Annotated in this window: 49 protein-coding genes, 2 tRNA genes and 1 other RNA gene; 46 read left to right on the top strand and 6 right to left on the bottom strand. The window is 53.5% G+C overall.

What is annotated here, in order from left to right; translation table 11 throughout:
• From ACO4XG_RS04755 to rnpB, 13 genes are all read left to right on the top strand, one after another.
• Positions 1-5912: InlB B-repeat-containing protein (locus ACO4XG_RS04755; RefSeq protein ID WP_308508242.1), on the top strand; the 5912-nt coding region annotated here is incomplete at its 5' end.
• Positions 5913-6276: 364 nt separating this feature from the next.
• The gene (gene infC, locus ACO4XG_RS04750) at positions 6277-6774 is read left to right on the top strand and encodes a translation initiation factor IF-3 (protein ID WP_040799300.1); all 498 of its coding nucleotides are present in this window, start codon (positions 6277-6279) and stop codon (positions 6772-6774) included.
• A 13-nt stretch (positions 6775-6787) separates the two neighbouring features.
• Positions 6788-6985, top strand: coding sequence for a 50S ribosomal protein L35 (rpmI, locus tag ACO4XG_RS04745; RefSeq protein WP_009532085.1), 198 nt, complete (start codon positions 6788-6790; stop codon positions 6983-6985).
• Positions 6986-7016: 31 nt separating this feature from the next.
• A complete protein-coding gene (gene rplT / locus ACO4XG_RS04740) occupies positions 7017-7373 on the top strand; it encodes a 50S ribosomal protein L20 (RefSeq protein ID WP_308508243.1) in 357 nt (118 codons plus the stop codon).
• A gap of 188 nt (positions 7374-7561) precedes the next feature.
• Complete coding sequence (locus tag ACO4XG_RS04735) at positions 7562-7999, top strand: LytTR family DNA-binding domain-containing protein (RefSeq protein WP_308508244.1); 438 nt, start codon at positions 7562-7564, stop codon at positions 7997-7999.
• An 18-nt stretch (positions 8000-8017) separates the two neighbouring features.
• Positions 8018-8464 (top strand): DUF3021 domain-containing protein, encoded by a 447-nt coding sequence (locus ACO4XG_RS04730; protein ID WP_308508245.1) that lies wholly within the window; start codon positions 8018-8020, stop codon positions 8462-8464.
• A gap of 59 nt (positions 8465-8523) precedes the next feature.
• A tRNA-Leu gene (locus ACO4XG_RS04725) sits at positions 8524-8607 on the top strand.
• An 85-nt stretch (positions 8608-8692) separates the two neighbouring features.
• A tRNA-Leu gene (locus ACO4XG_RS04720) sits at positions 8693-8776 on the top strand.
• Positions 8777-8852: 76 nt separating this feature from the next.
• A complete protein-coding gene (locus ACO4XG_RS04715; RefSeq protein WP_308508246.1) occupies positions 8853-9863 on the top strand; it encodes a deoxyguanosinetriphosphate triphosphohydrolase in 1011 nt (336 codons plus the stop codon).
• A gap of 29 nt (positions 9864-9892) precedes the next feature.
• The gene (gene dnaG, locus ACO4XG_RS04710; RefSeq protein WP_308508247.1) at positions 9893-11677 is read left to right on the top strand and encodes a DNA primase; all 1785 of its coding nucleotides are present in this window, start codon (positions 9893-9895) and stop codon (positions 11675-11677) included.
• 3 nt (positions 11678-11680) lie between these two features.
• Positions 11681-12448 (top strand): tRNA (adenine(22)-N(1))-methyltransferase, encoded by a 768-nt coding sequence (locus ACO4XG_RS04705; RefSeq protein ID WP_308508248.1) that lies wholly within the window; start codon positions 11681-11683, stop codon positions 12446-12448.
• Between the two features lie 3 nt (positions 12449-12451).
• Positions 12452-14113, top strand: a complete 1662-nt coding sequence (locus ACO4XG_RS04700) for a nucleoside kinase (RefSeq protein WP_308508249.1) — start codon at positions 12452-12454, stop codon at positions 14111-14113.
• Positions 14114-14154: 41 nt separating this feature from the next.
• Positions 14155-14519: RNase P RNA component class A (gene rnpB, locus ACO4XG_RS04695), an RNA gene on the top strand.
• Between the two features lie 60 nt (positions 14520-14579).
• Here rnpB and ACO4XG_RS04690 read toward each other — a convergent pair.
• From ACO4XG_RS04690 to pyrB, 3 genes are all read right to left on the bottom strand, one after another.
• A complete protein-coding gene (locus ACO4XG_RS04690; RefSeq protein WP_308508250.1) occupies positions 14580-15005 on the bottom strand; it encodes a Dps family protein in 426 nt (141 codons plus the stop codon).
• 98 nt (positions 15006-15103) lie between these two features.
• On the bottom strand, positions 15104-15541 hold the full coding sequence (locus tag ACO4XG_RS04685) for an aspartate carbamoyltransferase regulatory subunit (RefSeq protein WP_009532096.1): 438 nt from the start codon (positions 15539-15541) through the stop codon (positions 15104-15106).
• Positions 15535-16458 carry an aspartate carbamoyltransferase gene (gene pyrB, locus ACO4XG_RS04680; RefSeq protein WP_308508251.1) on the bottom strand — a complete coding sequence of 308 codons (924 nt, stop codon included), beginning with the start codon at positions 16456-16458 and terminating at the stop codon, positions 15535-15537. The genes ACO4XG_RS04685 and pyrB overlap by 7 nt, the downstream gene beginning before the upstream one ends.
• A 162-nt stretch (positions 16459-16620) precedes the next feature.
• On the opposite strand from pyrB, the gene ACO4XG_RS04675 reads away from it, so the two are divergent.
• The 3 genes from ACO4XG_RS04675 to galE are packed head-to-tail and all read left to right on the top strand — an operon-like array spanning position 16621 to position 19634.
• On the top strand, positions 16621-17355 hold the full coding sequence (locus ACO4XG_RS04675) for an IMP cyclohydrolase (protein WP_308508252.1): 735 nt from the start codon (positions 16621-16623) through the stop codon (positions 17353-17355).
• Positions 17352-18530 (top strand): phosphoribosylaminoimidazolecarboxamide formyltransferase, encoded by a 1179-nt coding sequence (locus ACO4XG_RS04670; protein ID WP_308508253.1) that lies wholly within the window; start codon positions 17352-17354, stop codon positions 18528-18530. Before ACO4XG_RS04675 ends, ACO4XG_RS04670 begins: the two co-directional genes overlap by 4 nt.
• Positions 18531-18578: 48 nt before the next feature.
• A complete protein-coding gene (gene galE / locus ACO4XG_RS04665) occupies positions 18579-19634 on the top strand; it encodes a UDP-glucose 4-epimerase GalE (RefSeq protein WP_308508254.1) in 1056 nt (351 codons plus the stop codon).
• Between the two features lie 51 nt (positions 19635-19685).
• On the opposite strand, the gene dprA is transcribed toward galE, so the two are convergent.
• Both dprA and ACO4XG_RS04655 read right to left on the bottom strand, forming a co-directional pair.
• Positions 19686-20783 carry a DNA-processing protein DprA gene (dprA, locus tag ACO4XG_RS04660; RefSeq protein ID WP_308508255.1) on the bottom strand — a complete coding sequence of 366 codons (1098 nt, stop codon included), beginning with the start codon at positions 20781-20783 and terminating at the stop codon, positions 19686-19688.
• Position 20784: 1 nt separating this feature from the next.
• On the bottom strand, positions 20785-22365 hold the full coding sequence (locus tag ACO4XG_RS04655; RefSeq protein ID WP_308508256.1) for a YifB family Mg chelatase-like AAA ATPase: 1581 nt from the start codon (positions 22363-22365) through the stop codon (positions 20785-20787).
• A 294-nt stretch (positions 22366-22659) separates the two neighbouring features.
• On the opposite strand from ACO4XG_RS04655, the gene gmk reads away from it, so the two are divergent.
• Genes gmk through ACO4XG_RS04615 form a run of 8 tightly spaced genes read left to right on the top strand, consistent with a single transcriptional unit; the run spans position 22660 to position 27654 of the window.
• Positions 22660-23307 (top strand): guanylate kinase, encoded by a 648-nt coding sequence (gene gmk / locus ACO4XG_RS04650; RefSeq protein ID WP_485129661.1) that lies wholly within the window; start codon positions 22660-22662, stop codon positions 23305-23307.
• On the top strand, positions 23308-23580 hold the full coding sequence (gene rpoZ / locus ACO4XG_RS04645; protein WP_308508258.1) for a DNA-directed RNA polymerase subunit omega: 273 nt from the start codon (positions 23308-23310) through the stop codon (positions 23578-23580).
• Positions 23577-24926 (top strand): 30S ribosomal protein S12 methylthiotransferase RimO, encoded by a 1350-nt coding sequence (gene rimO, locus ACO4XG_RS04640; protein ID WP_308508259.1) that lies wholly within the window; start codon positions 23577-23579, stop codon positions 24924-24926. Before rpoZ ends, rimO begins: the two co-directional genes overlap by 4 nt.
• Positions 24910-25452, top strand: a complete 543-nt coding sequence (gene pgsA, locus ACO4XG_RS04635) for a CDP-diacylglycerol--glycerol-3-phosphate 3-phosphatidyltransferase (RefSeq protein ID WP_308508317.1) — start codon at positions 24910-24912, stop codon at positions 25450-25452. The genes rimO and pgsA overlap by 17 nt, the downstream gene beginning before the upstream one ends.
• Before the next feature lie 2 nt (positions 25453-25454).
• Positions 25455-25973: a CinA family protein gene (locus tag ACO4XG_RS04630; protein ID WP_308508260.1), complete on the top strand. Its 519-nt coding sequence runs from the start codon at positions 25455-25457 to the stop codon at positions 25971-25973.
• A 5-nt stretch (positions 25974-25978) separates the two neighbouring features.
• The gene (locus ACO4XG_RS04625) at positions 25979-26296 is read left to right on the top strand and encodes a hypothetical protein (RefSeq protein ID WP_308508261.1); all 318 of its coding nucleotides are present in this window, start codon (positions 25979-25981) and stop codon (positions 26294-26296) included.
• Positions 26268-27254, top strand: coding sequence for a hypothetical protein (locus ACO4XG_RS04620; protein WP_308508262.1), 987 nt, complete (start codon positions 26268-26270; stop codon positions 27252-27254). The genes ACO4XG_RS04625 and ACO4XG_RS04620 overlap by 29 nt, the downstream gene beginning before the upstream one ends.
• Positions 27247-27654 carry a GerW family sporulation protein gene (locus ACO4XG_RS04615; RefSeq protein WP_308508263.1) on the top strand — a complete coding sequence of 136 codons (408 nt, stop codon included), beginning with the start codon at positions 27247-27249 and terminating at the stop codon, positions 27652-27654. Before ACO4XG_RS04620 ends, ACO4XG_RS04615 begins: the two co-directional genes overlap by 8 nt.
• A gap of 38 nt (positions 27655-27692) precedes the next feature.
• Here the strand turns inward: ACO4XG_RS04615 and rpmB are convergent, their stop codons facing one another.
• Positions 27693-27878 (bottom strand): 50S ribosomal protein L28, encoded by a 186-nt coding sequence (gene rpmB, locus ACO4XG_RS04610; protein ID WP_009532111.1) that lies wholly within the window; start codon positions 27876-27878, stop codon positions 27693-27695.
• A 193-nt stretch (positions 27879-28071) separates the two neighbouring features.
• On the opposite strand from rpmB, the gene ACO4XG_RS04605 reads away from it, so the two are divergent.
• From ACO4XG_RS04605 to yqeK, 22 genes are all read left to right on the top strand, one after another.
• Positions 28072-28434 carry an Asp23/Gls24 family envelope stress response protein gene (locus tag ACO4XG_RS04605; RefSeq protein WP_308508264.1) on the top strand — a complete coding sequence of 121 codons (363 nt, stop codon included), beginning with the start codon at positions 28072-28074 and terminating at the stop codon, positions 28432-28434.
• Between the two features lie 19 nt (positions 28435-28453).
• Positions 28454-30145 carry a DAK2 domain-containing protein gene (locus ACO4XG_RS04600; RefSeq protein ID WP_308508265.1) on the top strand — a complete coding sequence of 564 codons (1692 nt, stop codon included), beginning with the start codon at positions 28454-28456 and terminating at the stop codon, positions 30143-30145.
• 76 nt (positions 30146-30221) lie between these two features.
• Positions 30222-32255 carry an ATP-dependent DNA helicase RecG gene (recG, locus tag ACO4XG_RS04595; protein WP_308508266.1) on the top strand — a complete coding sequence of 678 codons (2034 nt, stop codon included), beginning with the start codon at positions 30222-30224 and terminating at the stop codon, positions 32253-32255.
• A 12-nt stretch (positions 32256-32267) separates the two neighbouring features.
• Positions 32268-34370, top strand: coding sequence for a L,D-transpeptidase family protein (locus ACO4XG_RS04590; RefSeq protein WP_308508267.1), 2103 nt, complete (start codon positions 32268-32270; stop codon positions 34368-34370).
• Entirely contained in the window at positions 34367-34936 is a 570-nt protein-coding gene (gene rsmD, locus ACO4XG_RS04585) for a 16S rRNA (guanine(966)-N(2))-methyltransferase RsmD (protein ID WP_308508268.1), read from the top strand. Before ACO4XG_RS04590 ends, rsmD begins: the two co-directional genes overlap by 4 nt.
• Positions 34933-35442 carry a pantetheine-phosphate adenylyltransferase gene (gene coaD, locus ACO4XG_RS04580; protein WP_308508269.1) on the top strand — a complete coding sequence of 170 codons (510 nt, stop codon included), beginning with the start codon at positions 34933-34935 and terminating at the stop codon, positions 35440-35442. The genes rsmD and coaD overlap by 4 nt, the downstream gene beginning before the upstream one ends.
• Complete coding sequence (locus ACO4XG_RS04575) at positions 35439-36008, top strand: vacuolar family H+-ATPase subunit H (RefSeq protein WP_308508270.1); 570 nt, start codon at positions 35439-35441, stop codon at positions 36006-36008. The genes coaD and ACO4XG_RS04575 overlap by 4 nt, the downstream gene beginning before the upstream one ends.
• Positions 36009-36064: 56 nt before the next feature.
• Complete coding sequence (locus ACO4XG_RS04570; RefSeq protein ID WP_308508271.1) at positions 36065-37435, top strand: RsmB/NOP family class I SAM-dependent RNA methyltransferase; 1371 nt, start codon at positions 36065-36067, stop codon at positions 37433-37435.
• Positions 37432-38829 carry a pseudouridine synthase gene (locus ACO4XG_RS04565; protein WP_308508272.1) on the top strand — a complete coding sequence of 466 codons (1398 nt, stop codon included), beginning with the start codon at positions 37432-37434 and terminating at the stop codon, positions 38827-38829. The genes ACO4XG_RS04570 and ACO4XG_RS04565 overlap by 4 nt, the downstream gene beginning before the upstream one ends.
• Complete coding sequence (locus ACO4XG_RS04560) at positions 38826-39404, top strand: hypothetical protein (protein WP_308508273.1); 579 nt, start codon at positions 38826-38828, stop codon at positions 39402-39404. The genes ACO4XG_RS04565 and ACO4XG_RS04560 overlap by 4 nt, the downstream gene beginning before the upstream one ends.
• Positions 39405-39419: 15 nt before the next feature.
• Positions 39420-40400: an RluA family pseudouridine synthase gene (locus ACO4XG_RS04555; protein ID WP_308508274.1), complete on the top strand. Its 981-nt coding sequence runs from the start codon at positions 39420-39422 to the stop codon at positions 40398-40400.
• Positions 40401-40955 (top strand): Holliday junction resolvase RecU, encoded by a 555-nt coding sequence (locus ACO4XG_RS04550; protein ID WP_308508275.1) that lies wholly within the window; start codon positions 40401-40403, stop codon positions 40953-40955. It begins immediately after the preceding gene.
• A complete protein-coding gene (locus tag ACO4XG_RS04545) occupies positions 40955-42823 on the top strand; it encodes a TIGR03960 family B12-binding radical SAM protein (protein WP_308508276.1) in 1869 nt (622 codons plus the stop codon). The genes ACO4XG_RS04550 and ACO4XG_RS04545 overlap by 1 nt, the downstream gene beginning before the upstream one ends.
• Positions 42807-43565, top strand: a complete 759-nt coding sequence (locus ACO4XG_RS04540; protein ID WP_308508277.1) for a TIGR03936 family radical SAM-associated protein — start codon at positions 42807-42809, stop codon at positions 43563-43565. Before ACO4XG_RS04545 ends, ACO4XG_RS04540 begins: the two co-directional genes overlap by 17 nt.
• A complete protein-coding gene (locus ACO4XG_RS04535) occupies positions 43549-44613 on the top strand; it encodes a ribonuclease E/G (RefSeq protein ID WP_308508278.1) in 1065 nt (354 codons plus the stop codon). The genes ACO4XG_RS04540 and ACO4XG_RS04535 overlap by 17 nt, the downstream gene beginning before the upstream one ends.
• A 111-nt stretch (positions 44614-44724) precedes the next feature.
• On the top strand, positions 44725-45033 hold the full coding sequence (gene rplU / locus ACO4XG_RS04530) for a 50S ribosomal protein L21 (protein ID WP_009532127.1): 309 nt from the start codon (positions 44725-44727) through the stop codon (positions 45031-45033).
• Between the two features lie 3 nt (positions 45034-45036).
• Positions 45037-45366: a ribosomal-processing cysteine protease Prp gene (locus ACO4XG_RS04525; protein WP_308508279.1), complete on the top strand. Its 330-nt coding sequence runs from the start codon at positions 45037-45039 to the stop codon at positions 45364-45366.
• A gap of 5 nt (positions 45367-45371) precedes the next feature.
• On the top strand, positions 45372-45665 hold the full coding sequence (rpmA, locus tag ACO4XG_RS04520; RefSeq protein ID WP_040799321.1) for a 50S ribosomal protein L27: 294 nt from the start codon (positions 45372-45374) through the stop codon (positions 45663-45665).
• Positions 45666-45823: 158 nt separating this feature from the next.
• Entirely contained in the window at positions 45824-47104 is a 1281-nt protein-coding gene (obgE, locus tag ACO4XG_RS04515; RefSeq protein WP_308508280.1) for a GTPase ObgE, read from the top strand.
• A gap of 11 nt (positions 47105-47115) precedes the next feature.
• A complete protein-coding gene (yhbY, locus tag ACO4XG_RS04510) occupies positions 47116-47415 on the top strand; it encodes a ribosome assembly RNA-binding protein YhbY (protein ID WP_308508281.1) in 300 nt (99 codons plus the stop codon).
• Positions 47416-47421: 6 nt separating this feature from the next.
• A complete protein-coding gene (gene nadD / locus ACO4XG_RS04505; RefSeq protein ID WP_308508282.1) occupies positions 47422-48033 on the top strand; it encodes a nicotinate-nucleotide adenylyltransferase in 612 nt (203 codons plus the stop codon).
• Between the two features lie 29 nt (positions 48034-48062).
• Entirely contained in the window at positions 48063-48638 is a 576-nt protein-coding gene (yqeK, locus tag ACO4XG_RS04500; RefSeq protein ID WP_308508283.1) for a bis(5'-nucleosyl)-tetraphosphatase (symmetrical) YqeK, read from the top strand.
• The last annotated feature ends 78 nt before the right edge of the window (positions 48639-48716 follow it).

Here is a 48716-nt window from a genome sequence, read left to right as displayed (position 1 = left end):
CACCGGCGGGTCACCCGGCAAACAATCCGAATACTGTCACAAGCTATACCGTAACGGATGCGGATGTGGCCATTCAGCCGGCAACGCGCACCGGCTATGACTTCCTCGGCTGGTACGACAATGCGACGTTCACGGGTACGCCGGTCACGAATCTGCACACCATGGACGCAGAGAATAAGCAGTACTTTGCGAAGTGGAGTCCGGCAAAGAGCTATACGGTGCAGTGGAATCTGAATGACAACACACCGGCAGGACACCCGGCAAGCAATCCGAACACGGTCGCAAGCTACACCGTTCTGGATGCGGATGTCACCATCCATCCGGCAACGCGGACAGGCTATACCTTCCTCGGATGGTACGACAACGCAGCACTGACGGGAACGCCGGTCACGAACCTGCACACCATGGACGCAGAGAATAAACAGTACTTTGCGAAGTGGAGCAGCATGCCGAATTCGTATCCAATCAACTATGTGTTGAACGACGGAAGCCCTGCGGGTCACCAAGCGACCAACCCGGCTGCGAACCTCACAAGCTACACGGTGCTCACAAACGGCAGCGGCAACATTAACCTCCTGCCGGCGCTTCGAAACGGCTATACCTTTGAGGGCTGGTATGACAATGCTGCCTTCTCCGGCGTGCCGATAACGAGCTTCCCGGCCATGGATGCGGCACCCAAGACCTTCTATGCAAAGTGGAGCAGTGCAAACAATTACAGCGTGACCTATACGCTGAATGACAGCACGCCTGCCGGTCACCCGGCGACCAATCCGAACACCGTGACAAGCTACACCGTGCTTGACCCGAACGTCACCCTGGCGCCGGCAACGCGTACCGGTTATGACTTTGAGGGCTGGTACGATAACCCGGGCTTCACGGGCACGCCGATTACGGGCTTCCCGACGAGCGATGCAACGAATAAGCACTATTATGCAAAGTGGAGCGCAGTTAAGAATTACAGTGTGCAATACCACTTAAACGACAGCACGCCCGCGGGTCACCCGGCAAGCAATCCGAACACGGTCACAAGCTATACCGTACTGGATACGGATGTTGCACTGCGCCCGTCAACGCGGACCGGCTATGACTTCGAGGGCTGGTATGACAATGCGGCGCTCACGGGAACGCCGGTCACCACCCTGCACACCATGGATGCGGAGAATAAGCAGTACTATGCAAAGTGGAGTGCGGCGAAGAACTATACGGTGCAGTGGGAGCTGAATGACAGTGCTCCCGCAGGTCATCCGGCGAGCAACCCGAACACGGTGGCAACTTATACCGTGCTCGATGCGGACGTGGCGATTCAGCCGGCGACGCGAACAGGATACAGCTTCCTCGGTTGGTATGCGGATCCCGCGTTTACGGGATCCCCGGTCACAAATCTGCACACCATGGATGCGGAGAATAAGCACTACTACGCGAGATGGAGCACCCCGGATTCCTACAGTGTCAGCTATCATCTGAATGATGTGACGCCTTCCGGCCATCCGGCGATCAACCCGAACACGAAGCTCAGCTATAATGTCACCGAGGCGGATTTTGCAATCGCAGCTGCGACGCGGACAGGTTATACCTTCCTCGGCTGGTATGATAATCCGGGCTTTACGGGCGCACCGGTCAGCTCGCTTCACACCATGGATGCGGAAAATAAGAACTACTATGCAAAGTGGAGTGCGGCGCAGAGCTATCCGATCAACTATGTGTTGAATGACAGCGCGAGCCATCCGGCGACCAATCCGGCGGTCAATTTGACGAGCTACACAGTTGAGACTCTGCCGAGCCCGATTGCGGTGGCAAACCCGCTGCGAAACGGATATACCTTCCTCGGTTGGTATGACAATGCAGCGCTCACGGGCACGCCGATAACAAGTTTCCCGGCCATGGATGCGGCGCCCAAGACTTTCTACGCAAAGTGGAGCGCACCGCTTTCCTATACGGTGCAATACACGCTGAACGACGGCACCCCTGCGGGACATCCGGCGACGAACCCGAACACCGTGACAAGCTACACCGTGCTTGACCCGAACATCACGCTGGCTCCTGCAACGCGGACCGGTTACGATTTTGAGGGTTGGTACGATAACCCGGGCTTTACGGGCACGCCGATTATGGGCTTCCAGGCGAGCGATGCCACGAATAAGCACTATTATGCAAAGTGGAGCGCAGCAAAGAACTATACGGTGCAGTGGAACTTAAATGACAGTGCACCGGCGGGTCACCCGGCGACCAATCCGAACACAGTCGCAAGCTATACCGTTGAGGACGCGGACATCACCGTACATCCGGCAACACGGACCGGCTATACGTTTGAGGGCTGGTACGACAACCCGAGCTTTACGGGGACGCCGGTCACAGCCCTGCACACCATGGACGCAGAGAATAAGCAATACTTTGCGAAGTGGAGTGCAACGCCGAACAGCTACCCGATTAACTATGTGCTGAATGACGGCACACCCGCGGGGCACCCGGCGACCAACCCGGCAGCGAATCTCACGAGCTACACCGTGCTGACAAACGGCAGCGGCAACATTAACCTCTTGCCGGCAAGCCGGAACGGGTACACCTTTGAGGGCTGGTACGACAATGCTGCCTTCTCCGGTGCGCCGATAACAAGTTTCCCGGCCATGGATGCGGCGGCAAAGACTTTCTACGCAAAGTGGAGTGCGCCGAACAACTATGCGGTCGCATATACCCTGAATGACGGCACACCCACGGGACACCCGGCGACCAATCCGAACACGGTGACAAGCTACACCGTGCTCGACCCGAATGTCACCCTGGCGCCGGCAACGCGTACCGGCTATGACTTCGAGGGCTGGTACGACAACGCGGCATTCAGCGGCACGCCGATGACCGGCTTCCCGACGAGCGATGCAGCCGATAAGCACTACTATGCAAAGTGGAGCGCAGCGAAAAACTACACGGTGCAGTGGAACTTAAATGACAGTACACCGGCGGGTCACCCGGCAAACAATCCGAATACGGTGACAAGCTATACCGTCACGGATGCGGATGTTGCCATTCAACCGGCGACGCGGACGGGCTATGACTTTGAGGGCTGGTACGACAATGCAGCGTTCACGGGATCTCCGGTCACAAACCTTTACACCATGGATGCAGAGAATAAGCAGTACTTTGCGAAGTGGAGTGCGGCAAAGAACTATACGGTGCAGTGGAACTTAAACGACAGTGCCCCGGCGGGTCATCTGGCAACGAATCCGAACACGGTAGCAACTTATACCGTTCTGGACGCGGATGTCGCGATTCAGCCGGCGACGCGGACAGGTTTTCGCTTCCTTGGCTGGTACGACAACCCGGCACTCACGGGAACAGCGGTCACAACGCTGCACGCCATGGATGCCGAGAATAAGCAGTATTATGCAAAGTGGGACAGCACGCCGATTTCCTACCCAATCAGCTATCAGCTGAACGACGGAACGCCCGCGGGACAGTCGGCAAACAATCCGGCTGCCAACCCGACGAGCTACGACGTGCTCACAAACGGCGGCGGCAACATCAACCTCCTGCCCCCGAGCAGAAACGGCTATACCTTCGACGGTTGGTATGACAATCCCGCGTTCAGCGGAACGGCAATCACCTCATTCCCGGCCACGGATGCGAGCCCGAAACAGTTTTATGCCAAGTGGAGCGCGCCGTTAAGCTTTGCGGTGAGCTATGATTTAAATGACGGCACACCGGCCGGTCATCCGGCAAGCAATCCGAACACCGTGACGAGCTATACGGTATTGGATCCGAATGTCACCTTGGCGCCGGCGACGCGGGCCGGCTATGACTTTGAGGGCTGGTACGATAACCCGGCATTCACCGGATCTCCTGTCACGGGCTTCTCGACCGGCGATGCGTCAAATAAGCAGTTTTATGCAAAGTGGAGTGCACCGAAGACTTACACGGTGAACTGGAACTTGAACGACGGCACGCCGGCGGGTCACCCGGCAACGAATCCGAACACGGTCGCCACTTATACCGTGCTGGATGCGGACATCACCGTCCATCCGGCAACGCGTACCGGTTATGACTTTGAGGGCTGGTATGATAACGCAGCGCTCACCGGAACCCCGGTCACGAACCTTCACACCATGGACGCAGAGAATAAGCAGTACTATGCAAAGTGGAACGCACCGAAGACTTATGCGGTGAGCTGGGATTTGAACGACGGTACACCGGTGGGTCATCCGGCAAGCAATCCGAATACAGTCACCGGCTATACGGTACTCGATTCGGACCTTACACTTCAGCCGGCAACCCGCCCGGGCTACACCTTCCTCGGCTGGTTTGACAATGTAGCTCTTTCGGGCACGGCTGTCACAACGCTTCACAGCATGGATGCAACCGACCGGCACTATTATGCGCGCTGGGGCAGTCCGAACAGCTATCAGATTTACTATCACGCAAACGACACAGCGGCAAATCCGGCGACGAATCCGAACACAGCGACTTCTTACACCGTCCTGAGTTCCGACTTTACGCTTGCAACGCCGATCCGCCCGGGTTATACCTTCGAGGGCTGGTTTGACGATGCTGCACTCACGCATCCCGTGACGGGACTTCGGGTTCAGGATCTCGAAGACAAACACTTCTACATGAAGTGGAGTCAGCCCAGTGTCTATACTATCAGCTATGTGCTGAACGACAGACCCGCAAGTCCGGCAAGTACCGTAGGACCGGCGAGCTACACCGTCGAGGATGCGGATTTTGCACTGGCGGTGCCGACAAGAAACGGAGCGACTTTCCTCGGCTGGTATGACAATGCTGCCTTCACGGGCACGCCGATCACGACGTTGCACACACATGACGCAGAGTCGAAGACCTACTATGCAAAGTGGTCGCTCACTTCTTACAGCATGAGCTATGATTTGAATCCCGGCGGCGGTATCGGTGCGCCGACTTCCCCGACGGGCAGTATTCCGAGCTTTACGGTAGAAGATGAGATCAACTTGGATCCGCCGGTGCGCCGCGGTTATACCGGTACCTGGCTTGTAAACGGTCAGCCGGTCACGCGCATTCCGGAGGGAACTACGGGCAACCTAAATCTCACCGCGGGATGGACGGTCAACCATTACGGCATACGCTTTGAGCTCGGAGAGACCGGAAACAGTCCGATTCAGGGTCTTTCGAACCTTCCGACCTCCTATACCATTGAGGATGCGACAATTACGCTGCCGACGCCCTCCCGCCCGGGCTACACCTTTATCCGGTGGGAGAAGAGTTCCGCACCCGGCGTCGCAGTCAACAGTATCCCGGCGGAGAGCGACGGCGAGGTGACCTTCCGGGCAGTTTGGGAGCCGATTCGCTATCGCATTACCTATGACACGGTGGGTGGTATCAACAATTCTCAGAATCCGAGCAGTTTTACCATCGAGGATGAGGTTCCTCTCCTTGGCACGGTGAAAGAAGGGGTTCGCTTCTGGACCTGGCAACAGGTCGGCGGCAAATTCATCAACACGATACCGGCCGGCACCACTCATGATATTGCACTTGTGGCGCGCTATCAGAAAGACCAGGATACCGATAACATCGGAGGCGGCGGCACAGGTGGCGGCGGAACGCATAGCGGCAAAAACGGCAGCGGCTCCGGCAACAAGACAGGAGCGGGCACGGAAGGACAATCCCCGTCCGCAACGAACGGTGCGGAAGTGCCCGGTACGGAAGTGCAACAGACTTCGGAACTTGAACCGATTCCGCAGCAATTTGCGAGACAGGCTGAAGAGAACCGGCTTGCGCCGAGCAGTTCCGGTAAGAAAATGCGCCCCACACGGGGCAAGACTTCGAACGGGAAGGCGCGCCGCCTGCCGAAGACCGGTGAGGCGTCCGCGACAGACGGCCTGCGGAGCTCGGCTCTCGGACTTTTGCCCGCAGAAGTTGTGGTTCGGCGAAAAAGAGAAGAGCAGTAAAACGGAAGGAGCTGTGCGGCGTCACAGCTCCTTTTGTGTTGTTCTTTACACCCTGCCTTGTTCTGGTATATACTCTCTGAGAAAGTGATTCCGCATACGGTTGGCAACCAAGCATCACAAAAAGTCGTAGGAATCGAAAAAAGAGTTGACAGAGTTCGAAAGTATCGCTATACTACTATCGTTGTACTTATCAAGAAAGCAGGCTTGCCTCACCTCGGCACATATCTGTGACCCGGGTTCATAAAGTGGATTCATCTTTCCTTTTGATGACCTTTACTTTAGACATGGCAGGAACTGCTGCCATGTCTTTTTATTGCAGCAGCAGCTGCAGCATAAATGGAGGTGTTCAGCTATCAGCGAGTCATTGGTTAACGGACAGGTACGTTTCCGTGAGGTTCGTCTCATCGGGACAGACGGAGAGCAGCTTGGAATTATGTCCTCGCAGGATGCTCTGAAAATTGCGGAAGAGGCAGAACTGGATTTGGTCTGCATCTCCCCGATGGCAAAACCGCCTGTCTGCAAGATCATCGATTACGGGAAATATCGCTATGAGATGATACGACGGGACAAGGAAGCCAAGAAGAAGCAAAAGATTGTTGAATTGAAGGAAGTGCGTTTGTCCCCCAATATCGACACGAATGATCTGGCCACAAAAACCAATGCTGCCAGAAAGTTTCTGGAGAAGGGCAACAAAGTAAAGGTAACACTGCGCTTCCGCGGCAGAGAAATGTCGCACATGAACCAGTCGAGATATATCCTGGATGATTTCGCGAAGTCACTCGCTGATATCGCCGTGATTGACAAGCCTTCGAAAGTTGAGGGCAGAACGTTGGTCATGTTTATGAGCGCAAAGAAGAACTAAGGAGGAAAGTATCATGCCGAAGGTAAAGACAAGCAGAGCAGCAGCAAAGCGTTTTAAAGTTTCCGGTAGCGGCAAGCTGATTCGGAACAAGGCGTACAAGTCTCACATCTTGACGAAGAAGTCCACGAAGCGCAAGAGAAATCTGAGAAAAGACATCGTGACCGACAGCACGAACTCGAAGGTCATGAAGAAGATTCTGCCGTATTTATAATCGGACTTGACGTGAAGAAGGAGGAAGCAAGATGGCAAGAGTGAAAGGCGCGATGCACGCGAAGGCAAAGCACAACAGAGTTTTAAAGCTCGCTAAGGGCTATAGAGGCGCACGTTCCAAGCAGTACAGAATTGCAAAGCAGACTGTCATGAGAGCGCTGAGCACGGCGTATGAGGGCAGAAAGCAGAGAAAGAGACAGTTCCGTCAGCTCTGGATTGCAAGAATCAACGCAGCTTGCAGAATGAACGAGATTTCTTACTCGAAGTTCATGTTCGGTCTGAAGAAGGCTGATGTCGTTCTGAACCGCAAGGTTCTCTCCGAACTCGCAATCAACGACGCTGAGGGCTTTGCAAAGCTCGTGGAGACTGCAAAGAAGGCGCTTGCATAAGTAGCGGCGATAAAAAACAGACTTTTGCCTCCGGCAACGGAGCGGCAGAGGTCTGTTTTTTTATTCCGAAACATGTCAACCGCATTTTCGTACCGCTTACCGCGCCGAAATACCCGCTTGGCGGAAAGAATGAGACAAGCCTTAGGACTTTCGCTATACTTCAGTTACAGAGAGGAGGGAAGAAGCACATGAAGGTAGAAATAAAATTGCAGCCGGATTTGAAAGCGCCGTTTGCCGTAATCTACACAGAAGAAGTTACCGACGAAGTGCAACGAGCCGTGCACCTGCTTACAGAGGAGCGCGCGGATTTGATTTCCGCCGCAGAAGAGGAAAAGATTGTCATGCTGCATCCGGAGGATATTTATCTGATTCGTGCAGAGTCAGATAAAACGACTCTCTATACCGCCAAAAGGCAATATCGGAGCAACAGAAGACTTTACGAATTGGAGCGTCTTCTCGGCAAAAACTTCATGCGTATCTCAAAAGGAGTTATCATCAATCTGCAACTGCTCGATTATGTCGCGCCGAGTCTCGGTGGGGTCATGGTACTGGTCATGAAAAACGGACAGCGGGACTATATTTCCAGAAAGTATCTGCCCGCATTTAAACGCTATTTGGGGCTATAAAGGAGGAGGTAGTTTCTTATGAAAGAACAGAGGCATCAGCTATTTATTTCCGCTCTGTACGGAATCGGTTTTGCGGCAATTCTCTTTGTGATGACCGGAGTCATTTTTGATTGTGTCAACGGCGGAACAACGACTCTGTATCACTACGGTTTTTCCAAAATGGCGTTGGGCACACTGGTGATAGGACTCGGTTTCGGCTTGCCGGCGGTTGTCTATGAGAGAGAGGAACTGTCTCTTCCCGTACAAATTATGATTCATATGGGAAGCGGTTGTATGATCTTGTTGCTTACCTCATGGGTTGTGGGCTGGATTCCGCGCGAACAGGGATTCCTCATGATTGCCAAGATAGCCGCAGAACAGCTTTTGATTGCCTTTGGTATTTGGTTCGGTTTTTACAAGCACCATAAAAAACTGGCGCAGAAAATGAATCAAAAACTCCATGACCCGAAACGTCACGCAAAGTGAGTTAAAACAGAAAAAACAATTGACAGCCTTTCGCCTCTCTGGTAGAATCCTCTTTGTTCGCAGAGATGGCGGAATTGGCAGACGCGCACGGTTCAGGTCCGTGTGACAGCAATGTCATGAGGGTTCAAGTCCCTTTCTCTGCACGAAATGAGCACCGGAGAGTCCGGTGCTTTTTTGATTTTAAAGTAATTGACAGCTTCCCGCAGCTCTGGTAAAATCTCTTTGTTCGCAGAGATGGCGGAATTGGCAGACGCGCACGGTTCAGGTCCGTGTGACAGCAATGTCATGAGGGTTCAAGTCCCTTTCTCTGCACGAAATGAGCACCGGGCAATCCGGTGCTTTTTCTGATAGAATGAAACTGTGGAATTGCCGGAGAGGAGGCAGTGATATGACCATACGGGAAGAGCTGGAAGAGGAAGAGAGCCGCTTTTTATCGAAGTATGCGACGCTCAGCCGGGACTCGGTCGGAAGAGAACGCTTAGAGGCCGAAGACGATTTGCGCCCCTGTTTTCAGCGCGATCGCGATCGCATTCTGCACTGTAAGGCGTTTCGCCGTCTGAAACACAAGACGCAGGTGTTTCTCGCCCCCGAGGGCGATCACTATCGCACGCGTCTCACACACACGCTGGAGGTCTCACAAATTGCACGCACCATCGCGAAGTGCCTGCATCTCAACGAAACCCTCACGGAAGCCATTGCGCTGGGACACGACCTCGGTCATACGCCCTTTGGGCATGCGGGAGAACGCGTTCTGAACGGCCTCTGCCCGGGCGGGTTCAAACACAGTGCACAGAGTGTGCGAACCGTTGAATTCTTAGAAAAGCGCGGAAAGGGGCTCAACCTGACACTGGAAGTGCGAGACGGTATCCGAAACCACGGAACACACAGCACGCCGCGCACCTATGAGGGGGCTGTTGTCCGCCTTGCGGATAAAATTGCCTATATTAACCACGACATCGACGACTCGATTCGCGCAGGCATATTTCGGGAGGAAGATATCCCCGCGGAATTTACAGATGCGCTCGGTCACAGTGTGAGAGACAGACTCAACTGTATGATACGAGATGTGATTCACACCAGTCTCGCTGCTGATTCCGTCAACATGAGCGCGGAGCGCTTTCAAATTATGATGCGGCTTCGGGCCTGGCTCTTTCAGCATGTCTATCGGGGCAGTGCGCCCAAAGCGGAGGAGGGCAAGGCAGAAGCTATGATTGCACGCCTCTATGAATATTTTTTAAAATATCCGGAACAGATGCCGGAAGAGTATCGGTACTTTATGTCCGAACTCGATCAGCCCATCGAGAGAACCGTCTGTGACTATATCGCGGGAATGAGTGACCAGTACGCAGTCCGCATTTTCGGAGAGCTCTTTGTACCGCGTGCTTGGACCGTGTTATAAGCAGTTGCATTGAGAAAGCAGGTTTAAACTTGTATTATTCCAAAGAGGTTATTGAAGAAGTACGCGCACGAAATGACATTGTGGATCTTGTTTCCGAACACCTCGCGTTGAAACGACGAGGCAAAACCTATGTGGGACTTTGTCCCTTCCACTCGGAAAAAACGCCCTCCTTCTCCGTATCTCCGGATCGCCAGACATATCACTGCTTTGGCTGTGGAAAGGGAGGCAACGTCATCGGTTTTGTGATGGACTATGAAAATCTTTCCTTTCCGGAAGCTCTGCGCTCCCTCGCCGCACGTGCCGGTATGCAACTGCCGGAGCGCGAAGCAAGCAAAGAAGAACTGCGGGAGCGCAGTTTAAAAGAGCGGCTGCTTGAAATTCATAAAGTTGCGGCAACTCATTTTTATCAGTTGCTGCACACCGAAGAAGGTTTGCATGCCTACCGGTATCTGAAAGAACGAGGCCTCAGCGATGAAACGATACGGCATTTCGGGCTTGGCTTTTCAAGCAAACGCCCGGGCGAACTCTATCACTACTTAAAGAGTAAAGGCTATACGGATGCGGAACTGCGAGAATCGGGTCTTGTAACCATCGAAGAGAGGGGCGCCCGGGATAAATTCTGGAATCGCGTGATGTTCCCGATTATGGACAGCAACAGTCGTGTCATCGCCTTTGGCGGTCGCGTCATGGGAGACGGAGAGCCGAAATATCTGAATTCACCGGAGACCAAACTGTTTGACAAGAGCAAAAATCTCTACGGACTCAACTATGCGCGGCGCAAACGCGAAGCGTATATTATTCTCTGTGAAGGTTATATGGATGTGATTGCCCTGCATCAGGCGAGCTTTGCGAGCGCAGTCGCCTCTCTCGGAACAGCTCTCACGGAACAACAGATTCTGCATATCAAGAGAACACTGCCAAACGCGACTGTCGCAATTTTAAGCTATGATTCGGACAATGCCGGCATTAAAGCAGCGCGCCGTGCCATTCCCATGCTTCGGAGTGCTATGTTGCAGCCTCGGGTTCTCTCGATGAAGCCGTATAAGGATCCGGATGAATTTATCAAAGCGCTCGGCCGGGAAGCCTACGAAGAGCGCATTCGGGAAGCGCGCAATGCGGTTCTCTGGGAAGTACAGATTCTGGCCACACAGCACGACCTCCGGGATCCGGCTGAAAAAACGCGCTTTTATGAAGAAATCGCAGCTCTGCTCGCAGGTTTTTCCGAACCGCTCGAGCGAAATAATTATATCGATGCCGTAGCGAGAGAGCAGATGATTCCGGCGGATGCTCTCCGGCAGCTGGTCAACCGCGTCGGTGCTTCCGGCATGACAGCAAGCGGTGAGGTAGGTCCGAGACCAGGCCCGGGAACGCAACGAAATGTCCGAAGGGACAGAGAGAATGCTTCGCAGAAAAGTCAGAAACTGTTACTCGCCTTTCTCGCGGAAGAACCTGCGCTGTATTCCCAGCTTTCGGCATGGATTTCTCCGTCCGATTTTACAGACGCTTTTTATCGGGAACTCGCCGAAAAAGTCTTTGAACTGTTGCAGAACGGCAAGTCAGATATCGGAGCTCTTTTGAACGACTATGTGGAAGACAGTGAGAAGGAAAGCCTTGTAACTTCCGTTTTTCACACAGCACCCGGGGAGACCCTCTCCGTCGCCGAGAAAGATCAGGCGATTCTTGACTGTATTCGCAGCATCCGAAAAGATGCGGCCGATCGGAAACTTCGAAACAGCAGTACTGCAGAAGAGTTACAGGCCGCCATGCGGGAAAAAGCAGAGCTCCAACACTTAAAGCTTAGCATCCGGAGGTGACACATGGGAGAAGAACAAGTACATTTATCCGCACGCCTCCGGGCGCTCGCCGATCTGGTCCCCGCAGGTTCTGTACTCGCAGACATCGGAACAGATCACGCCTGGATTCCGGCAGATCTCTTACAACGCGGACACATCCAAAATGCCATAGCGCTTGATATCGGTGCAGGGCCGCTGGCGCGCGCTGCCGCGAATCTCGCTTCTCTGGGACTCTCCGAGGTTGTTTCCCTGCGGCAATCCGACGGCTTTGCCGCCCTGAAGCCCGGTGAAGCAGACTGTGTGCTGATTGCGGGGATGGGCGGGCAACTCATGCAGAACATTCTGACACGAGGTCTTGCGGAAGGCGGACGGCCGGGGCCTGCTTTTCGGGCGTCTGTAACGCGTTATGTATTCTCTCCGCACACCGAATGGGAAGCCTTCCGGGATTATCTCGCGGCACATGATTTTCAGCTTACGGACGAGCAGTTGCTCGTTGAAGACAGCAAATACTATGTCATTCTGATCTGTGAAAACGGAGACGGGGAAGCTGCTTATCGAGAAGCCCTTTCCGCAGGATTTTCCGTTGCGGCTTCGCGCCGTTTCGGTCCCAGACTGCTGCTTAAGCGGCATCCGCTGCTTCGCACTTATTTGCAGGAGCGACTCCGGAAAGAGCGGTTGATTTTGGCGCAGTTGCCGGATGCGGCAACACGCCCAGCCTTGGCAAAAAAGCGAGAGGAACTGTGTGAAAGTCTGGAATTGCTCGGAGAAACGCTGGCGCGCTTTGAGGATTGAGAGATGAAACAACAATTAAAACTGAGACTGGACGGAAAAACATTCGAAGTTCCGAAGGGCACCCGTTTCCTGGAGCTTGCAAAACAGTTCTCGTCCGGATATACTTCGCCCATTCTGCTTGTGACGCTAAACGGTATTCTGCATGAGCTCGGAACGACCGTGGAAGAGGAGGGGGAACTCCGCTTTTTGACCATCCAGGATAAGGCAGGATATCAGAGTTACGAGCGCAGTGCGATTTTACTTCTGCTCGCCGCCTATCATAACCTCTACGGTGAAAGAAATGCAGCTGTCTGGATTGATTATAAAGAGAGCGGCGCCTTGCGCTGTCGTATTGCAGGCAGACAGGCGGTGACAGAGACAGAACTCGCACGCCTTGAAGCGGAAATGCGCACGCTGGTCGCTGCCGCACACCCCATTGAGAAACGCAGCGTACCGACGCGCGAGGCGATACGACTCTTTGCGGCGCGAGGCATGCAAGACAAAGCGGAATTACTTCGCTTTCGCATATATTCCTCGGTAAATCTATACCGCCTCGGCGAATATGAAGATTACTTTTACGGCTATATGCTTCCGGACAGTTCATATCTCACTGTCTTTTCACTGCGACCGTACGAAGACGGCTTTATGCTCTGCCTCCCCGCACAGCGACTTCCCATGCAACTCGCCGTGTTTCGGCCTTCGCAAAAAATTTTCCGGGCAATGGAAGAGAGTCGGGAGAACCTCTCCCGGCAAAAGATTGAGACTGTAGGCGCACTCAATGCGCGCGCAGCTTCCGGAAAAATGAAAGAACTCATTCTTTGCGCGGAAGCCCAGATGGAAAAACGCATCGGGGATCTGGCGGAAAAGATTTGCAGGCGCAATGCCGTGCGGATTGTACTGATTGCAGGTCCCAGCTCTTCCGGCAAAACAACCTTTGCCCGTCGCCTTGCCACCCAGCTATCGGCACTCGGCAAGACTCCGCATGCGATTGAAGTCGACAACTATTTTAAAAACCGGAGCGATACACCTCGCGATGAAAAAGGGAATTTCGACTTCGAGTCCCTCGGAGCGCTGGATGTCGACTGTTTTAATCGCGATTTGAATGCACTGCTCCGCGGGGAACGCGTCGAATTGCCGCGGTTTGATTTTATTTCGGGCGAGCGGCGCTACAGCGGAGACTTTTTACAGTGTTCGCCGTCGGATATTCTGCTGGTCGAAGGAATTCACTGCCTCAATGAGGCGCTGTCTTTTTCGATTCCGGTCGAAAAAAAACATAAAATCTATGTGAGCTGTCTGACACAGCTGAACCTGGATGCCCATAACCGCATTCCGACCGGCGATGCCCGTATTTTGCGTCGAATTGTGCGGGATGCAAGACTTCGCGGCAACAATGCAGCCGAGAGTCTGGCGCGCTGGGCTTCCGTCAGCGCGGGAGAGACACGCTATATCTTTCCTTATCAGGAGAATGCGGATGATGTTTTTAATTCAGCCCTGCCCTATGAGACAGCAGCCCTAAAGCCCTATGCGGAGGCTCTGCTCTTTGACATTCCGGAAGAACACCCCTCTTTCCTGGAGGCAAAGCGACTCCTGAAATTTTTGAGCTACTTTCTGACTTTTCCGTCCGAGGAAATTCCGGCAACTTCCCTGTTACGAGAATTTATCGGCGGCAGCGCCTACGGTGCATAGTCTGTATACGAACACCGGAGACTGTGCTATAATGCATATCGAAAGATGGGCAGATGATCGCGGTTGCAGAGACGAAAGACTGCAGGTGAGGAAAGTCCGGGCTTCAAAGGGCAGGATGCCGGATAACGTCCGGTGGAGGCGACTCCCAGGAAAGTGCAACAGAAAAGAACCGCCGGCCAAGGCCGGTAAGGGTGCAAAGGCGGTGTAAGAGACCACCGCCCGGGTGGTAACATCCGGGGCACATGTAAACCCCATCCGAAGCAAGACCGAACAGGACAGATCGACGGCCCGTCGGTTGTCTCTCGAGACAACTCTGTCCGGGTAGGTTGCTCGACTATGCCGGTAACGGCACAGCTAGATAGATGATCATCCACGACATAACCCGGCTTATCGCCCGTCTTTCTCTTAAACAAAAAAACAGAGCGAATACAGTGACTGTATTCGCTCTGTTTTTTTGTTCCATCGATTACTTCAGCATATTGCTGAGAAACCAGAGGTGCTTGTCATATCCCGTGACATGATCCTCCATCAGGTTGCTTAAAACAAAGCAATCCTCCTTCTGCGCCTCTTCGCGAATCGTCAGCGCAAGTGCGCGCATGGTCTCGATATACTCTTTTGCGAGTTCGATTGCTTCGCGCGGGCTGTATTCCGCATTGCCAAGCTCCTTTAGGCTGGTATTCTCCAGATAGTCCTTGGCAGAGGCGAGCACCGGATGTCCGAACTGCTTCTGCAGTTCCGCGACCTCGTCATACTTCTCAAAGCTGTCCTCGTAGAGAGTCTCCAGGTACTCGTGCACTGCTTTGAATGTGAGCCCCGTCACATTCCAATGCAGGTTGTGAAGTTTGATGTTTCCGATCATCAGATTGGAAAGGTAACAATCCAGATTTTTCATGTCATACCTCCTGATACAATGCAAGATAGTGGTTGCTAATTAGCATCGTATAACAAAAGGCAGAGTCTGACAAGTACTTTACAAAAAGGAAACGGGACTCAGCGCGTCTTGTCAGTGTAGCGCTCGTCACAGTAGCGGCAGCGATATATTTCCCGCTCCGGATCGGAGAGATAGAAGATATGCGGAAGTTCCTGCTCGATCGAAGTAATGCAGCGCGGATTCTTGCAGTGAATCACATTGGTAATCTGCTTTGGCAGTCGCAGTACACGCTTTTCGACAATCTTGCTATCGCGGATGATGTTGACCGTAATACTGTGGTCAATGTAACCGAGGACATCAAGGTCAATGCGGTCGAGCACATCCCCCTCCACCTTGATGATATCCTTTCTTCCCATTTTCTGGGAGTGCGCATTCTTGATAATCGCAATCTGAGAATCCAGCTTGTTGAGACCGAGCTGATAGTAAATATCGAGGCTCTTGCCCGCCTTGATGTGATCCAGGACAATGCCCTCTGAGAGGCCGCTGATATTTAACATGTCTCTTTTACCTCCAAAAGCTTCATGATAAGCGCCATGCGGACATAGACACCGTATTGTACCTGTTTGAAATACGCTGCGCGGGGATCCTTGTCCACTTCCACCGCAATCTCATTGACACGCGGCAGCGGATGCAGGATGAACATATCCGCCTTCGCGTTTTTCAACTTCTCCTCAGTCAGAATATAGCTGTCCTTCAGACGGATATAGTCCTCCTCGTTGAAAAAACGCTCTTTCTGCACGCGCGTCATATAGAGTATGTCAAGATCCGGCATGGAGGCCTCCAGACTATCGACCTCGGTAAACGGAATCTGATTCTTTTCGAGCACATCTTCCCGGATATAGCCCGGAATCCGGAGTTCCGGCGGCGAAATCAACACAAAGCGAATGCCGGGGTAACGAATCAGGGAACTGATTAGCGAATGAACTGTGCGGCCAAACTTCAGGTCGCCACAGAGTCCGACCGTCATGTGATCAAGCCGTCCCTTCAGAGACTGTATGGTCATGAGATCCGTCAGTGTCTGTGTCGGATGCTGATGGCCGCCATCCCCCGCGTTGATAATCGGCACACGGGAAAACTCACTGGCAACCATCGGTGCACCTTCCTTGGGGTGACGCATGGCAATAATGTCGGCATAGCAGGAAACGACGCGAACCGTATCGGCGACGCTCTCTCCTTTACTTGCAGAGCTCGCATCGGCGGACTGGAAGCCGAGAACAGATCCCCCGAGGTTCAACATCGCTGCCTCAAAGGAAAGCCGTGTTCTGGTGCTCGGCTCATAGAAGAGTGTCGCGAGCTTCTTTCCCTCCATTACCTTTGCATAGGCAGCTCGATTTTTTTCAATGCGTCCGGCGAGAGAGAGCAGCTCGGCGGTCTCCTCGACGGAAAAATCCAAGGGTTTCAGCATGTGTCTCATGACTTGACAAGCCTCCTTCCGGGAGAAACGGTATAGTGTCGTTCCCAATCATAAAATACAGACTCTAAAATGTCCACGCTCCGGGAGCAATTCTTGAAGGAAATTGCAGGGGGTGTTATGATACAAGTGAAGTTGTGTGGTAGACAGGAAGGAGACCTTTTCATGGAAAAAAGTTCCCTGTATGAGGAGCTCCGGGGTAATCGGTACCCGGGCAGAGGCATCGTCCTCGGAAGAAGCAAAGACGGAAGCAAAGCAATGCTCGCCTATTTCATCATGGGGCGAAGTGAAAATTCGAGAAACCGGATTTTTGCCCGCACCGCGGACGGAATCCGGACAGAAGCCTTTGATCCGGCAAAGCTCTCCGACCCGTCGCTGATTATCTATGCACCGGTGAGACGTTTTGAAAACCGTCTGATTGTCAGCAACGGTGACCAGACAGATACGATTTATGAAGGTTTTCGAAACGGAAAGAGTTTTGCGGAAGCGCTTTCCGTGAGAGAATTTGAACCGGACGCGCCGAACTATACCCCGCGTATTTCCGGCGTTCTCCGCTTTGCGGACGGAGGCTTCTCCTATGAACTCAGTATTCTGAAAAGCGACCGCATGAATCCGGCGCAGTGCCTCCGCTTCACCTATAGCTATCCGACGCCGCTCCCGGGGGAAGGGCATTTGATTCACACTTATATCGGTGACGGCACCCCCTTACAAAGCTTCTGCGGAGAACCGAAATCCGTTTCCGTCGATGACGAACTCGAGCCGTTTGCCGCAAATCTTTGGGAAGCCCTGGATTCGGACAACAAGATTTCACTCTATGTTTGTGAGACAGATCTCGCAAGCGGCGCTGTCAAAGATATTCTGATGAATCGCCATGAGAAGATGTGCGGAGGTACAAAATGAGTGAACTTTCTCTGAAATACGGCTGCAACCCGAATCAAAAGCCCGCCCGCATTTTTATGCAGGATGGACAGGAACTTCCGGTCAAAGTACTCTCGGGTACTCCCGGTTACATTAATTTTCTAGATGCCCTGAACGGCTGGCAGCTGGTGCGTGAATTAAAGGAGGCGACCGGACTTCCGGCAGCAACTTCGTTTAAGCATGTATCGCCGGCCGGAGCCGCCTGCGGCCGGCCGCTCTCGGATACGCTGAAAAAAATATACTGGGTCGAAGATGACAGGGAACTGAGCCCGCTCGCCTGCGCTTACGCGAGAGCGCGCGGTGCCGACCGCATGTCGAGTTTCGGAGATTTTATCGCTCTCTCGGATGTCTGTGACGCGGATACCGCGCGCCTCATCAAGCGCGAAGTCTCCGACGGCGTGATTGCCCCCGGTTATACCGAAGAGGCACTTCGTATACTCCGTGAAAAAAAGAAGGAGAAGTACAATGTGATTGAAATCGACCCCTCCTATTGCCCTGCGGCGACGGAGGTCAAGCAGGTCTTCGGAGTCAGTTTCGAGCAGGGACGAAATGAGTTGCCGCTCACGCGGGAACTGCTTAACAATGTCGTGACCGAGGCGAAAGAGATTCCGGAATCCGCAAAGACCGACCTGCTGATTGCGCTGATTACGCTCAAGTACACCCAGAGCAATTCCGTCTGCTACGCGCTGGACGGACAGGCCATCGGCATCGGCGCCGGACAGCAGTCGCGCGTTCACTGCACGCGTCTGGCGGGGCAGAAGGCCGATAACTGGTATCTCAGACAATCGCCGAAGGTGTTGAACCTTCCGTTCCGCGCGGATGTAAAGCGCGCCGATCGCGACAATGCAATTGATGTCTACATCGGGGAAGAGAGTGAGGATTTGCTGCGGGAAGGAAGCTGGGAGCGCGTATTTACCGTCAAACCGGACCCGTTTACGCGGGAAGAGAAGCGTCAGTGGCTCGATACGCTGCACGGCGTCTCGCTCGCCTCGGATGCATTCTTCCCCTTCGGCGATAACATTGAGCGCGCGCGGAAGAGCGGTGTCTCTTATATCGCGGAGCCGGGCGGATCCATTCGCGATGACCAGGTCATTGAGACCTGCAATCGCTACGGTATCGCCATGGCATTTACGGGCATTCGTCTCTTCCACCACTGAGAAGCAGAGTACGAATAAAAAAATTCATTTTGAGAGGAGCAGTTTGCTATGACAGTTTTAGTGACCGGAGGCGCCGGTTTTATCGGTAGCCACACCTGTGTAGAACTCTTAAACGCCGGCTATGAGGTTATCGTCGTCGACAACCTTGTCAATTCCAGCAAAGAGGCGCTGAACCGCGTGATGGAAATTACGGGAAAGAAATTGCGCTTTTATGAGCTGGATCTTCTGGACAAGAAGAATCTGGATCAGGTTTTTGAAAAAGAAGATATTCAGGCAGTCATTCACTTTGCCGGTTTAAAAGCTGTCGGCGAGTCCGTCTATAAACCGCTCGAGTATTATCACAATAATATCACCGGTACCCTGGTGCTCTGTGAGTGCATGCGGAAGCACGGCGTCAAAAATATTGTCTTCTCCTCGAGTGCAACCGTCTATGGCAATCCGGCTTTTGTTCCGATTACGGAAGAGTGCCCGAAGGGAGAGGTCACGAATCCCTACGGCAGAACCAAAGCGATGCTCGAGCAGATTTTGACTGACCTCCATACCGCGGATGCGGACTGGAATGTCATGCTGCTCCGCTACTTTAACCCGATCGGCGCGCATGAGTCCGGTCGCATGGGAGAGAATCCGAAGGGCGTTCCGAATAATCTGCTTCCTTACATCACCCAGGTTGCAATCGGTAAGCTGGTCTGCCTCGGAGTCTTCGGCAATGACTATGAGACCAAGGACGGCACCTGCATCCGCGACTATATCCATGTCGTAGATCTCGCAAAGGGGCATGTCAAGGCACTCGAAAAGATGGTCAAAGAGGCCCCCGAGGTCAGAATCTATAACCTCGGAACCGGAACCGGCTATTCGGTGCTGGATGTTATCACGGCGTTCGAGAAGGCAAATGACCTCAAGATTAACTATGTCTTTAAGGAGCGCCGCGCGGGCGATGTGCCTGCCTGCTATGCGGATCCCTCGAAGGCAGAGCGGGAACTCGGCTGGAAAGCGGAAAAGACGCTGGAAGAAATGTGCCGCGATTCCTGGAGATGGCAGAAGAATAACCCAAACGGCTACGAAGACACGGGACTTACCATCCGAAAAAAAGGCGAACTTCGCTAATCAAAAAGAGCTGTCACCTCAGAACTTATTCGTGAGGTGACAGCTCTTTTATCAACAAACACTGTAGTAATTTGCCGAGAGCTGCTCGATATATCCTTCGAGTTCCAGTTTTAAGAGACAGCGCATGACCGTACCGATGTCGTAGCCGCTCCGCTGTAACAGGCGGTTTAAGAAACAGGCTTCCTCCCGAATCAGCCGGTATAAGTGCTGTTCCTCCGGACTTAAGGATTCGACCGAGCGAATGCGCGGTGTCAGCATACAGCGAAGTCTAAGTCCCAGATAGTCGAGAATATCCTGCGGACTCTGCAACAAATTGGCGCCGTTTTGGATAAAGACATGGCAGCCGCGGCTCAGGGGATCTGTGATGCGCCCCGGCAGACAGAAGATTTCCTTTCCCTGTTCGAGCGCCGAACCTACGGTAATGGAGCTGCCGCTCTGCTGTTCGCGCGCCTCCAGCACGCAGAGACAGTCGCCGAGGGCCGCAATCAGGCGATTTCGATCCGGAAAGTGCCAGGCGCGAGAGGCGGTGTCCGGCGGAAATTCGCTGAGGATTCCGTTTCCGTTCTCACAGAGCTTTGAAAAGAGCGCATAATTTTCTTTGGGATAGCAGATATTGACGCCGCAGCCGAGCACGGCAAAGCTCTTTCCGCCAGCCTCGAGGGCAGCTTCCTCCGCGCGGCTGTCAATTCCTGCGGCGAGGCCGCTCACAATCGAAACGCCCTTTGCGGCGAGTTCCGAGGCGATAAAATCCGCCATGCGGAGACCGTAGGAACTGGCGCTGCGGCTACCTATCATAGCGACAGTCGGGGTATATTCCGCCGGCAGATCTCCCCGGAGATACAGCCAGAGCGGCGGATCCTCCAAGGTAGAAAAGCGCTCCGGCCAGTCGGTATCCGCTGCTGTCAGAAAGCGTATCTGCCTTATATAAAGTGCCTCTTCAATTTCCCGCAAGACGGCGGAAAGCTGCGCTGCGGTATCGGGAAGTTGTTCCAGTTTGTGCTGTAAGCCGGGGGGCAGGGTATCCGGGAAACTGTCCGGCAGATTCAAAAGATCTTCGGGCGCACAGATATCGCCCGGAAGCTTTCTGACCTCCGCCCGCGTCAGACGGAGCTCACAGGACAAATAGAGATAAAGAGCCCGCCGTTCCATCTCAGTGCTGCCTCCTTGTATGCGGATATCGAATCGATTGACGCGCCAGTTTAGAGATACTTCCCCAGTATTTTTCTTCCGGCGAGCGATAGGCGAGCGCCTCGGCAAGATGTGCGCGCTGAATTTCGGCAGAGCCGTCGAAATCGGCCGCTGTTCTCGCAACTTTCAGAAGTTTATGGAGCGCTCGCGCCGACATTGCCCCCGTATTGTAGAGCGATTCCAGAAAAGCCGAGTCTTCCGGGCAAAGGGAACAGTAGGCTTCAATCTGTGCGGGAGACATCTCGGAATTAAAGTGAATGCCGCTTCCCCGGAAGCGACGCTCCTGAATATTGCGGACGCGCTCCACGGCGCGCTGCATGACGGGGTTTTCTTTGGGGCGTTTCTTTTGTTGCAGCGCAGCGAAGGGAACGGCCTCCGTCTCCGCACAGAGATCAATGCGGTCAAGGAGCGGCTTTGAAATGTGACTCAGATACGTTCTGACCTGCGATTCCGTGCAGCGGCAGCGATTCCGGTCCGGCCAGAACCCGCATTTACAGGGATTCATCGCGCAGACCAGCTGGAAATTCGCAGGAAAGGTATAGTTTCCGCTGACACGCGCAATGTGTACGAGATGCTCTTCCAGAGGCTGCCGCAATACCTCAAGTGTCGCCGCATGGTATTCCGGGAGCTCATCGAGAAACAGAACGCCCTCATGGGCGAGGCTGATCTCTCCCGGACGTGGTTTCTGCCCGCCGCCGGACAACGCAAGCCCTGTCACAGTGTGATGCGGCGAGCGGTAGGGGCGCTTGGTCATTAATGGTCTGTCGGGTGGCAGAAGACCGCTGATGCTGTATATTTCGGAGACACTGAGCCGTTCTTCCCGGCTCATTGCGGGAAGAATGTAGGGCAGACGTGAGGCAATCATACTCTTGCCTGTGCCGGCAGGCCCGATGTATAAAATGTTGTGGCGGCCGCCTGCCGCAAGCAAGGTGGCCCGCTTGACAAGCTCTTGCCCCGCGAGATCCGAAAAGTCAGGCGTCTCTTCGACGGGAAGGCTTTCTTCCGAAAAGACAGCCGGTTCGGGCAAGGGCGTTCGTCCCCGGAGCAAGGCAGAGAGTTCCGAAAGCGTCGACACGCCGTAGCAATCAATTCCGCCGATAACACTGCCTTCCCGCAAATTCTCAAGCGGCAAAAAACAGCGCTTCAAACCGGCTGCGGCGGCACAGCGCACCATCGAGAGCACACCGCGCACGGGAAGAATTTCACCGCTCAGCGAGAGTTCTCCGGCAAACAGCGTGTCGGTGAGCAGATTTTCCGGCAGTTCGCCATAAGCCGCCAGAAGAGAGACGGCAATCGGTAGATCGTAGGCACAACCTTCTTTTCGAAGCTCGGCGGGACTCAAATTCAATGTCACGCGACGAGGCTCCAGATGAAAACCGCTGTTCCCGAGTGCCGTGCGAACGCGATCGGCTGCCTCTCGGACAGAAGCCGCAAGCGAACCGATGAAAGTAATGGTCGGAAAGCCTTGTTCGACATCAGCCTCACAGCGGACAAGAACACCTTTGGTGCCAATCAGGGCTGCGCCGTAAATTTTCTTTAACATCATGTACTCCTATGGGATTGAGAGAGAAAGGGAAACAGATAAGAGAGAAGAAGAAAGGTACAGACAAAATCTCCGGTGAGAAGAGAGGACTGTCGGAATTTGAAAGATGGAGCAGAAGCCGAGCGTGCAACCGTATTGACTTGTAAATGTGCTATAGACATATAGTTATTTTCAGTAATATTATCTATACTTATTTTATCAGCGCTGTCCCGGGGTGACAAGGTTTGACTTGTTCTTTTGAGAGACGTATAATAAACTGATTATCACATAGAAGGCAAAATGGAAGGAAATGCTGTGACTGAGAAAAATAAGCGAGGTCTGCTCGTCGTAGTATCGGGGTTTTCCGGCGCCGGCAAAGGCACTTTGATTCGGGAATTATTACGCCAGTATCCCAATTATCGTCTCTCGGTGTCCGCGACCACCAGAGCACCGCGCGCGGGCGAAGAGGACGGAAAAGATTACTTTTTTGTGAGCCGCGAGCGCTTTGAAGAGATGATTGCCGGGCATAAACTCATTGAATATGCATCCTATGTCGGAAATTATTACGGCACGCCCAGGGATTATGTCGAAGAAATGCTGGATGCCGGCAATGACGTGATTCTGGAAATTGAAATTCAGGGCGCGCTGAAAGTCAAGGACATCTTTCCGGAAGCGGTGTTTGTCTTTGTTGCGCCGCCGGATGCCGAGACACTGGAACAGCGTCTCACAGGACGCGGCACGGAGAGTCGCGAGCAGGTTCTCGCCCGTCTGAAACGGGCAGCCGAGGAGAGCCGCTGGATGCCGGATTACGATTACCTTCTGGTCAACGATGACCTCAGTGAGACTGTAGCGCGTCTGCGCGCACTCCTGGAGAGTCAGCACCTCAGCATGCGCCGTCATCGCGCATTTGCAGAGGAAATTCGGGACGCTTTGAACCGCTTTTACTTAAAGGAGGAAAAATAAATGTTACATCCGTCTTATACAGAAATCATCGATGCCGTCAACAGCGACGTGGAACCGGGCGAGCAGCCGGTCGTGCAGAGCCGCTATTCGATTGTCATTGCGACCGCAAAGCGCGCGAGACAGCTGATTGCCGGGGAAATTGCGGAGGTTCCGGATTTCAAGAAAAAGCCTCTCTCCGTCGCGATTGAGGAGCTTCACAAGGGCAAGGTAAAGATTGTCTCGGAAGATGAGACCGAAGAGACGACAGAAGAGCAGAAACAGGACGAAGAATGAAGATATGCATGATCTCTCTGGGCTGCGATAAGAATCTCGTGGACTCGGAGATGATGCTCGGTTATCTGAGACGGGATGATGTCTCGCTGACGGACGAGCAGGCGGAAGCAGATGTCATTATTGTGAATACCTGCGCGTTTATTCTGGACGCCAAAGATGAGAGTATCCAGACCATGCTGACTGCGGCACGCTATAAAGAAGAGGGACAGCTGAAAGCATTGATCATGGCAGGCTGTATGGCAGAGCGCTACAAAGATGAAGTGCTGCGTGAAATTCCCGAAATCGATGCGGTTGTCGGCACTTCCGCCTATGATAAAATCAGCGCTGTGCTGGAGCGCGTCTTGGCGGGCGAGAAAGTCACGGAATTTGAAGATTTAAACCGTCTGCCCGTCATCGGCACGGAGGCAAGGCGTGTCCGGACTTCTCTGGCCGCTTACGGTTATCTGAAAATTGCCGAAGGCTGTGACAAGCATTGTACCTACTGTATTATTCCTTCCCTGCGCGGCGCCTATCGCAGTTATCCGATGGAAGCGCTGGTCAAAGAAGCCGCTCGCATGGCGGAAGAGAACGTAAAAGAGCTGATTCTTGTCGCACAGGAGACCACGCGCTACGGCATGGATCTCTACGGCGAAAAGCGTTTGCCGGAGCTGCTGCGCCGTTTATGTCAAATTGAAGGCATTCGGTGGATACGAATTCTCTACTGCTATCCGGAGGAAATCACGGATGAACTGATTCAGGTCATGGCAGAAGAGAAGAAAATCTGCCACTACCTGGATTTACCCATCCAGCATGCAAGCGATTCGATTTTAAAGCGCATGGGGCGTCGGACCTCTCGCCGTGACCTTGAAGAAATCATCGGAAAACTGCGTGCCGCCATGCCGGACATTGCGCTCCGCACCACGCTGATCAGCGGATTTCCGGGTGAAACCGAAGAGGACCAGGACTGCGTCCTTGATTTTGTGGAGCGAATTCATTTTGATCGCCTCGGAGTGTTTCCGTACTCGCAGGAGGAAGATACGCCTGCCGCAGCTTTCCCGGATCAGGTACCGGAAGAAATCAAGGAAGCGCGTCGAAACGAGATTATGGAACTGCAGCAGCGTATTTCCCGCGATAATCTGCAGCGCAAGGTCGGCGCCGTGCTCGATGTCTTTGTCGAAGGCTATCTCCCGGAGGACGATGTCTATATCGGACGCACCTATATGGATGCCCCCGATGTGGACGGCTATCTCTTTTTCCCGGGAAACGGAATTGAACTGATGTCAGGAAGTATGGTCCCTGTTTTGGTGACCGAAGCATCTGAGTATGACTTAAAAGGGGTGCTCTATGAAGATGACTCTGCCGAATAAGCTGACTCTGTTGCGTATCATAATGGTTCCTTTTTTTGTAGCCGCCCTGCTCTACCAGTACGGGACTGATTCGTTAGCCCGTTGGCTTGCGCTCGCCTTGTTTCTGATAGCAAGTTTTACCGACTTTCTGGACGGCTATATCGCGAGGAAGTATCATCTTATCACCAATTTCGGGAAATTCATGGATCCGCTCGCAGACAAGTTACTTGTCTGCTCGGCGCTCATCTGTTTTGTAGCGCTGCAGGATCTCAATCCCTGGATTACCCTGGTAGTCATTGCGCGAGAGTTCATCATCAGCGGCTTTCGCCTCGTGGCAGCGGAGCGCGGTATTGTCATCGCTGCAGGTATCTGGGGCAAATTGAAAACCGTATGTCAGATGATTTTTATTGTGTTGATGCTGTTGCCGAGTAACCGGGGTTTCCTCAGCATTCTCCTTGTTGTTTTCATGTGGCTGATGCTGGCACTCACCGTCATTTCTCTTGTGGATTATATATGGAGGAACCGTGAGGTTCTTCAGGAAGGATGAGCATGGAACTCTATGATTCCGGAAGCACTGCGGATTTGAATCGCCTTGCGGATGCCTGCGTGGCGTTACTTCGAAAGAACCGATTGACTGTCACGACGGCAGAGTCCTGTACCGGCGGGATGCTGTCCGCAAAATTGGTGGATATTCCGGGTGTCTCAGAGGTGTTTCAGGAAGGCTACATCACCTATTCAAACAAAGCGAAGCGTCGCCTCTTGAATGTCAGTAAAACAACACTGAAAAAATACGGCGCCGTGAGCACACAGACCGCGCGGGAAATGGCCATCGGCGCTGTTTTCGCGGCAAGTGCGGACATCGCGGTTTCGATTACCGGCATTGCCGGACCGGATGGCGGCGATGATGAGAAACCGGTCGGCCTTGTGTTTATCGGTTGCTACATGAATGACCGTGTGACCGTGGAAGAGCATCGCTTTCAGGGAGATCGCACTGCCGTGCGAACCCAGGCTGTGCAGAGCGCTTTGCGTCTGCTCCGCGCAACCATCCTCGAGAATATCAAGGCCTGAGCGGTATGCGCATTTCCAAACAGCTTTATGTGGGACAGTATGCCACTCCGAAGCGCGCGGAAATTCTCCGCAAACTGCAACACGGCGGTCCGCTTCCTTTCGTCTATGTTCTGACCAGAGCAGCCGCAAAAGAGGAGCTGATAGATATTTATGCCGTGCGTGACTTTCGGAGCGAATCGGTACAGCGCGACAATCCGCTGCTCATCGGCATAGCCATCGGAAAGAAAGAGGCCTTTCAAGTTGCACAGACCATTATTACAGAGCTGTACGCGAGAGACGGGGCGGTGAATATCGATGCCAGCTTTGATACCAGCGATACTTAAAGGAATACTGTTTCTCTTCCTGTTCCTGATCGGTCTATTGTTGTTTCTTCTGTTGCTTCTGCTTTTTGTTCCGTTCCGTTATCGAGGCAGCGGCGCACGAGAAGAGAAACAGCTCTCCGGTTGTTTTTCGGTTTCCTGGCTATTTTCTCTGCTTCGTTTCAGTCTCTCCTATGCGACGGAAAAAAAAGCGGAATTTTTTATTCTGGGTTTCCGCGTTTATCACAGCGACGAGACAGAAGATACATCGGATACGGCGGAAGATAGTGATTTCGACTATCCGGAGCCTATGGCTTCGGAGGATTTCGAACCGGATACAGCAGAAACGGCGGTTGTCGAACAGAAGAAGGCAGTTGAGGAACAGGAGGAGATTTCGTCGGAACGGTTCGAAGTGACTGAGCCTGTTTCGGACAAGAAGGAAATACCTCCGCAGAGAAAAGACAAACAGCGGCAGAATGTCTCGGAAGAAGAGCAGCGTGCGATGCGGCAGCGCGGCCGAAGCCGCCGTCGCTTCCGGACGCAGCGGGACAAGCTTTCGGCAGGCGTCCGAAAGTTACAGAATTTTATCCGGTCAGCCGAGACGGAATTTGACTTCTTTCAGGATGAGAGAACGCAGCGTTTCCTGCGATTTCTAAAGCGAAAAGCATTCCGCTTTTTGCGGGAACTTTTACCGCGGCGCATGTCCGGCGCACTTCGTTTCGGTTTCGCAGACCCCGCCCTGACAGGACAAGGGGCCGCACTGGCGGCCATGTTACTACCACTGTATCGGGACAACCTGGAAATAGAGCCTCTGTTCGACCGCGAAGAGCTCTCGGGAAAACTTGCCTTCCACGGGCGCATACGGCTGTTTGTATTTTTATTCGGAGCAGCACAACTTTGGTTTCATCCGGATTTCCGCTTTGTCTACCGGCATCTACGCGGAAAGAACGTGAGAAAAAATAAGGAGGACACACATGGCTGACAATCAGTTTGCGGAACAGGCAGAAGCTTTGTTCCGGGGTATGAACGCATTTGTCTCAACAAAGACAGTCGTCGGTGCACCGCAACAGGCGGGAGACGCCATCATCATACCGCTGGTAGATGTCTCTTGCGGAATGGCGACCGGTGCATTCAGCGGCACCAAGAGCAGTGACGGCAACGGCGCCGGCGGTATGAGCACCAAAATTTCTCCGGCCGCGGTGCTGATTATTCAGAACGGCGCCACAAGGCTCATCAATGTAAAGAACCAGGATGCTGTGACACGCGTCATGGATTTGGTGCCGGATGTCATCAACCGCTTTACCGCAAATTCCAAGATTTCTCCGGAGGCAACGGAGCGGGCCACACAGGTCTTTGCGGAAGAAGAGAACGAAGCACATTAAAAAACCGCCCGGGCAACCGGGCGGTTTTTTAATAAAATTTATGCTCTCTCAACGAAGTTCGAGCGAAGGCAGGAAGTGCAAATATACATCTTCCGCACGCCACCTTCCGTCTTGACCTTAACGGACTTGACGTTTGCCTTCCAGATGCGATTGCTTCTTCTATGAGAATGGCTCACGTTATTTCCGAAGTGAGCGGCCTTTTCGCAAATAGCACACTTTGCCATGGTAACACCTCCTATCTTCTTTGGGCGTTGTGGTCGCAAAGCCCATATCGTTCCTCATTTTAACAGAACAGCATAGTGAATGCAAGTAAATTCTTCAGACTTCCTTTTCACGCCCAAATAAGGTATACTTTCCATGAAACCGATGCGTGCATAGAGGGCGGCGCAGGCAACTGCGCGCAAGGAAGGAAATCATATGGTCAAGGGACGACTGAACAATGAACTGGGACAGATTGAAGTGAGACCTGAAGTGATTGCTGCCTATGCGGGGTCCGTTGCCGTGGAATGCTTCGGCATTGTCGGCATGGCATCTGTCAATATGACAGACGGACTGGTTCGCCTGTTGGGCAGAAATAAGCTCGGACAGGGCATCCAGGTCCTGATTACCCCGGAGAACAAGCTCCGGATTGCATTTCACCTGATTGTCGCTTACGGTGTCAATATCAATGCAGTTTCCGACAATCTGATTGAAAATGTAAAGTACCGGGTGGAGGCATTTTCCGGTATGGAAATCGAGAAAATTAAAATCTACGTAGAGGACGTCAGATCCATCGACTGACACGGGAGGAGTTTGAGCTTTGGAAATTCACGAGTTGAATGCCTTTGTGATTCGCAAGTGCTTTTTGGCAGCTGCCAACGAGCTTGCATCCAAAAAAGAATGGATTAATGAACTGAATGTATTTCCGGTTCCGGATGGCGACACAGGCACCAACATGACCATGACGATGATGTCGGCCGCCAAAGAAGTCGCAGCGCTTGAGACGGACGATATGAAAGTGCTGTGCAAGGCAATCGCCTCCGGTTCTCTCCGCGGCGCGCGCGGTAATTCGGGTGTCATTCTCTCGCAGTTATTTCGCGGATTCACCCGCGAATTGGCTGCGGCGGAGAAGAATACCGTAGAGATCCCCCAGCTTGCGGCCGCTTTTGTCCGGGCAACAGAGACCGCGTATAAGGCGGTTATGAAACCGAAGGAGGGCACCATCCTCACTGTGGCGCGCGCCATGAGTGACAAGGCGGAAGAGCTGCAAAACGGTGCGACGGATATCGTCGCATTTGCAAAGGATATTATTGCAGCCGGTGATACCGCCTTACAGCAGACGCCGGAATTACTGCCTGTCTTAAAACAGGCGGGTGTTGTGGACTCCGGCGGTCAGGGTCTCATGACGGTCATGCACGGTGCGTTTCAGGCGCTGAGCGGAGAAATCGGAGAAGTGTTCCTTGAGAATTTCGATGCCGCACAGGCAAGCGAGAGCAGAGAGGCGCATCCGATTGACACCTCCCATCTGGATACTTCCGAGATTCGTTTCGGGTATTGTACGGAATTCATTGTCAATCTGGAAAATCCGCTCTCCGATGACGAGGAACAGGCCTTTAAGTCTTTTCTGGAATCCATCGGCGATTCGATTGTCTGCGTTGCCTCGGAAGATATGGTGAAGGTACATGTCCACACCAATGATCCCGGACTCGCAATTCAAAAGGGACTCAGCATGGGGTCTCTTTCCCGTATGAAAATCGACAATATGCGCGAGGAGCACAATGAACGCCTGATTCGCAACGCCTCGCAGCTTGCGGCGGAAGAGAAACGCAAACAGGCAGCGACAGCCGAAAAGAAACCCTACGGTTTCTTGAGTGTCTCTGTGGGAGACGGGCTGGACCGGATTTTCAAGGAAATCGGCGTAGATCAGTTGATTTCAGGCGGTCAGACGATGAATCCCAGCACCGAAGACATTCTGAACGCCATCGCAGCGATTCATGCGGACACGATTTTCATTCTCCCGAACAACAAGAACATCATTCTCGCGGCGCAGCAGGCGCGCGATCTGACCGAAGGAAAAAATGTCGTGGTCGTACCGACCCGCAATATTCCGGAGGGCATCACCGCAATGGTAAGTTTCCTCCCGGAGAGCAGTCCTGAGGAGAATCTGGCTGCAATGCAGGAGGCCATTCGGCATCTCGCGACGGCAGAAGTCACTTATGCGGTGCGTGACACCACGATGGATGATTTTGAAATTCACGCCGGTGATTTCATGGCAATCGGACAAAACGGTATGCTGACCGTTGAAAAGAAGGTCGAAGACGCTGTGCTGAATGCGATTGAAAAACTCACAGCCGACGGCAAAGAACTTGTCACGCTCTATTACGGCAGTGATGTCTCCGAGCAGAATGCAAAGCTGGTCAAAGAGCTCGCGGAAGCGCGCTTTGAAGACTGCGAAGTGGAGTTAAACTACGGCGGCCAGCCAGTCTACTATTATTTCATCTCTGCGGAGTGAGCCATCGCATACCGTCTGCATTGAAAAGGATTTCCCGGTGGGAAGTCCTTTTTTCGCATCAGGAAGAGGAACATCTATGCCGGAACAAAAAACAGTAGCGACGCAGCGCGTGTCTGTATTGCGCGGCGTCGGTCCGAAAACAGAGGCCATACTGCAACACATGGGCATTGAAACGCTCGCGGATTTATTTGCTCACTATCCGCTGCGCTTTGTCACATATCCGGAACTCACGGAAATTGGCGCTCTCAGCGCGGACGACGCGGGCACGCCGGTGGCTGTCTGTGCGGAGCCTGTCCGGGAGCTGGCGCGTCGCAGCGGACGCGGCCTGCAGCTCTGTACGGGCATATTTAGCGACGGTTCGGGAGAGCTATCCGCAACCTGGTTTCATATGCCTTATCTGCGAGAGACCCTGCGACCGGGCAAGCGCACCGTACTCTTCGGAAAAGTTCAGCCGAACGGAAAACACCTGCATTTACAGCAACCGCAACTCTTCACAAGAGAACAGTACGAAAAATTGCTACATCGCCCTGTTCCCCAGTACGCACTGCCAAAGGGAATCAGCGAGAAAACCTTTGGGGCTTTGATGGAACAGGCGCTTTCTATGGCACCGCCGATTTCAGACTGGCTGCCGCCGTCTCTTCGGGAACGCTACGGCCTTCTCCCGGAAGATACGGCAGTGCGGGAAATTCATGCTCCGCGCGACATGGAAAATTTCGCCGCTGCCAGAAAGCGCATTGTATTTGACGGCTTTTTTCGCTTTCTCTATGCCGTGCGTCGTCTGAAGGAGACGCTGCGCAAAGAAAAATCCTTTTATACATTTGATGCGCGCGCATCTCTGGTCGAATTCCGACGGTATCTGCCCTTTTCCCTGACAGCGGCCCAGCAAAAAGTATGCGATGATTTTTGCCGTGATTTTGCTTCGGGGACAGTGATGAACCGCCTGGTACAGGGCGATGTCGGCTCCGGCAAAACCGCCGTTGCCGCTGCCGCTCTGTTTGCGGTGTGCCGTGCCGGTTATCAGGGGGCGCTCATGGTGCCGACAGAAGTCCTAGCACGCCAGCACTACGAAACACTTTGCGCCCTGTTTGCAAAGGCTGAGCCCGCCCTGCGTCTCGGTCTGCTGACCGGTTCTACGCGCATACGGGAACGTCGGGGGCTGCTGGAACAACTGCAGCGCGGAGAAATCGATCTTTTAATCGGAACGCACGCCTTGCTGGAAGAGACTGTCGTTTTTTCGGCACTTGCACTGGTTGTGACGGATGAACAACACCGCTTCGGCGTATTACAACGCGAAAAGCTGGCCTCCAAAGGAAAGTTGCCACATGTACTGGTGATGAGTGCGACACCGATTCCGCGGACGCTCGCTGTGATTCTCTACGGAGATCTCGACAGTTCTGTGATTGACGCGCGTCCCGCCGGACGCAACCCGATCAAAAACGCCGTCATTGAAAAAAAGGACAGACCGAAGGCACTGCTGCATATCAAACGGGAAATTGCCGCCGGCCATCAGGCCTATATTGTCTGCCCGCAGGTTGAACCGAACCCAATGACGGATTTGGAAAATGTAGAAGAGTACAGTGCGGCACTCCGCAAAAGTTTTCACGGAGAAATTACCGTAGCTGCTCTGCACGGGCGCATGAAAGAGGCGGAGAAGCAGGCTATTATGGAGCGCTTTGTGCGTGGTGAGATTTCCGTGCTGGTCGCAACGACTGTGATTGAAGTCGGTGTCGATGTCCCGAATGCAACGGTTATGATGGTTGAAAATGCGGAACGCTTCGGCCTTGCAACCCTCCATCAGCTGCGAGGCCGCGTCGGCAGAGGAAAGGATCAAGCTTATTGTATCTTCGTGCAGGGCAAAAAGAGTAAGGACGGAACCGAACGGCTCTCACTCTTACAGCGCAGCAATGACGGGTTTGAAATTGCGGCGGAAGATTTGAAACACCGCGGACCCGGCGAGCTTTTCGGCGCAGTCCAGAGCGGAGAGTTGACATTCTGTCTTGGAGACATTTATAATGATTATTCAGTGCTTCAACTTGCAAAAGAAGCAGTGGATGCGCTAGCACAAGCGGATTTAATTCTGCCGGAAGTTCATACAAAGGTTATATTATAGGGAGCATATTGAATGGATGAATTATTGGGGAAGGCGGGCGAAGACCCACTGATTGAGGATTTGGATCTCGGAGAGGCGCCCGCCTCCGGAACGCGAATCACGACAGAGACGGAAGTGCAACAGCCCGATTCCTCGGATGCAGTGCTTCCGGAAAACGATGAGCCGATTCCCGTCACGGTCAATGAAGACAACGGGGATGCTCTGCAGTGGGAGAGTTCCGACAGTGCGGCAGCGGCGCTTTCACATGCGGCGCGTGTCAAGGCCGATGACGGTGTACAGGAAGAGAAGGACGCTGTGTGGAGCGGCATGAAACCGGAGACCGAAGCCGATAATTTCTATGTAAACGCTGACACTTCGGCAACCGAAGACTCCTCGGAAGAAGAGGAGACCGTGCCGGAGAGCGCTGCGGTTCCGGAAAAAACCGCGCCGCTTTCACATGACGAAGAACCCGCGTTACCGCCTAAGCGTCATTCTTCTGCCGGAAAGAAAATATTGCTGACCGCAGCGGTGCTCCTTGCAGTGACCGCTGCTTCGTATACCATTTACGGCCAGAAATACCACCGCGTCTTCCTGCCGAACACAGTGATCAACGGTGTGGATGTCTCCGGCAAGAGTGCCGTCGATGCTGAGAAGCTGATGAACGCCGGCATTGCGGATTACAGCCTGAAAGTCAAAGCGCGTGAGAACGCCGATGCCGAAATTCATGCGTCGGATGTGGATTTGCACTATGACTTCGGAGACACCCTGAGTAAGCTGATCTCCGAACAGAGTATTTTTTCGTGGGGGCCGCGTTATTTCTCTCGCCATGAGGAAACGCTCGATACGATGGCAAAGCTCGATGAGACACGCTTTCAAGCTGCAATCGATGCCTTGCCCTGCTTCCAGGCTTCGGCGTTCAAAAAGCCGGTCAACGCCCACATCTCGAGCTACCAGAGCGGGCAGCCTTTTACTGTTGTCAAAGAAGAAGAGGGCACGGAGTTAAAGACGGAAGAGGCGACAGAGAAGATAAAAGAAGCAGTCTGCACCCTTCAGCCGGAGATTGATCTGGATCAGGAAAAGCTCTACACGGAGCCGGAGATTCGCGCAGACAATGAGGCTCTCGTAAAGTCCGCCGCAGCGATGAATCAGTACCTTAAGACAGATATTTCCTATGCCGGTGATTCCGGCGTTGTGTTAAACGGCGAACAGCTTCACAACTGGATTTCACCGGACGGCAAGGGCGGTGTCAAGCTGGATGAGAGCAAGCTGAATGAGTTCATTAAGAATCTCGCGGCCAAGTACGACACCTACAACAAACCGAAAAGCCTCAAGTCGAGCTGGGGAGCCACCGTCACCGTGCGAAGCGGTTCTTATGGCTGGAAGGTGAATCAGGACGCCGAGAAGAGCTGGCTCCGCGAGGCCATCGCATCGGGAACCAAGACGCAGCGCACGCCGGAGTTCTCCCAGAAGGCCGCTTCTCTCAACGGCCCCGATTTCGGCTCTACCTATGTCGAGGTCAATTTGAGTGCCCAGCACCTTTATTTCTATAAGGACGGAAAACAGCTGATTTCCTCTGATTTCGTATCCGGCAACGAGGCAAAGGGCACGGTTACGCATCAGGGTGCCTATGCGATCAGCTATAAGCAGCGCAATGCCACGCTCCGCGGACAGGGATATGCCGCTCCCGTTGATTACTGGATGCCGTTTAATAACGGCGAAGGTTTCCACGACGCTCCCTGGCGAAACGCCTTCGGCGGAAGCATCTATCTGTCCGGCGGCTCACACGGCTGTGTCAACTTGCCGCCGGCAGTTGCCAAAACACTTTTTGAGAACGTGACGGCCGGAACACCTGTGCTGGTCTATACGCTGCCCGGTACAGAGCCGAAAAAGCCTGTCCCGACGCAGCCGAACCCGGCAGAGAGCAGTTCCGCTGCGGATGCCACGGCAAATCCGTCCGACAGTTCTGCGGCGGCCGCCCCGACCACCGCACCGGCGACAAAAGCGACCGAGGCAAAGAAAGGGCCGGGCGAGACGGAGAGCGGTTCCCCGAATCCCAGTATCTCGACCGGCGCACCGCAGAAAAAACCGGGCACCGGGTCCGTGCAGCCTGCGCCCGGTGACGGAGGAAAGCGATGAGAGTAATCGCAGGCAGTGCAAGAAGACTGCTCCTCAAAACCCTGCCGGGCGATGAGACTCGTCCCACGACGGACCGCATCAAAGAAACACTCTTTAATATACTCCAAGCGGAAATTCCGGGTTCGCGTTTCCTGGATTTATTCGGCGGCAGCGGCGGGATTGCAATCGAAGCTTTATCTCGCGGTGCAAGCTCTGCTGTCATCGTCGAAAAAAATCCCAAGGCTGCCCGCATCATCCGCGAAAATCTGGAACACACCCATCTTGACGACAGAGCCGAGTTGCTCACGACCGATGCTTCCGCTGCCATTACCAGACTGGCCGGCCGCGAGGGTGCAGCGTTTGATTTGATTTTTCTGGATCCGCCTTATGGTCTGGGCCTGGAAGATCGGGCGCTTGCGCAGCTTTTGCCCACCGCTTTATTACAGGCGAACACGCTCCTCATCGTCGAGACAGATATTGAGGCAGACCCCACCCGCTTTGAGGCCTTGGGGTATTCGGTCCTCAAAATCAAAGAATACAAAACCAATCAACACATCTTTCTCCAGAGAAGGTATGACGAGGCATGACAACTGCGGTCTATCCGGGCAGCTTTGATCCGGTCACAAACGGACACCTTGACATCATCAAACGCGCTTCCGAAATGTTTGATCATTTGATTATTGCCGTCCTGAACAACAAAGCAAAATCACCGTTGTTCACGACAGCAGAACGTGTTACAATGCTATGCGAAATAACGGCAGGTATCAAAAATATTGAAGTCGAGAGTTTTGACGGACTGTCGATTAAGTACTGTCACGAAAAGGGTGCACAGGTGATGGTGCGCGGACTGCGGGCTGTGACCGATTTTGAGTACGAGCTGCAGATTGCGCAGACCAATCGTGTGATTGCACCCGATATTGACACCGTATTTTTGACAACCAATTTGAAGTATTCCTATTTGAGTTCCAGTATCGTCAAGGAGATTGCAGCCTATCAGGGTGATATCAGCGCCTTTGTAGACAGTCGCGTCGCCGCGAAGATTATGGAAAAATACAGTCATAGTCAGGATTGTGGAAGTGGAGCAGAGGCATGAGCAGAATAGAGCAGGTGATTTCTGAGATTGAAGATTACATTGAGGAGTGCAGACCATCGGCCTTTTCCGCCTCAAAGATTATTGTCCAGAAAGAAGAGTTGGAGGAGAAGTTATCTGAACTCCGCATGGCAATTCCGGAAGAGTTGGATCAGAGCAAGAAGATTCTGAGCAATCAGAATGCCATCATGCTGGATGCCCAGGCTCGCTACAATACCATGGTCAATGAGGCTTCCAAGAAAACGGAGCAACTGGTCAATCAATCCGAAATCGTCCAGAAGGCGACGGCAACTGCCAATGAAATTTTGCAGAGTGCAAGGGCGCAGGCCCAGAGCATTGTCGATGCCGCACAGGCAGAGGCAAACGGCATACGACTCAGCTCGATTCAGTATACGGATGAGTTACTGCTGAATGTCCAGAATATCATCGGCAATGCCTCCAGAGAGGCTGACGCGAGAAATCAGGCCTTGCAGCTGGCCTTCCGGCAGAGCTTTGATCAGATTGCAGCCAACCGTCAGCAACTTGCCGCAAGCAATGAATCTGCGCAGGCGGTAGAACAACAGCAGTAATCAGCGAAAAGAGTTTGCCTCCGTGCAAACTCTTTTTATACATAGGAGGCATACATTTGCAAATCGATCGACTTCCCCGGTCCTTTCTCGAGGAAATGCATACCTTGCTCGGCGAAGTCGAGTATGAAGCGTTCCTCGCATCCATGGATGAAATGCCGCTCTCGGGACTGCGCGTCAACCGCCTGAAGATCAGCACCGAAAAGCTGTCGGAAACCTTCGGCACCTTACAGCCGGTTCCCTGGACAAAAAACGGCTTTTACTGTGAACCCGGTGGGGAATATACTTCACATCCTTATTATTATGCAGGACTTTACTATATGCAGGAACCTTCCGCCATGTCTTCGGCAGCGTTGCTCGGCACAAAACCGGGTGAGCGCATTCTGGATCTCTGTGCGGCACCGGGCGGAAAGAGCACGCAGATTGCGGATGACTTACAGGGAGAGGGTTTCCTTCTCTCCAATGATCTGAGCGCTTCGCGCGCCAGGGCCCTGCTCAAAAATATTGAGCTCATGGGCATCGGAAACTGCTGTATCAGCTGCGAGGACTCCGGAAGATTAAAGAACGAGTACCCGCTTTTTTTTGACCGCATTCTGGTAGATGCTCCCTGTTCCGGCGAAGGTATGTTTCGGAAACACCCGGCTGTCATCAAGGCCTGGTTGGAACACGGCAAGGACTTTTACTGTCCCGTGCAGTCCAAACTGCTCAATGATGCGGCGGATATGCTCCGCCCGGGAGGAACTTTGCTCTATTCGACTTGCACCTATAACCGCAACGAGAATGAAAATCAGATTGCCGCCTTTCTGGACTGCCATCCGGACTTTTCCGTCGATCCGATTCCTGCGGAACACGGGCTCACAGCCTCGGCCTGTTTGCCGGGAACCGTGCGCCTGTTCCCGCATAAGGCGCGAGCCGAAGGGCATTTTGTTGCGCGTCTCAAAAAGTCCGGAGAAGCACAAAACATCGTCACGGCGCATACTGCCTTCCCCGGGAAAAAGGAAACGCAGTTGCTGCGGCAGTTGCAGCCGGCGCTCGATGAGTTTTTTTCCGCCTCCGCCCGGAAGCCGGATCCATCGCGCCTCAAGTTGCAGGGCGACTATATTTTGCAGTTGCCGGAGGCGACTGTTCTGCGGGCGCCGCTCCGCTATTTGCGGACAGGTCTCTTGCTCGGGCAGATTTCTCACGGCAGATTCAAACCTTCCCAGGCGCTCGCCATGTACCTTCGCGCCGAAGATTTTGAAAATCCGATTTCCTATTCGGCGGATGATCCTGCCGTGCGCCGCTATCTCCGCGGTGAAACGCTGGAAGCAACGGACAGCGGCAGTGGTTTCCGTTTGTTCTGTGTCGACGGTTATCCCCTCGGTTTTATCAAGCAGGATAAACAGCGCTACAAAAATCTCTACCTGCCGGGATGGAGGATGCAGCGATGACTTTGATGCGGGCAGATAAACTGCTGGCTTCTGCCGGCGTCGGAACCAGAACAGAGGTCAAAAAAATAATAAAGGCGGGGCGCTTAAAGCGAGATGAAATTCCGGTGCGAAATCCGGAAGAAAAGTTGGATCCGGACACCATGCATCTCACACTGGATGACACGCCTTTTTGCTTTGCCGCCAACGAGTACTGGGTTCTCAACAAACCGGCCGGTGTACTGAGCGCAACCGAAGACCGGCGTCATGAGACAGTCATCTCCTATATGGGCTTACAGCGAAAAGGTCTGGCTCCCTGCGGTCGCCTCGACATTGATACCGAGGGACTGTTGCTCGTCACAGACGACGGTGCACTGGTTCATCGCTTACTTGCGCCGTCCAAACGGGTGCCGAAACAGTACGAAGTACATTACACGGGAACACTCCCGCCGGATGCAGCCGCACAAATCGCAGCCGGCATGACGCTCGAAGACGGAACCCGGTTTCTACCCGGGCAACTCGACACCAGCGACAATCCGGCTCTGCTCACCATTTTCGAAGGAAAATTTCACGAGGTAAAGCGCATGTTTGCGGCACTCGGTTGTCCGGTCGAAAAGCTGCGCCGTCTCTCGATGGGGCCGCTGCGTCTTTCCGATCTCGGCCTGAAGACAGGTGAGTTCCGAAAGCTCAGTCCGGCAGAAGAGAGCAGCCTTCTCGCATTTGCGGCCGCAGACAATGCTGCGGTTCCTTTTTCCTTCGAAGCGTATGACGCTGTCATTTTTGACCTCGACGGCACACTTGTGGATTCGATGGGACATTGGAAGGAAATTGACCGCATTTATCTGGCGCGTTTCGGAATCGAAGCCCCGGAAAATTTATCCCAGCTGCTCGGCGGCATGGGTATCGGCGAAGTGGCCGACTATTTTCAGAGACACTTTCATATTCCGGACAGTAAAGAAAAAATGCTGCGCGACTGGGAAGAACTGTCGATGGAGCGCTACGCAAAGGATACACCTCTGAAACCGGGTGTCCTTCCTTTCTTGCGGGAGCTTCGGCGAAGAAAGCGGAAACTCGCCATTGCAACCAGCAATGCGCGCCCCATGGTTGACGCTGTGCTTAAGGCGCACGGAATCGCTTCCTACTTTGATGCGATTGTCGTAGGCACCGATGTGGAAAAAGGTAAACCGGATCCGGAAATCTATCTCCGGGCAGCCGAGTGCCTCGGTGCGGAACCGTCTCGTTGTGCTGTCTTTGAAGACTTACCGGAGGGGATACAGGCGGGACAGCGCGCAGGGATGCGTGTTTATGCCGTCGAAGACAGCTTCTCGGAATCGTTGCGCGCGGAAAAAATGCAATTAGCTTTTGCTATGATTAAAGACTACAGAGAGTTGTGGCAGACAAAGGAGAACACAAGATGAAAATCGTGAAAAAAGGCATGTATGGTTATAGACGTTGGCACCAGTTCCGTCTCATGGCAAGCGGCATTTTGCTCGGCCTTGTGATGTACTTCTTGTTTATGCTGTCCCTTAGAATCAGCAAATTACCGAGCACTATACTCACGGTCTTCATTGTTCTGGCCGTTATCCCGCTTTCTCTCGCCATCGTGATGTCTTTTATCGCATCCCGCGCAAAGACACCCTCCGAGGAACGCCATGCTTACGCACAGCGCATCGAGGACCGTGGCATTTTGCTCTACGACTGCATTTTTATGACCAAAAAAACCGGATTTCCGGTGGATTTTCTGCTGATTACCGACGGCAAGTGCTATGTCCAGAGCTGCGGCAACGCAGCGCAGCAGGCTGATTTGAAGCAGCATCTCGAGCACTATATGACAGTGGATCACATCGGTTTTAAGATTGTTCTGGGCTATGGCGACAAAGGCTTCTTTGAGGCGGTTGACAACCTGCCGCGCTTTTCTCTGGACGCGCTCCCGAAAGAAAGACGGGAAAAGGTTCTGAAGTGCAAGCGCACCTTGCTCGGACTCTCATTCTGAGGAGGAAAGGACGCATTGAAGGAATATAAAATCGCAGCTGCCGCGGCGGGACAACGTTTGGATCGTTTCCTTGCAAAAATTCTGCCCGAGGCAGACACTGCTTTTTTACACCGCATGCTCCGCAAGAAAAACATCACCCGCAATGACAAAAAAGCAGAGGGTAGCGAGAGAGTGGAGACAGGCGATGTAATCCGTCTCTGGTTCTCGGAGGAAACTTTTCGAAAGTTTGCCGGAACACAGCCGGATTCCCGGCGCTATCCGCGCTGGGACGGTTTTCCCGCGGCGATCATCCTGGAAAATGAGGTGTTTCTTGCCGTAAATAAACCGGCCGGTATGCTCTCCCAAAAGGCAACGCCTGCGGATGTCTCCCTCAACGAGTACATGCTTTCGTATCTCATCTCCCGGAATGAATTTCAACCGGAAAACCCGAACGGTTTCCGGCCCGGCGTTGTGAATCGTCTGGATCGCAACACCTCAGGGCTGGTACTCGCCGCAAAAACACGCGCTGCGGCCGAGGAGCTTTCCGTGCAGCTCAGAGATAAAAGGCTTCAGAAATACTATCTTGCATGTGTCAAAGGAGAAGTCAGAGAGGCCAAGCGGCTCTCTGCTTTTCTGTATAAGGACAAAGAAAAAAATCAGGTACAGATTCACAGCCGAAAGAGCCGTGCGGAAGACAGGGAAATTCAGACTGCCTACCGCCCGTTAGCAGTGCAAGATGGCATCAGCCTCCTGGAAGTGCAGCTTTTGACCGGGCGTTCTCATCAGATTCGCGCACAACTGGCCGCCGTCGGTCACCCCATACTCGGGGATCCGAAGTACGGAGATCCGGCGGAAAATGCGCGCCTCGCAAAGCGCCTTGGCGTAAGATACCAGCTCCTGCACGCCTTTCAGGTGCAATTTCCGGCGGAGACAGGTGTCCTCGGCGCGCTGCATCGGCAAAGCATTCTTGCGCCGCCGCCCGATTCTTTCCGGCAGCTGTTTCCGGAGGCTTTTTAAATGGGAACCTGGAACAGCCGCGGGCTTCGCGGCTCCCTGCTTGAGGAGCTCATTAACCGCAGCAATGAGGTCTATCGGACGCAGGGACTTGCGCTGGTACAAAAAATTCCGACCCCCATCACGCCGGTCGAAATGAGCAAAAATCACCGCTGTATTACCCTGGCCTATTTTGAGAAGCAGAGCACCGTCGACTATATCGGTGTCGTGCAGGGAATTCCGATTTGCTTTGACGCAAAAGAATGTGCGAGTGATACCTTTCCGCTCGCCAATATCCACGAACATCAGCTTGCCTTTATGCGTGACTTTGAGCAGCAGCGCGGCATTTCCTTTTTGCTGATTTCCTTTACGGCGCGGGGAGAGTACTACTTGCTCCCCTATGAGGAGCTCAGTTACTATGCGGCACGCATGGTAGCCGGCGGCCGGAAGAGTTTCACCTACATGGAAATGAATCGACAGTTTCGCATCCGGGAGATGTCCGCGGTGCCGCTGCATTATCTGGAGGCGTTGGATCACTATTTACAAATGCGGGAAGACCGCGAGAGGAATGAATTATAATGCAAAAACTCGCTTTGGACGAAGAGATTTTACTGCAGATCGAACAGCCGGCGCGCTACATCGGCGGCGAAATCAACAGTGTCATAAAAGACCCCGACAAGGTGAAACTCCGGTTTGCCATGTGCTTTCCGGATGTCTATGAAATCGGCATGAGCCATCTGGGAATTCAGATTTTATACAGCATGTTCAACCGCCGCGAGGATGTCTACTGTGAGCGTGTCTTCTCGCCGTGGACCGATTTGGATCGAATCCTGCGCGAAAAAAAGATTCCGCTCTTTACGCTGGAGAGTCAGCGTCCCGTGCGGGAATGTGATTTTCTCGGCATCACACTGCAGTACGAGATGTGCTACACCAATATCCTGCAGGTCCTGGAACTTTCTGAGATTCCGCTTCGCGCTACAGACCGCAGGGAAAGCGATCCGATTGTAATCGGCGGCGGTCCCTGTACCTATAATCCGGAGCCGATTGCACCTTTCTTTGACCTGTTCTACATGGGAGAGGGAGAGGTCATCTATGATCAACTCCTGGATCTCTATCTCGCGCACAAGGAAGCGGGCGGCGACCGGATTTCTTTCCTCAAAAAAGCGGCTGCCCTGCCCGGTATTTATGTGCCTTCCCTCTATGAACCCCGCTATCGGGAAGACGGGACGCTTGCCTCCTTTGAACCGCTCTGTCCCGAGGCCCCAGCGTCCGTTCGCCGTCTCGTCATGTCTGTGCTGGACCGCGCAGACTTTATCGACACCCCTCTGGTGCCCTTTATCCGCGTGACCCAGGACAGATCTGTCCTCGAGCTCATGCGCGGCTGTATTCGCGGCTGCCGTTTCTGTCAGGCGGGCAATGTATATCGTCCGCAGCGCGAGCACTCGGTCGAGTACCTGAAGCGCTATGCGGAAAAGCTCCTGAAAATCACAGGCAACGAAGAGATTTCCCTGAGCTCCCTGAGTTCCAGCGACTACTCCCGCTTGCAGGAGTTTTTGGAGTATCTGATTCAGTACACAAAAGAACGCAAAATCAACATTTCACTGCCGTCTCTCCGCATTGACGCTTTTTCGCTCGATGTCATGCAGCGCATTCAGGATGTCAAGAAGAGTTCTCTGACCTTCGCGCCGGAAGCCGGCACCCAGCGTCTTCGGGATGTCATCAACAAAGGCATCACGGAAGAGGATATTATGCGCGGCGTCTCCTCGGCCTTTCACGGCGGCTGGACCAAGGTTAAATTTTACTTCATGCTGGGACTGCCGACGGAGACAGAGGAGGACAGAAAGGGAATTCCGGATCTCTGCGAGAGAGTCGCGGATCTCTTCTACGATGAAATCCCGAAGAGTGAGCGCGTCGGCAGGGTACAGATTTCCGCGAGTTCCTCTTTCTTTGTGCCGAAGCCGTTTACGCCCTTCCAGTGGGCTCCCATGTGCTCGGCTGAAGAGTATAAAGAACGCGCCCGTTTTGTGAAAGAAACTTTTAAGCAGGAGAAGAACTGGAAGAGTCTTCGCTACCAGTATCATGATGTCGGCACCACCCTGATGGAGGGCGTCTTTGCGCGCGGCGACCGCCGTGTCGCCGATGTCATTGAGCGCGCATACCGGGACGGTGCCATCTATGATGCCTGGACCGAATACTTTGATGCGGAGCGCTGGGCTAATGCTTTTGCGGCTTGCGGCGTGGATCCGGACTTTTACACCCAGCGCACACGCAGCACGGATGAACTGCTCCCCTGGGATTTTATCGACTGCGGTGTGAGCAAGGAATTCTTAAAGCGCGAGTGGAAGAGCGCATTGGAGGGAAAAGTGACACCCAATTGCCGCGAGCACTGCTCCGGCTGCGGCGCAACGTCTTATCAGGGAGGAGTCTGCTTTGAAAACAAGAATTAAATTTTCCAAGGAAGGGAATCTCCGCTTTGTCGGACATCTGGATATGATGCGCTATTTTCAGAAGGCAAATCGGCGTGCGGAGCTCCCGGTCGCCTATTCGGAAGGCTTTCACCCTCATCAGATTATGAGCTTTGCGGCTCCCCTCGGCATGGGACTCGAGGGAAAGGCGGAATACTTTGACCTCCGCATCACGGAAGAGGGCGCAACCGCACTGCACAGCGAGGAAGCTGTCGAGCGTCTGAACCGCGAGATGGCGGAGGGTATCCGAATTCTCTCTTTTTTGCGCCTTCCCGACGACTCGCCGAACTGTATGTCGATTGTCCATACGGCGGATTACGAAATCTTATTCCGGGCTGTTGCACCGGAGGACAAAATTGCCGGCCGGTTCGCCGACGGCAGTGCCTATCGAAGCCTGTCCGGCGACGAAGAACATTCCCTTCGCGTAGCAGTCGATGAACTGTTGCAGCGCAAAGAAATTCCGGTGCAGAAGACCGGAAAAAAAGGGAACCTCCGCGAAATCGACCTTCGTCCCATGATTCACACGCTGCGCTGTGAGGACAATCGCCTGCGCTGCACAGTCGCCCAGGGCAGTGAGGCCAATTTAAAGCCGGAGCTTCTGCTCTCGGCACTGTTTTCTCTGGATACAGCGCGCCCGTTTGCCACAATGCCGCGCCGTGTGGTCCGCACCGAACTCTATGACAGCGCCGGAAAGACACTGGAAAGCTATGGAACAATCTTCTGACAAACTGGTTGTGTGCGACTTTCGCGACGGGATTTTGACCGCCTGGTTTCAGGACACAAAGCCTGTGGAACTTGCCTTTTCGCGGGAGAATGACAGCGAGGTCGGCGCCATCTATCTGGCGCGTGTCTCTCATGTACAAAAAAACCTGAATGCTGCGTTTTTGGATCTCGGCAAGGAACAGCCCGCCTATTTAAATCTGGAGAAGGGCCGCCTGCCGCGACTCGCGACCGGGGCACTGCCCTCTAAAATTACCGAGGGCACAGAGCTCCTCGTGGAAATCAGGAAAGATGCACATGCGAAAAAGGGATACAGCGCCCGGGCGGCTGTCTTCCGGAAAAATGACCCTGTATTGGCACGCGCTGCCTTCCTGCAGGCGCCGCGCTGCTTAAAACCGGCTCCGAGACAGTGGGAACAGATACTCGCACAGTGCAGGCGGGAAAAACGGAGCATCGAACTGGTCACGGATCTACCGGACATCTACGAAGAACTGAGCGGAAATCCCCCCGCCGAGATGCCAGCGTATCAAAAAAATCTGCCGGAGCGCTTTCGCGGCGAACCGGTGAACACTGTCGCGCTTAACGCATATTGCTCGCTCCGCCTGTATACCGATGAGAAGCTCAAACTGGCCTCTGTCTATAGCCTTGAGACGACTGTGCAGTCTGCTCTGTCCCGCCGCGTCTGGTTGCCGAGCGGCGGCAACATTGTCATAGAGCGCACCGAGGCCCTGACAGTGATCGATGTGAACAGCGGCAAGGATGTGCGCGGTAAGGATAAGGAAGCCACATTGCGACGCACCAACCGGGAGGCAGCGGAAGAGCTGATGCGTCAGCTGAGACTCCGGAATCTGTCCGGCATCATCCTCGTGGATTTCATTGACTTTGCGGACAAGGCTGATGTCACAGAGCTCACGGAGACCTTGACCGCACTCGCGGAAAATGACTCTGTGGCAACCCGCTTTGTCGATATAACACAGCTCAACCTCGCGGAATTGATTCGTCCGCGCCGCGGCAAGAGTTTACAGGAACAATTCTTTTCGCCAAATTCTTGACAGAATGGATTTTATTCAGTAATATGTACGAGTATGCCGCACAACAAGGTTTAAGTTTTGCCTTTCGGCAGACACCAAAGTTGGCGAGTAATGATTGAAGGAGGTACCAATATGTACGCGATTATTGCGACTGGCGGGAAGCAGTATAAGGTATCGGAAGGTGACATCATTAGAGTTGAAAAGCTCGGCGTTGAAGCAGGTCAGACAGTTACGTTTGATCAAGTGCTTGCAGTCAACAACGGCGAGATGACTGTCGGTGCACCCACGGTGTCCGGCGCAAGTGTCAGCGCGACTGTGCTGAGAGAGGCAAAGGCCAAGAAGGTCGTTGTCTACAAGTACAAGGCGAAGCTCGGCTATCACAAGAAGAACGGCCACAGACAGCTGTACACCCAGGTGAAGATTGACAAGATCAATGCCTGAGGCATGATAGAAATACACATTTTACGCGATAAGAGCGGAAGGGCAGTGGGAATCCACTCCCTCGGTCACGCAGACTACGGAGACGGAACCGTCGACATTGTCTGTGCAGCCGTTTCGGCGCTGGAACTCAATTTTGCGAATTCCGTCGAGGAATTGACGAATGCCAAGTTTGAAGTTCATCTCGGTGAAGAAGACGGCAGTTTTGATTTTAAGCTCTTGGGCAAGCGCAACGCAAAGGCCGAGCTCCTTTTACAGTCTCTCCTGTTGGGATATCAGACTGTTCGAGAGGCGTACGGCAATCCATATTTGATGATCAAAGATCAGGAGGTGTAATGATGTTGTTCAAGATGAACCTTCAGCTGCATGCTCACAAGAAAGGTGTCGGTTCGACCAAGAACGGTCGTGATTCCGAGTCCAAGCGTCTTGGCGCAAAGCGGGCAGACGGTCAGTTTGTTCTGGCCGGTAACATTCTTTACAGACAGAGAGGCACGCACATTCATCCGGGCGTCAATGTCGGCAGAGGCGGTGATGACACTTTGTTTGCTACGGCAGACGGTGTTGTAAAGTTCGAGAGATGGGGCAAGTATCGCAAGAAAGTTTCTGTCTACCCGAAAGCAGAAGCTGCTGAGTAAAACTGAACGAAAGCTGTAGTGTAAGACCGGGCTTCATACTGCTAAGTATGAAGCCCGTTTGCATTCTCACAGAATACAGCTTGTCATGCGCAGTATGAAGCCCGTTTGCATTCTCACAGAATACAGCTTGTCATGCGCAGTGCGCACAGGAGAAAACGATGTTTACAGATAATGCCAAAATATTTATTCAATCCGGCAAGGGCGGCGACGGGCATGTCAGTTTTCGCCGCGAGCTCTATGTGCCGGCCGGCGGTCCTGACGGCGGTGACGGCGGCAGAGGCGGCGATATCATTTTTGAAGTCTATGACGGCCTGAATACCCTGGCAGATTTCCGTCACGTCCGGAAGTACGTCGCGGAAAACGGTGAGCCCGGCGGCAAAAAGCGCTGCCATGGTGCCGACGGAAAAGATCTCGTGATTCGCGTTCCCGAGGGAACTGTGATTCGCGATGATGAAAGCGGAAAGGTGATTGCCGATATGTCCGGTGAAAACCGGAGGCTGGTCGTATTGCGCGGCGGCAGAGGCGGTGTCGGCAATATGCATTTCGCCACGGCGACCATGCAGGCGCCGAACTATGCAAAGCCCGGACAGCCCGGCAAGGGCATGTTTGTGCGTCTGGAGCTGAAGGTCATTGCCGATGTGGGACTGGTCGGATTTCCGAATGTCGGCAAATCCACCTTGCTCAGCCGTGTCAGTAATGCGAAACCCGAAATTGCAAACTATCACTTCACAACCCTGCGGCCGCATCTCGGCGTGGTCGATTTTGATGACGGCGAAGGCTTTGTGATGGCCGATCTCCCCGGTCTCATTGAGGGCGCCTCGGAGGGTGTGGGACTCGGTTACGATTTTTTGCGCCATGTGGAGAGAACCAAGCTTCTGGTTCACGTCGTGGATGCCGCTTCGACGGAAGGCAGAGATCCGGTAGAGGATGTACAACGCATCCGGCATGAGCTGGAAAAATACGATCCCGCGCTTCTGAAGCGCCCGCAGATCATTGCCGCCAATAAGATTGACAGCATCCAGGTCGAAGAAGGAGAGGAAAACCCGATAGACCGCCTGCGCGCGGCTTTTCCGGACTTGCCGCTCTATCCGATTTCCGGTGTCACCGGCGAAGGCATTCGCGCATTGACCTACGGCATTCTGGAAATTCTTCGCAATATGAAGCGTGAAGTCACCGTTTTCGAACCGGAGATGGAAATTTCGTATCTCTCCGATCGGGATTTGCCCTACACCATCGAGCGCGACGGTGATGTCTTTGTCGTGGAAGGACCGCGCATCGAGAAAATGCTCGGTTATACCAATCTGGAGTCGGAGAAGGGCTTTAACTTCTTCCAGAATTTCCTGAAAGACAGCGGAATTCTCGAGGAATTGGAGCGCGCCGGTATTCAGGACGGAGATACCGTTCGTATGTACGGACACGAGTTTGATTATTATAAATAAGGGAGGATGCCTTGAACAGCAAACAGCGTTCGTTTTTAAAGGGAATCGCAATGACAACCGAGCCTCTTTTCCAGATTGGAAAGGCTGCACTCACACCGGAACTCACAAAAGCCGTCAATGAAACGCTTGAGAAGCACGAACTGCTCAAGATTTCCGTGCTTCAGAATTGTCTGGAGGATCCGAAGGATATGGCGGCGCGCCTCGCAGTTCGCACAAAAAGTGAAGTTGTGCAGGTCATCGGAAAAAAAATCGTGCTGTACCGGCAGGCCAAAGAAGAGAAGCACCGCAAGATTGTGCTGCCGCGCGACTAAACGGCCATGCGACAGATTGCAATTCTCGGCGGAACCTTCGATCCCATTCACAACGGACATTTGAAACTCGCGGAAGAAGCCTGCTCACATTTTCCGCTGGATGCCTGCTGGTTCATGCCGGCGGCGGCGCCGCCGCATAAGCAGGACAGAAAACTGGCAAGCTATGCACAGCGTCTACGGATGGCCGAACTTGCAACGGCACCCTACGAAGCGTTTTGTGTCTCTGACTTTGAGGCAAAACGGAGAGGACTCTCCTATACCAGCGACACCCTGGCTTTGCTCCGCGAGACCTATCCGGACTGCGCTTTTTCGTTGATTCTCGGCGCGGATTCGTTCTTTCAGCTGGAATTCTGGCATGCGCCTGCCGACATCTGCCGCGATGCGCGCCTGCTGGTCGCGGCGCGGGAATATGCGGACCGACATACGAGTCTGCATGAGCACGCCGAGCACCTCCGTACGCTCTTTGGCGCGCGGATTGAACTGATTCCGGCGCCGCTCATTGATATTTCATCCATGCACATTCGCGCCCTGCTTGCCGCCGGCAAAAAGAGTGCGGCGCAGTACCTTCCGCCTGCTGTCTATGACTACATCCGGGCAGAGGGCCTGTACCGCCGTTAGAAAGGAGGCTCGCCATTAACCGGAAAGAAATGGCCGAAATACGCCGCAAACTGGAGAAGAAGCTGAGCAACGACCGCTATCAGCATACGCTTGGTGTCGCTTATACGGCAGCAGCGCTTGCAATGCGCTATCAGTCATCTGTGGAAGATGCGGAGCTTGCGGGATTGTTGCACGACTGTGCCAAGGAATACGACAAAAAGGAATCGCTCTCGATTGCGGAAAAAGCCGGTATCCTTTTTTCGACGGCGGATATGGCCGCACCGCAGATCTGGCATGCCATCATCGGCCCCGTTGTCGCCGAACAGAAATACGGCATCACAAAGCCGGAAATTCTCTCCGCCATTCGCTGGCATACAACCGGACGTCGAGAGATGTCTCTGCTCGAAAAAATTGTTTTTACGGCCGACTATATTGAGCCGAATCGCGACCGTGCCGATAATCTTGCGGAAATGCGTCGGCTGGCATTTCAGGACCTTGATTTTTGTGTCTATCGCATCACAGCGGATACCCTCCGCTATCTCGCATCGAAACAGATTCGCGCAGATCAAAAGACAGAAGAGTGCTATCAATGGTTAAAGGAGGTAAAGAAGTATGACGACAAATGAGCTCGTTGCCTATGCTGTCACCGCAATGGAAGACAAGAAGGGAACCGAAATCTCTGTGATTGACATCTCCAAGGTCTC

This window comes from Stomatobaculum sp. (assembly GCF_057248925.1).
The sequence above is the reverse complement of the archived record's forward strand: the minus strand, read 5'-3'. Positions and strand labels throughout refer to the sequence as shown.

Bases quoted from the DNA above. Each gene is read 5' to 3' on its own strand.
- rpmI (WP_009532085.1), top strand. From the start codon at position 6,788: ATGCCGAAGGTAAAGACAAGCAGAGCAGCAGCAAAGCGTTTTAAAGTT.
- rplT (WP_308508243.1), top strand. From the start codon at position 7,017: ATGGCAAGAGTGAAAGGCGCGATGCACGCGAAGGCAAAGCACAACAGA.
- ACO4XG_RS04735 (WP_308508244.1), top strand. From the start codon at position 7,562: ATGAAGGTAGAAATAAAATTGCAGCCGGATTTGAAAGCGCCGTTTGCC.
- ACO4XG_RS04730 (WP_308508245.1), top strand. From the start codon at position 8,018: ATGAAAGAACAGAGGCATCAGCTATTTATTTCCGCTCTGTACGGAATC.
- ACO4XG_RS04715 (WP_308508246.1), top strand. From the start codon at position 8,853: ATGACCATACGGGAAGAGCTGGAAGAGGAAGAGAGCCGCTTTTTATCG.
- ACO4XG_RS04705 (WP_308508248.1), top strand. From the start codon at position 11,681: ATGGGAGAAGAACAAGTACATTTATCCGCACGCCTCCGGGCGCTCGCC.
- ACO4XG_RS04700 (WP_308508249.1), top strand. From the start codon at position 12,452: ATGAAACAACAATTAAAACTGAGACTGGACGGAAAAACATTCGAAGTT.
- ACO4XG_RS04690 (WP_308508250.1), bottom strand. From the start codon at position 15,005: ATGAAAAATCTGGATTGTTACCTTTCCAATCTGATGATCGGAAACATC.
- ACO4XG_RS04685 (WP_009532096.1), bottom strand. From the start codon at position 15,541: ATGTTAAATATCAGCGGCCTCTCAGAGGGCATTGTCCTGGATCACATC.
- pyrB (WP_308508251.1), bottom strand. From the start codon at position 16,458: ATGAGACACATGCTGAAACCCTTGGATTTTTCCGTCGAGGAGACCGCC.
- ACO4XG_RS04675 (WP_308508252.1), top strand. From the start codon at position 16,621: ATGGAAAAAAGTTCCCTGTATGAGGAGCTCCGGGGTAATCGGTACCCG.
- ACO4XG_RS04670 (WP_308508253.1), top strand. From the start codon at position 17,352: ATGAGTGAACTTTCTCTGAAATACGGCTGCAACCCGAATCAAAAGCCC.
- galE (WP_308508254.1), top strand. From the start codon at position 18,579: ATGACAGTTTTAGTGACCGGAGGCGCCGGTTTTATCGGTAGCCACACC.
- dprA (WP_308508255.1), bottom strand. From the start codon at position 20,783: ATGGAACGGCGGGCTCTTTATCTCTATTTGTCCTGTGAGCTCCGTCTG.
- ACO4XG_RS04655 (WP_308508256.1), bottom strand. From the start codon at position 22,365: ATGTTAAAGAAAATTTACGGCGCAGCCCTGATTGGCACCAAAGGTGTT.
- rpoZ (WP_308508258.1), top strand. From the start codon at position 23,308: ATGTTACATCCGTCTTATACAGAAATCATCGATGCCGTCAACAGCGAC.
- rimO (WP_308508259.1), top strand. From the start codon at position 23,577: ATGAAGATATGCATGATCTCTCTGGGCTGCGATAAGAATCTCGTGGAC.
- pgsA (WP_308508317.1), top strand. From the start codon at position 24,910: ATGACTCTGCCGAATAAGCTGACTCTGTTGCGTATCATAATGGTTCCT.
- ACO4XG_RS04630 (WP_308508260.1), top strand. From the start codon at position 25,455: ATGGAACTCTATGATTCCGGAAGCACTGCGGATTTGAATCGCCTTGCG.
- ACO4XG_RS04625 (WP_308508261.1), top strand. From the start codon at position 25,979: ATGCGCATTTCCAAACAGCTTTATGTGGGACAGTATGCCACTCCGAAG.
- ACO4XG_RS04620 (WP_308508262.1), top strand. From the start codon at position 26,268: ATGCCAGCTTTGATACCAGCGATACTTAAAGGAATACTGTTTCTCTTC.
- ACO4XG_RS04615 (WP_308508263.1), top strand. From the start codon at position 27,247: ATGGCTGACAATCAGTTTGCGGAACAGGCAGAAGCTTTGTTCCGGGGT.
- rpmB (WP_009532111.1), bottom strand. From the start codon at position 27,878: ATGGCAAAGTGTGCTATTTGCGAAAAGGCCGCTCACTTCGGAAATAAC.
- ACO4XG_RS04605 (WP_308508264.1), top strand. From the start codon at position 28,072: ATGGTCAAGGGACGACTGAACAATGAACTGGGACAGATTGAAGTGAGA.
- recG (WP_308508266.1), top strand. From the start codon at position 30,222: ATGCCGGAACAAAAAACAGTAGCGACGCAGCGCGTGTCTGTATTGCGC.
- ACO4XG_RS04590 (WP_308508267.1), top strand. From the start codon at position 32,268: ATGGATGAATTATTGGGGAAGGCGGGCGAAGACCCACTGATTGAGGAT.
- rsmD (WP_308508268.1), top strand. From the start codon at position 34,367: ATGAGAGTAATCGCAGGCAGTGCAAGAAGACTGCTCCTCAAAACCCTG.
- coaD (WP_308508269.1), top strand. From the start codon at position 34,933: ATGACAACTGCGGTCTATCCGGGCAGCTTTGATCCGGTCACAAACGGA.
- ACO4XG_RS04575 (WP_308508270.1), top strand. From the start codon at position 35,439: ATGAGCAGAATAGAGCAGGTGATTTCTGAGATTGAAGATTACATTGAG.
- ACO4XG_RS04565 (WP_308508272.1), top strand. From the start codon at position 37,432: ATGACTTTGATGCGGGCAGATAAACTGCTGGCTTCTGCCGGCGTCGGA.
- ACO4XG_RS04560 (WP_308508273.1), top strand. From the start codon at position 38,826: ATGAAAATCGTGAAAAAAGGCATGTATGGTTATAGACGTTGGCACCAG.
- ACO4XG_RS04550 (WP_308508275.1), top strand. From the start codon at position 40,401: ATGGGAACCTGGAACAGCCGCGGGCTTCGCGGCTCCCTGCTTGAGGAG.
- ACO4XG_RS04545 (WP_308508276.1), top strand. From the start codon at position 40,955: ATGCAAAAACTCGCTTTGGACGAAGAGATTTTACTGCAGATCGAACAG.
- ACO4XG_RS04535 (WP_308508278.1), top strand. From the start codon at position 43,549: ATGGAACAATCTTCTGACAAACTGGTTGTGTGCGACTTTCGCGACGGG.
- rplU (WP_009532127.1), top strand. From the start codon at position 44,725: ATGTACGCGATTATTGCGACTGGCGGGAAGCAGTATAAGGTATCGGAA.
- ACO4XG_RS04525 (WP_308508279.1), top strand. From the start codon at position 45,037: ATGATAGAAATACACATTTTACGCGATAAGAGCGGAAGGGCAGTGGGA.
- obgE (WP_308508280.1), top strand. From the start codon at position 45,824: ATGTTTACAGATAATGCCAAAATATTTATTCAATCCGGCAAGGGCGGC.
- nadD (WP_308508282.1), top strand. From the start codon at position 47,422: ATGCGACAGATTGCAATTCTCGGCGGAACCTTCGATCCCATTCACAAC.
- yqeK (WP_308508283.1), top strand. From the start codon at position 48,063: ATGGCCGAAATACGCCGCAAACTGGAGAAGAAGCTGAGCAACGACCGC.